The organism is Gluconobacter thailandicus F149-1 = NBRC 100600 (assembly GCF_000964465.1).
GTDB lineage: Bacteria > Pseudomonadota > Alphaproteobacteria > Acetobacterales > Acetobacteraceae > Gluconobacter > Gluconobacter thailandicus.
This window is the reverse complement of record NZ_BANH01000007.1, coordinates 1-48577: the sequence shown is the minus strand read 5'-3', so window position 1 is coordinate 48577 and position 48577 is coordinate 1. Positions and strand designations below refer to the sequence as shown.

The window sequence follows — 48577 nt, the reverse complement described above, 5'->3', positions numbered from 1 at the left end:
AGATCGATGGGGCTGAAACCGACTTCCCAGAAGGACCAGACCCACGTGTAGGCCAGGGCACCCAGATACAGGAAGGCACCAAGCGTGCGGCCCATGAGCATGAATACGCCGCTAGCAACCAGGAGGATGCCACAGAGAACATAGTAGGTAGAGCCGCCCAGCATCGCGAGGTCAGCACCCCCAATGACGAAGAACAGGCCCACAAGAAGGACGATGACCCCGAGAAGCAGCGTCAGCCACTCCGTCAGAGTCCTATTACCTTGAAGATTTGGCATAACCGAATGCCTCCCAAACTGAATCCTCCGGACGGTAAATCCATATTCAGTTCAGGTCCATCGGACTTCGTTTTCAAATGCTCTAACAAAACTGTGTTTGAGGTAACAAAAATTTGTTGTGGCCTGTCACCAAAAAAATATTCTCTTTAACCCGCCGGAATTGTCACTACAGCGCCGCCAGTATGATTTGTGGCCGCCAAAGCACTCAATACCTGCACCATTGTAAATGCGAGTTTGCTCTGAAAGTCTTTTTCATCAATCCAGAACCACATGTCATTGTATTCGACCGCCGCATAACGACGTTCCGGAGCTTTGTGACTTGAATGAATGACCACTTCCGGGCGGTTTTCAATACCAACCTGGCCAATTGTCGGAGGTGTACGCCCCACCTTGATATCTTCTTCTGGAACTTCGACTTCATAGGCAAGCTGGGTCAACATAGCGAGCATGGACCGCGTCAGGATCGCAATCTGCCCGGGATGCTTCGGGTATGGGCCGTAGACAATTTCTGCCTCTTCAGCATGAGGGTCGAGATGCAGCAGGCGCCGGACCTCACCCTGAATGGAAAGCAGATTGCTGTCTGATGTCGAGGACAGCACCAGATAGGAATGTTCCTGCCCGTTCGCCGTTTCAGACTTGGAACCATTCTTCTTTGCCGAATCATCAGTTGGCGGCGGCGGGGCATCAGTCGTGATACGAATGGTCATGGCGCCAGCAATCTGAAGCTGTCGAAGATCGTGCAGCAGAAGATAGAACCGGACGGACCCTCCCCCGAATGGCCCCGCACCGATCCCTCGAACATTCGAAAGTCCGTCAATGGATTGCGCTGTCAGGCGCAGAAGCGTGTCAATCGGGAGGCCACCAAGGCTGAGCGGCATGATGACAGTTGGAGAGATCGGGCGGACAATGTTCTCTGCGTACTGCTGGCCGGTAACAGGCTGATATGTGAAAGTCGGGCTTTCACCGGCCGTCATGGTCCCGGTACCAAAAAGGTAATTGCCAACAGCCGTGGCGGGATAGGCATAGAAACCCCCGCTCACACTCTTTGAGACGCTGTAACCGGCAATGACCTGCGTCGTATCAAGGAATGTTGGCGGATCGGCGTAACGTAACCGGACGATATTCAGAAGCATCTCGTGCTTCTGCGACTCACCGAGCGCCCGCGAGTATTCAAGTTCGTCCCGCTGGAGCCTGGATGGCCCTATCGGTCCGCAGGCGGAAAGACAGGTGAGTGCAGCCAGTATCGCGGCTCGGGGTGTCAGATGAATTTGCATGACTGCACGCAAACTGAACCATTCCGCGCGTTAGCGGAAGCCACATCCGTACGCCTCGTGCCACGGACGCGGATTTTTCATGAAAGATGTTGCTCTCAAGGCCTTGAAACACTTTGCAGCCCTGCCTAGATTTGAACACGGAAACACGGACCTGTGAGGGTCCGGATTTGACGTCACAAGGGTTCGCCCCGGTGCCTGAGAGGGCCGAGGCAAACCGCTGAAAGGACAAAGAGTACATGAGTAAAGTCATCGGTATTGACCTCGGCACGACCAACTCCTGCGTTGCAGTGCGTGAAGGCGACGAAACCCGCGTTATTGAAAACAGCGAAGGCGCACGCACGACGCCGTCCATGGTCGCATTCACAGAAAACGGTGAGCGCCTCGTCGGACAGGCTGCAAAGCGTCAGGCCGTTACGAATCCAACCAACACCCTGTATGCCGTCAAGCGCCTGATCGGCCGTCGTTACGATGATCCGACCGTCGCCAAGGACAAGGGCATGGTCCCTTACGAGATCGTCAAGGGTGACAATGGTGACGCATGGGTTCGCGCCCGTGGCGAAAACTACGCCCCGTCCCAGATTTCCGCATTCGTTCTCGGCAAGATGAAGGAAACGGCTGAGGCTTACCTCGGCGAGACGGTTACGCAGGCTGTCATCACGGTTCCGGCCTACTTCAACGATGCACAGCGTCAGGCAACGCGTGACGCCGGCAAGATCGCTGGCCTCGAAGTCCTGCGTATCATCAACGAGCCGACCGCTGCTGCTCTGGCTTACGGCCTTGGCAAGCGCGATTCCGGCACGGTCGCCGTGTATGACCTTGGTGGTGGTACGTTCGACGTCTCCATCCTCGAAATCTCCGACGGCGTGATCGAAGTGAAGTCCACGAACGGTGATACGTTCCTGGGCGGTGAAGACTTCGATAACCGCATCATCGACTTCCTGGCTGACGAGTTCAAGAAGGATCAGGGCATTGACCTGCGTGGTGACAAGCTCGCCCTGCAGCGCCTGAAGGAAGCTGCTGAGAAGGCCAAGATCGAACTGTCTTCCTCCAAGGAGACAGAGATCAACCTGCCGTTCATCACGGCTGATGCATCCGGTCCGAAGCACCTTGTCGTCAAGCTGTCCCGCGCAAAGCTGGAAAGCCTGGTTGATGATCTGGTTCAGCGTACGCTTGGCCCGTGCCGTTCGGCCATCAAGGATGCCGGCGTGTCCACGAGCGAGATTGACGAAGTCATTCTCGTTGGCGGCATGACCCGTATGCCGAAGGTCATTGAGACGGTTAAGGAATTCTTCGGCAAGGATCCGGCTCGCAACGTCAACCCTGACGAAGTGGTCGCTATCGGTGCAGCCGTTCAGGGCGCTGTCCTGAAGGGTGACGTGAAGGACGTTCTGCTCCTCGACGTGACGCCGCTGTCGCTGGGTATCGAAACGCTTGGTGGTGTGTTCACCCGTCTGATCGACCGCAACACGACGATCCCGACCAAGAAGAGCCAGACCTTCTCTACGGCTGAAGACAACCAGAACGCTGTGACCATCAAGGTCTATCAGGGCGAACGTGAGATGGCAGCCGATAACAAGCTGCTTGGCAACTTCGACCTGCAGGGCATTGCTCCGGCACCGCGTGGCGTTCCGCAGATCGAAGTCACGTTCGACATCGATGCCAACGGTATCGTCAACGTGTCCGCAAAAGACAAGGCGACGAACAAGGAACAGCAGATCAAGATCCAGGCTTCGGGCGGTCTGTCCGATGGTGACATCGATCGTATGGTCAAGGAAGCTGAAGCCAACGCTTCTGCCGACAAGGCCAAGCGTGAACTGGTTGAGCTGCGCAACAGCACCGAGAGCATGATCCACCAGACCGAGAAGTCTCTCACGGAAGGTGGCGACAAGGTTCCGGCGGCTGACAAGACTGAAGCTGAAGCCGCAATCGCTGCAGCCCGTGAAGCTCTGGGTGGCGACAATGCCGAGACTCTGAAGAGCGCAAGCGAGCGTCTGACACAGGCAGCCATGAAGGTTGGTCAGGCCCTGTATCAGGCAGAGCAGGCCCAGCAGGGTGGTGAAGCTGCCGGTGCGGAAGCCAAGGACGAAAACGTTGTTGACGCCGACTTCGAAGATGTCGACGACAGCAAGAAGCACTGATCGGGTGACTTCCCCAGGTGGGGCTTCCCGCCCTGCCTGACCTGTTTTCCGAAGGGCGCCCGTTCCCGTAAGGGGGTGGGCGCCGTTCTTGTTTCCGGCCCTCAGACAAGGACCGATCATGGCCACGAAGATCGACTACTACGAAAGTCTCGAAGTTTCGCGCACGGCGTCTGCGGATGAGCTGAAAAAGGCTTTCCGCAAGCAGGCCATGCGCTATCACCCGGACCGCAATCCGGGGGATGAAACAGCCGAGCTGAAATTCAAGGAAATCAACGAAGCCTACGAAGTCCTGAAGGACGATCAGAAGCGCGCAGCCTATGACCAATATGGTCATGCCGCTTTTGATGGTGGTATGGGCGGAATGGGTGGCGGCGGTTTCGGCGGCTTTGGTGCTGGCGGACTGGGCGACATCTTCGATCAGATGTTCGGCGACATGATGGGCGGCCGCCGTGGCGGTGGACGCCGCACAGGTGCTGACGTTCAGGTTCAGGTCGAGATCAGCCTGACCGAAGCCTTCTCCGGCGTGACCAAGGATGTTGAAGTCCGGACGCGTGTTGCGTGTGAGTCCTGCCATGGGTCAGGCTCAGCAGATGCGGGCGGTGGCAGCACGACCTGTGCAACCTGTCATGGTGCGGGCAAGGTTCGGGCTCAGCAGGGCTTCTTCCTTGTGGAACGCCCCTGCCCGACCTGTAATGGCTCTGGCCGCACAGTTCGCAATCCATGCAAGTCCTGTCAGGGTTCCGGCACGCAGGCCAAGACCGAGACGCTCAAAATCGAGATCCCGGCTGGCGTCGAAGACGGTACACGTATCCGCATGGCGGGTCGCGGCGAGGCCGGTGGCGAAGGCGTACAGCCCGGCGATCTGTATGTGCATGTCGCGGTTCTGTCGCATGACATCTTCCAGCGTGACGGCGCAAACATCTACTGCCGCGTTCCGCTCCGCATGACCCAGGCTGCACTTGGGACTGAAGTGGAAGTCCCGGTTATTGATGGCAGCCGTAGCCGCGTGCGCATTCCAGCTGGAACGCAGACGGGCGAGACTTTCCGCCTTCGTGGAAAAGGCTTTTCCGTACTGCGGTCTTCAGCCCGTGGAGACATGTACATTCAGGTCTCGGTAGAAACACCGCATCACCTGACCAAGCGCCAGCGCGAACTTCTTGAGGAATTCGAGAAAGAAGCCGGTGATGACCACACCAAGGCCAGCCCCGAAAACAGCGGGTTCTTCGCCAAGGTCCGTGACTTTTTCGAAGGTCGCTGATGACAGAAATACCCCTCCCGAAACGGAGGGGTATTCCTACATCCCTTAGTATTTCATATCTATAAATCTACTATTTACTGGAATATATTTTTCAAAGATTACTATTGATTATAATTTTTTTCACACAATTTTGGTCGTGATCTTGGTCAGGCATAGGAAACGCTATATGTCGCCAACGCCCTTCAAATGAAACATACGGACAAAATACTCCGTCCGTACAACCTAATGATAATTTTCCATGCCCAAACTGGCCCCTTAGCATATCAGGGGATATGTACACCCCCTTTAATACATCCAAAATTAAAATATATGATGTATTCCCAAATCTAAAATTAACATTAGAAACCGGAATATTTTTGTTCCTATATATTTTTACACCACAAGAATTTTCTCTACATTGAAGATGCACATCAAAAATTCTCGATACTTTCTCTAGATTTATCTTATCGTCAAAAGAAATATTATTTATTTTTTTAATAAATAAAAACGAATTATTATCGCTCTTTACAGAATTATAATCTGACAAAACAGTAAATATATTATATATATTTTTCTAAATATTTTAATTATACATTCCATAATTATCACATAACGTATTTTGTAATATTAATTTCACTGCATATAGAACAGAAAAGTATCGCCGCCGTCTATGTGGCACTTATTAACCAAACTCTGGAGCCAGCCGCGCAAGGCTTTCTGACGTCAGGTCCGAAATAGCACTCGCACCCGTAAGGGTCATGGCAACGCGAAGTTCTTTTTCCATAATGTCGAGCAGGTTCTCCACGCCCTTCTGCCCACCCGCAGCGAGGGCGTAGACAAAGGCACGACCGAGCAGAACGGCATCTGCTCCCATTGCGACCATTCGAGCGATATCCAGCCCCGATCTGACACCGGAATCTGCCAGAATCTTCAGCCCTCCCCTGACCGCATCCACTATTGGCGAAAGTGCGCGGGCACTCGAGAGAACACCATCAAGCTGCCGGCCACCATGATTGGAAACGACAATCCCATCCGCCCCAAACCGGACGGCATCTTTTGCGTCTTCCGGGTCGAGAACCCCTTTGATGATCATGGGACCGTCCCAGTAATCGCGGATCCACTCCAGATCTTTCCAACTGATGGACGGATCGAAATTATTGGCAAGCCAGCCGATATAGTCTTCCAGCTTTGTGGGGTTACCCCGATAGCGGGAAATATTGCCCAGATCATGCGGTTTGCCACGCACGCCGACGTCCCAAGCCCAGATGGGATGCGTCATGGCCTGCAAATAGCGCCGGATCGCGGCGTTCGGGCCGGACATTCCTGAGTGGGCATCACGGTAACGGGCGCCCGGCGTTGGCATGTCTACCGTAAAGACTAGGGTGGTAATACCTGCGGCCTTGGCGCGCTCCAATGCGTTTTTCATGAAGCCGCGGTCTTTCAGCACGTAAAGCTGAAACCAGATGGGAACGGGGCTACGTCCCTGCACTTCTTCAATCGGACAGACCGAAACAGTCGACAGTGTGAAGGGAATACCTTTCCGGGCGGCGGCCCGGGCAGCCTGAACCTCTCCGCGACGTGCATACATGCCTGTCAGCCCAACGGGTGCGAGAGCGGCAGGAATATTGAGTTTACGTCCGAACAGTTCCGTACTTGTATTGAGAGCGGAAACGTTCTTCAGAATACGCTGCCGCAAGGCAATATCGGCCAGATCAGAAATGTTCCGGCGCATTGTCTGTTCTGCGTAGGAACCGCCATCAATGTACTGGAACAGAAAAGGAGGCAATCGACGGCGGGCTGCTTCTCTGTAATCCGTTGCGGAAGAAATAATCATTAACGCCTCCACCATCATTGACTGCTCTTGATGGCGGGAAGACTGCCAGTCTGTCCAATTCCAACCAAGAAACGATCCTGCGCCCTGACACTAAGACGCGAAACGCCATCCGCACAGGGAGCATAAAAAATTTCAGATGGGTTTTCAGGTATTCAGTTTGTGCAGTACCCGGACCTTACGCTGAAATCCCAGGACCGAGACGGATGCTGTATCAAGAAGAATATTCTCGCCCAGACGAACGTCATTGCTCATCCACATACTGATGAGGCTGCGCAGGATGTGACCATGCGCAAAAAGAGCAATTGTACCCTGCTGCGCCAGAAGGCGATCAAGCAGACGGCCAACCCTTTCTCGAACCTGTTTCGCGTTTTCTCCTCCCTCAACCTCGGATGTCCATAAGGACCAGTCCGGTTCAGCCTTAAGAATCTCAGCGGAGGTTCGCCCTTCATAAATGCCGTAGTCCCATTCCATGAGGTCAGGCTCCATCTGGGCCTGAGCACCCAACCCGGACAGCTCACAGGTTTCACGGGCACGTTGAAGAGGACTGCACAGCACCTGATCGAATGCCTGGCCCGCGAGACGCGATGTCAGAGCACGTGCCTGTTCCCGACCGTTTTCCGTAAGGGGAATATCTGTGCGGCCTGTGTGCTGGCCGCTGATGCTCCAGTCCGTTTCGCCATGCCGGATGAGCCAGAGCGTGGGCGTGTTCATATCCCGTATCCTTCAGGCGTTTCGGAAAACGAAAGAGGCCTGTGTCATCACAGGCCTCAGGCACCTCAGACCTTGTTGACCGAGGCGTCGTAAATCCGGTCCACCACTTTGCTCAGGATCGTATTGAACTCCTGATCGGACTGGGACACGCGCAGATCATCCACGAGGGCACGGGAGAAGCTGGCAATCATGCCGTGATTGGCTTTGAGCTTCTGACAGGCCTCGCCCAGCGGATACCCTCCAGACAGGGCGACGACGCGCTGCATCCGGGGATGCTTCATCAGATCTGCATACAGGTCCACCTTTTCAGGGATCGTGACCTTCAACATGATCGGATAATCACCGGGCAACGCATCCAGACCAAGGGCCAGTTCCTTGGCGAGGATGGCTTCAGCCTCCGCTTTCTCGGGACTTTTTACGAGAACTTCAGGCTCCATGATGGGCACCAGTCCGTGAGACGCAACCTGAGCGGCAATATCGTACTGCTGCTGAACAATCGTCTTGATGGCTCCGGGATTGGCCAGCCGGATCACTGATCGTTCCTTGGTTCCGTATACGCCCAGTTTTGCCGCACGCTCCAGAAGAGCATCCAGACCGGGAATGGGCTTCATCAACTGGACGCCATCCTTTTCCTCTTCCAGACCCTTGTCGATCTTCAGAAACGGGACAATGCCGCAGTTTTCCCAAAGATAGGTGGGAACAGGCACATTTTCGACCGTACCATCCATGGTCTTTTCAAACAGGATCGCGGCCAGAACCTCGTGGCTCTGAAAGGCCGGAGACGTGATGATCCGGACCCGCATTTCATGCATCAGTCGGAACATGTCTGCGTCATTGGAATAGGCATCGGGGCCGATACCGTATTGCGCAAGGGCTTTGGGGGTTGATCCACCGCTCTGATCGAGCGCGGCAATAAAACCAGGCTTCTTCGAGACCTGCTCAGCCATTGTTGCATCAGGCATGAACGTCACATCCTTTTCTTCAGTCTGATGACCAGAAGTAACGGTTGACCTTCGCGCGAGATCTCGAACTCTTCCAATCACATTGCACGGATTACAGACATGACGGACGTCGGTTGAGACGGACCAAAAGCGAAGTCAGTCTTTTTCAGAATCACTAGACAAAGGCTGTGTGAGGTCCGGAAACAGCAGCTCCAGATCAGCAGGCCGCAACAGGTCTGCGAGCGTATAGCGGTCGAGGACTTTCAGAAATGCACCGAGCGCCTCACCCAGTACTCCGCGCAGATGACAGGATGGAGACAGGATGCAGGCGCGGTTTCCAGCAGCGCGGCCCTCACAGTCTACGAGCATCATGTCGTCCTCCGTATATCGGACGACCTCTCCTATTCCAATCTCCTGCGCCGGACGCCCCAACGTGAGACCACCGCCGCGGCCACGTGTGGTTGTGATGAACTGCCCCTGCCCCAGACGATGGACCACCTTCACGAGATGATTCTCTGAAATCCCATAAGCGTGCGCAATGTCACGGATGGAAACACGCACGGAGGGCCGTCCCCCCAGATAAAGCAGGGTCCGCAGAGCATAATCAGTGTGAAGGGTCAGACGCATACGAGTCCTCTGACAGATTGACGGAGCGAAGTCACGTGCTTAAAGATGTATTTATTATACACCTTTAAGAAGACCTATCATGTCCTCTTCAGACCGCAGCCTTACTCCAGACGTCATCGCCATCATCAAGGCGACGATCCCGGCACTGGAGGCGCACGGACTCGACATCACGACCGAGATGTATCGTCGTCTGCTTGCAGACCCTGCCATTGCGGAAATGTTTGACCCGACCCATCAGTCCAAGGGAACGCAACCCCGCGCTCTGGCCATGGCCGTTCTGGCGTATGCGAAGAACATCGATAATCTTGGCGTTCTGGGAGGTGCTGTAGAGCGCATTGCCCAGAAACACGTCAGTCTGGAAATCCTGCCCGAGCACTATCCGCACGTTGCAACGGCGCTTATCGGCGCAATCCAGCATGTTCTGGGTAACGCCGCGACACCAGAAATTCTCGATGCCTGGGGCCGGGCTTACTGGGCTCTCGCGGATATTCTGATCGGTCGCGAACATCAGCTTTACGATACAAGTACGCAAGCCGAAGGCGGCTGGACGGGATGGCGCTCGTTCAAGATCACTCAGGCCCATCGGGAATGTGAGAACGTGACAACGCTCGAACTCAAGCCGGTGGATGGCAAGAGCGTTATTCGGGCTGTTCCCGGCCAGTATCTGGGCGTGGATCTGGATATCCCGGACCATGGCCAGACGCGGCGCAATTACAGCATCACGTCAAAGCCGGGTCACGACGGCTACACCATCAGTGTTCGGCATGTGCCAAACGGTGTCGCCTCAGCGTGGCTCAACAGCGCGGACAGTGTGGGGCATGAGATCCGCCTGTCACCACCGGCGGGCGAGTTCGTTCTCCCGGAGAAGATTGAAACGCCCGTTGCATTCATCTGCGCGGGAATCGGGATCACGCCCATGATCGGCATGATCGCATCCCTGTCTGCACGGACAAATACAACACCGGTCAGCGTCATTCAGATTGCGCACTCTAAGGAGGCAGCGCCGTTTGCCAAGAAACTGAGTGAGCTTACAGATGCCTCAGGAAACATCACCCTGCACACCCGCCTGACGTCCATAGACGGTCGGCCAGATGCGGGCTGGATTACGTCTCATCTTCCAAAGAATGCAGCCTGTTATCTGTGCGGTCCCACCGGCTTCATGCGGGAAATGGTACAGTCTCTCCCGAAAGCCGGCATTCCGGCAGAACGTCTGCGTTACGAGACGTTCGGACCGGACACCGGCGTAACGGACTAATGTCAAAGAGCGGCGATGGCGCTCTCTGCTTCAGCAAGGATGCGAGGGCGATCATTGCCACCATTTGCGGCAAGACCTTCGGCCTCGATCACCTTGATATCCGTAATCCCAAGAAAACCGAGAACGGCCTTGATGTAGTTCACCTGGTGTTCGAAAGCGGCCTGCGGCGTTCCTTCCGAATAGACGCCGCCACGGGCACCAGCAATCACGACCGTCTTGCCACCGGCAAGCCCTTCAACACCGTTTGCACCATAACGGAACGTCTGACCGGCGATCGTAATACGATCGATCCAGGATTTGAGCTGGCTGGGGATGCCAAAGTTGTACATCGGCACGCCAAGCACGAGGACGTCAGCTGCCTTGAAGTCGGCCAGTGCTTTTGCCCCTGCTACGAGCACGGGGTTGGACGCGGCATCCCCTGTCAGTTCTTTGCCCAGAAAGGACAGCGACTCGCCATCCAGATGCGGAAGCGGTTCAGCGGCGAGATCAAGGGACGTCACGTCCAGATCCGGATGTTTCTGGCGATAGCGATCGACAATCGCCACACTGAGCTGACGGGTGGCGGAAAAACCGCCGAGAATGCTGGAGTCGATATGAAGCAGTTTCATTTTTTCTCTTCCGGTTCCTGATCGTAACCAGCACAAGATAAGAAACCTTTCTCGCACCTTCGCAAGACGGCACATTCAGGGATCATAGGCACATGGATGTTAGTACCCTTCCTCCTCCCGTAACCCACGAGAGCGATACATGCGCTGTTGTCCGCGCCATTCTGGCGCGCGTGGGAGACAAATGGAGCATTCTGATCGTCCGGATGCTGGGAGATGGATCCATGCGTTTCAGCGAACTGCGCCGATCCATAGAGGGGATTTCCCAACGCATGCTGACACTGACGCTGCGGAATCTGGAGCGGGATGGGCTGGTTGAACGAACCGTCACCCCTACCACTCCGCCTCGTGTGGATTATGCCCTGACGGATTTAGGGCGGTCCCTGCAAAGTATTACTGAAGCCTTCGGACGATGGGCCGTCACGCATCGGGATCAGATCGAAAACGCGCGCCGCCGTTTTGACGGCCGCCAATAATCCCCTACGTTGCGGGCAACAGTTTCTGACGGTCAGGCATGGATTATGACGACTTCTCCCCGCATCGGTATTGCTGGCATTACAGGCCGGCTAGGTTCGCTTTGTGCTGAGGAAGCGGGCCTATCTCTTGCAGGGGGGCTTTCCCGGCACTCCGATGAAAGCCGCAACATCACGACCAGCCCTGTCGACCTCGCCAGAAACTGCGACGTCGTGATTGACGTCAGTCACGCTTCGACTGTGCAGGCCCATGCCAGGGCTTTTGCGACAGCAGGATGTCCATGGGTTCTCGGAACGACAGGCCTTAATCCGGAAGATCAGGCTGCCGTAAATGAGGCCGCAAAACATATCCCGGTGCTACAGGCCGCAAATTTCTCCCCAGCCCTGACGCTCTTTCTGGAACTTGCCAGACAGCTTGGTGCGGGTCTGCCGGGATATGACGCGGAAATTGTGGAAGTGCACCATCGCCAGAAGGTTGATGCTCCATCTGGCACAGCCCTTGCGATTGGGCGGGCTGTCGCTGAAGGGCGAAACGTGGCTCTCGAGGACGTCATGCGTCTCGATCAGAATGGCGTCCGACCGGATGGAGCGATTGGCTTTGCTTCCCTGCGGGGTGGCCAGATCGTGGGAGAACACGATCTGATGTTCATGGCTGCGGACGAGCAGATCACGCTGTCACATCGTGCACTCGATCGCAGGGTCTTTGCCAGAGGTGCCGTCATGGCAGCCCGGTGGCTCGCACAGCAGCCACCGGGTTTGTACGGCATGGCAGACGTGCTTCGCCGGACGGTTTGATCGTCCGACGAAGAACGGGCTCTTCAGCCTCCGGAGATTTCCAGATTCACACCTGTCATGAAGCTGGAATCGTCTCCGAGAAGGAAGGCTACGACGCCCGGAATTTCATTGATATCTCCATAACGACGCATCGGAACACTGCCGATCATCTGCTTGGAGACTTCTTCCGGGTTGGTTGAGAAATACTGCGTGTTGGCCTTGGCCTGCAGTTCAACCTGCCGGTCCCACATGAAGCCCGGCCCCATATATCCAGGGCTGATTGCATTAACGCGGATGTTGTAAGGCGCAAGGTCGAGAGCTGCCGTTTCAGTCAGCGCAATGATTGCGCCTTTTGAAGCGCCATAAGCGGCCATGTTTGGCGGGCCTTTTACGCCTGCCATGCTGGCCGTATTCACGATCCGCCCAAAGCCGTTTGCAATCATGTGCCGGGAGACTGCTTTCAGGACATGGAAAGCACCCGTGACGTTGATGTTCAGAACCTTCGGAAAATCTTCAGCCGGATAATCCTGGACTGGAGCAAATGCGCCCTGATAGCCGGCATTATTGAACAGGAAATCGATTTTCCCAAAATCTGCGACAACCTGACTGACGACATCATTCACGGATGTTTCAGACGTCACGTCACAGACATACGATTCTGCCTTCACCCCTTTCTCGCGGACAGCGGCTTCTGCTTTCGCCAACGCTTCCGGATTCATGTCCAGAAGAGCGATGTCCGTCCCCAATTTCTGCGAGACGTAGCGCGGTTGCGAGGCCGATATTGCCTCCTGCACCCGTCACGAGACAGGATTTACCGCTAAAGGAACTTACCACGTATGCCATTTGTACCTCATCGAGATGCGGCGCTTTCGCCTTTCACATACATATCGGCATATGGTCTGATTGTCTGCCCCTTCTTTGCACCATTATACACCGTGGATATATTCTGATTTTATACATTATTTACAGACACTTATACGGATATCGAGCAGAAAAAACAACCAACTCCCCCCTAGACACTTGACCCCTGCGTTCAATTCCGCCAAGCCGTGCCTTCCTGAATGCTGCAGCCCATCCGTCATGGCGCCTGCAGCCCTTTTCACCACTCATTCCCTGCGAGGTCCCTGAGTGCGCAATCACGGCGATTTCCTGTTCACCTCTGAATCTGTTTCCGAGGGCCATCCCGACAAGGTGGCAGACCGTATCTCCGACACCGTCCTGGACGCTTATCTTGAAGCCGATCCAGAAGCCCGCGTTGCCTGTGAAACGCTGGTCACGACGAACCGTGTCATCCTGGCCGGTGAAGTCCGTGGCCCGAAGGCTGTCGAAGACACGCTGATCGACCGCGCACGCGAGGCCATCAAGGACATTGGCTACGACCAGGAAGGTTTCTCCTGGAAGAATGCCGAGATCACGTCTTACCTCCACGCACAGTCCGCTGACATCGCCCAGGGTGTGGACAGCGGCAGCGACAAGGACGAAGGCGCCGGCGATCAGGGCATCATGTTCGGCTTCGCAACACGCGAAACCGAAAACCTGATGCCGGCTCCGCTATTCTACGCCCAGACGATTCTTGAGCGTATCCGCGACTACCGCAAGAATGGTGACGCCCGCGGCGCAGGCCTTCTTCCGGACGCGAAGAGCCAGGTCACACTGCGTTATGTGGATGGCAAGCCGGTTGGCGTGACGTCTGTCGTGATTTCCACGCAGCACGCTGAAGGCATGAGCCAGAACACGATCCGCGAAACGCTTCGCGGTGTCGTCAATGACGTTCTGCCAAATGGCTGGAGCTGCCCGGAAGACGAGTTCTATGTGAACCCGACCGGCAACTTCGTCATTGGTGGCCCGGATGGTGACGCTGGTCTGACAGGTCGTAAGATCATCGTGGACACATACGGCGGTGCAGCCCCTCATGGCGGCGGCGCATTCTCCGGCAAGGACCCCACGAAGGTTGACCGCTCGGCTGCATACGCTGCGCGTTACCTTGCCAAGAACGTTGTTGCTGCTGGCCTTGCAGATCGCTGCACGATCCAGCTCAGCTACGCAATTGGCGTTTCCAAGCCGCTTTCGGTCTATGTAGACCTCGACGGCACAGGGAAGGACATCGACGAGGCACGCCTCGGCCTGCTCCTTAACGAAGTTGTGGACCTGTCGCCTCGCGGCATCCGCAAGCATCTGCGCCTGAACCGCCCGATCTATGTTCCGACGTCCGCCTATGGTCACTTCGGCCGCGTGCCGAATGCTGCTCTGGACAACTTCACCTGGGAACAGACGGATCTGGTTGACACCCTCCGCAACGCACTGAACAGGTAAGACCCTGACACAGTCTCTCAAACCCCAGCCGGAGCGGCTCTACGGCCGCCAGCGCGGCCACCCGCTCCGGGCAAGGCAGCAGCATCTTCTTGAAGAAACGCTGCCGCGCTTTACTTTTGCATCTGCGGAAAACCCAACTGCCGGGTTTTCCTCGCCGGTTTCGCGCGTCTTTCTCGAAATCGGATTTGGCGGCGGTGAACATGCTGCGGCCCAGTCTGAAATGAACCCGGATGTCGGGTACATTGCCTCAGAGGTCTTCGAGAACGGCCTGTGCTCCCTGATGTCACGCCTTGTGCCAGACGGTCAGGAAGATACAGCCCAGCCACCCGAGCATTTCCGCATCTGGCCAGAAGACGCCCGTCTTCTGCTTAAGGATATGCCCGATGGTTGCCTTGACCGCGCCTATCTGATGTTTCCAGACCCATGGCCAAAATCACGCCATGCAAAGCGTCGCTTTGTGCATCCGGAAAACCTTCGGGAACTTCATCGCGTTCTCAAGCCTGGTGCTATCTGGCGCGTGGCAAGCGATCATCCTGTTTACCAGGACTGGGTGATCGAAGTGATGGGCAAGCAGAATCTGTTTGACGCTCCCCCTCCGGAGACGGAACGTCCCGAAGGATGGTCTCCAACCCGATATGAGGCAAAAGCCTTCCGGGAAGGCAGACAGCCCTTCTACTGGACATTTACCCGGCGCCCTTGAGGCGCCCTCCCTTTATCTGATTACAGTGAGTTCCTGACATCATGACCCAGATCGAACGCGAAGAAATGGAATTTGATGTCGTGGTGGTCGGTGGTGGCCCCGCCGGTCTGTCCGCGGCGATCCGCTTGCGACAGATTGCGCCGGACGCGTCGGTATGCCTGATCGAAAAGGGTAGCGAAATCGGTGCGCACATCGTTTCGGGTGCCGTCATCGAGCCGCGTTCGCTTGAGGAACTCCTGCCAGACTGGCGCTCTCTTGGTGCGCCGCTGAACACGGAAGTCACGGAAGAGCGCATGCTTTTCCTGACTGAAAAGCGCGCCATTCAGATTCCTTATCTGGATCGCGTCATGCCCCATATGGCGAACCACGGAAATTATGTGGTGTCTCTCGGAGAAGTTTGTCGCTGGCTGGGTGAACAGGCCGAAGCACTCGGTGTCGAGATCTATCCCGGCTTTGCAGGCGCTGAACTGTTCATCGAAAATAATCGCGTTGCTGGCGTCATTACGGGCGATATGGGCATAGAGCGTGACGGCACGCATGGTCCCAACTTCACGCCCGGCATGATCCTTCGTGCCAAGCAGACAATCCTGACCGAAGGGGCACGCGGCTCCCTGAGCGCCCATGCCATGAAGCGTTTCGGTCTACGCAAGGGTGTCGATACCCAGACTTACGGCCTTGGCATCAAGGAAGTCTGGGAGATCCCCAAGGAGAAGCATCGCCCCGGACTCGTTCAGCATAGTTTTGGCTGGCCGCTGGATGACCACACCTATGGTGGCGCATGGCTCTATCATTTCGGGGAAAATCTGGTCAGCTATGGCTTCGTGACCGGCCTCGACTACAGCAACACCTACCTTTCACCCTTCGAGGAAATGCAGCGCACAAAGCTGCACCCGGCTTTCCGCGAACACTTCGAGGGCGGCAAACGCCTGATCTATGGCGCACGTGCACTGTCCGAAGGTGGCCTTCAGTCCATTCCTCGCCTGACATTCCCCGGCGGCGTTCTGGCAGGTGACTCGGCAGGATTCCTGAACGTTCCCAAGATCAAGGGAACGCATACAGCCATGAAATCCGGCATGTTGGCCGCCGAAGCTGTAGCCGAAGCGCTCCAGACCGAGCGGACCGAAGCATCAAGCCTGACGGAACGCGTCCGCAACTCCTGGCTCTGGTCCGAGCTGCGCGATGTCCGCAATATCCGTCCGGCTTTTGCCAAATGGGGCATGAAGGCTGGAGCGCTTTACGCTGGCATCGACAGCATGATCCTGCGTGGTCGCGCCCCATGGACGCTCCATCATCCGCATGCTGACAATGAGACGTTACGTCCAGCGGCGCTGTGCGAGCAGATCGATTATCCGAAGCCAGACAATGTCCTGACCTTCGATCGCGTCAGTTCCGTTTTCCTCAGCGCCACCAACCACGAGGAAAACCAGCCCGTCCACTTGAAGCTGCGTAACGAATCCCTCTGGCGTACCGTCAATCATGATGTGTTTGACGCGCCAGAAAGCCGTTATTGCCCGGCAGGTGTGTATGAGCAGGAAAAAAGCGCAGACAATGGCTGGTCGCTACGCATCAATGCGCAGAACTGCGTCCATTGCAAAACCTGCGATATCAAGGACCCGACGCAGAATATCGAATGGTGCACGCCAGAAGGCAGCGGCGGTCCGAACTACCCTGTCGGGATGTAATTCTTTCAAACAGACGGGCCGCTTTCTGACCGGAATGTGACTTCCTGATCCATTTCCGCTACGGTGGCGCCCGTTTTTCCAGCGGCGTCAGCAGCGAAAGATCACGATGAAAATTCTGGTCCCAGTCAAAAGGGTGGTCGATTACAACGTCAAGGTGCGTGTAGCGGCCGATGGTAGTGGTGTCGAAACGCAGGGCCTGAAAATGTCCCTGAATCCGTTCGATGAAATTGCGGTGGAAGAAGCCATCCGCCTGCGCGAAAAAGGCGTGGCAACCGAAGTGGTCGTGGTGACCATCGGTGTCCAGGCTGCGCAGGATATCCTGCGCACGTCCATGGCCATGGGCGCAGACCGGGCCATTCTGGTCAAAACAGACGATACGCTTGAGCCCCGCGCCGTCGCCAATGCGCTGAAAGCCATTGTCGAACGCGAACAGCCGGGTCTTGTCTGCATGGGCAAACAGGCCATTGATGACGACATGAACGCCACCGGCCAGATCCTGGCTGCCAAGCTTGGATGGCCACAGGGCACGTTCGCCAGCGCAGTCACTGTTGCGGACGGTCGAATTGAAGTCGCCCGTGAAATCGACGGTGGTACGGAAATTGTTTCTCTGGCTCTTCCCGCCGTGGTGACAGCCGATCTACGTCTCAACGAGCCGCGCTATGCGTCCCTCCCGAACATCATGAAGGCACGCAAAAAGCCACTTGAAATGCTTGAGGCTGCCGATCTCGGTGTTGATCTTGCCTCCCGCCTGACTATCGTTTCTGTCGCAGAGCCGGCAGAACGCAAGGAAGGTATCAAGCTGGGCAGTGCGGCCGAACTGGTCGAAAAGCTCAAGACAGAAGCGAAGGTGATCTGATGACCGCTCTTGTTCTGCTCGAAGTCGAGAATGGTGAAGTTCGTCAGGCGTCACGTTCAGCCCTGACAGCCGCCGCACGCTTTGGCGATGTAGACGCCATCGTTTTTGGTGAAGGTGCCAGCGCCGCCGCAGCGCTCCCTGGCGTCAAGCGGGTTCTTTCGGTGCCTGGTCTAGCCACGGATCTGGCCGAACCTGCCGCCGATCTGCTGGCATCCATCGCAAAGGACTACAGCCACATTGTGGCGTCTGCCTCTGCCAGCGGAAAGAACATTCTGCCGCGTCTGGCGGGCCTGCTTGACGTTCAACCCATCCCGGATGTGGTCGAAATCAAGGATGCCGAAACGTTCGTTCGTCCGATCTACGCAGGCAATGCACTGGCCACCGTCCGGTCTTCAGACGCCATCAAGATTCTGACGGTTCGGGGTTCCAGCTTTGATCCCGCTCCGAAAGACGGCGGCTCTGCTCCAGTTGAAACACTGGACGCACCAGCCAGCGAAAAGTCCGTTTTCGTGAAGGTGGAACTCTCTGCCTCCGATCGCCCGGAACTTGAAGCAGCCCGCGTGGTCATCTCCGGCGGCAAAGGCATGAAGGACGCAGCAAATTTCAAGCTGCTCGAACCCATTGCCGACAAGCTGAATGCCGCTATCGGCGCATCCCGCGCAGCTGTGGACTCCGGCTTTGCCCCGAACGAAATGCAGGTTGGCCAGACCGGCAAGATCGTAGCTCCGGAACTCTACATCGCTGTTGGTCTGTCTGGTGCAATCCAGCATCTGGCCGGCATGAAAGACAGCCGCGTCATCGTGGCGATCAATACGGACCCGGAAGCTCCGATCTTCCGCGTCGCCGATTACGGTATCGTGGGCGACCTCTTCGAGATTCTCCCCGCACTCGAAAAGGCACTCTGAGCCTTTTCAGCAGGCGATCTATGACGGATCGCCTGCTTTTTGCATGACATTACGTGTCCAGAACTTAAGTTGCAGACCGGCTCCCGTGTGACATCCTGTCTCCCAACGGAGACACACGATGAACCTGCGACAAATCCTTCAGAAAACCCTTCCCGCGCTCCCCCTATTGGTTGGCGCATCTTTCATTCACAGCGCACTGGGCGCTGGCTATGTCGTGCCGTCAGCTTCAATGGAACCGACACTTGAAATCGGGGATGAGATCATAGCTGTCGTACCATCTTACGGATGGGGAACAGCCAATCTTCCTTTTGCAGCACAAATTCCTGCCCTTCCGCATCTCCGGATTTTCACCCGCCTGCCGCACCGTGGAGATGTGGTTGTTTTCCGCGCACCTGCCAATCTGAATGAAACATGGGTCAAACGTGTTATCGGTCTGCCGGGAGACAGAGTTGCTTTGTCCAACGGCCATGTCTTTTTAAATGGGAAGGCCCTTCCCTGGCACGACAAAGGCCTGGAGCAGGCCGAACTTACCCCGGGAACATTCACACCTGCCAGACGGTATGAAGAAACACTCCCCGACGGAACACACCATGACATTCTTAAACTGACAACAGCAGGAACGCTCGACACCGTTTCCACTTTTACAGTTCCAGCAGGCCAGCTTTTCGTCATGGGCGATAACCGCGATGACTCTGCGGACTCGCGCGTCCCAGCCAAAGATGGCGGCGTCGGCCTCCTGCCAGTCTGGAACCTTCAGGGAAAGGCCGTCACAGTGCTATTCTCATGGCGAAACCTCAAAAGATTGCTGCTCTCCGTCTGATTTTCAGGCACACCCTCTTGCGCGGTTTACAAATCCCCGGTAGGAGAAGCGCCGTCGGCACGGAGTGTAGCTCAGCCTGGTAGAGCACTGTGTTCGGGACGCAGGGGCCGGAGGTTCGAATCCTCTCACTCCGACCAGCCGATAAACGGATAATCAGAAAATCTGATCAGAGCAAAATCAAGACTGCTCTTCCGTGCGCATTTTCAAATACTACTCCGAACTTGCGCACCCTGATTATCAGCGCCCTTTTACTCCCACAAATGGGCGAACTGGCTGATCGGCTTTGCATAACTTCAAGGCATCAGGCGTCTGAAGATCAAGAATATGCATGGCCAAAGTCCGCCGGGAACTCAGAATTCTTTCTCCTTCCTCGTCGCGGATAGTATCGGGCTGGCTTAGCAAAGCTCCTGCATACTCAACCTCACGCTGCATTTCCGCATCCGGCAGCGCAGACAAAGGCACAAACTGGACGGGCAAACTGAGCTGCTGTGTTGTTGAACGGCTGGCATCCGCCGTAATTCCCAAAACAGGAACACTTGTCAGAGCAGAAACCGAGAAAGAACCAGACTGGGTCAGACTGCCATTCAGCTGTATCGCCACAGGCCCGGAAACAAGGGCGACAACAGGATCAACATTCCGCTGCGCACATTGCAGCGCACGAACATTGGCATCAAAGCGGTTTGCCTGCTCTTCAGACCAGTCCTGCACATCTGAAGCACTCACAACACCAGTTCTCGTCAGATCTTTCTGAACACCACCCAACGCCGCATCGATTGAAGTCTGCGCACCACCGGTAAAGACACAGCCCGATAGCAACAGCCATACGGGCAAGATATGGAACGGCCTCATGCGGCACTCATTTCCGCAACAAGCCCGTGTATGTCTTCCGCCTTGGGCGAAACACCGCGCACTGTCAGCCAGTTCTGCCGACTAACCAGCCCGTAAGCCTCATCACAAATCCGCAGCAATGTATCCCAGGGCATGAATGTCCGGCGGCCCCATGTATTGAAAAATACGCCTTCAGGCATGTAACCCGTCAGTGCAATGGCATGCCCACCGACAAAGGCATGATCCTGAATGGCATTCCAGTCCCAGCTTGCACCTGCCGGGAGATCCATAAACCCACGAGGAACCTGCACTCCCGCAAGAACGCCCCCAAGATAAGAAATACCCCGCTTGATCCCGTTGACGGAATGGGAATCAATGACCCCATAGGCCGTCAGATAATCTTTGGTCTGACCAGGCCGAACAAACCCTCTACTTTTCCAGTGCCCCAGTTGTTCCAGCAGAATAGTGCCATTATCGTTCTGGCCCGTTAGCGGATCAAACCCCGTAACTGCACTATAATTCTGCAAGACCTGCTCGCTGGATAGAACAACCAGCCCCTGAGCCGCCTTGGTCCAGGTCGCCGTGAGAGCTGCATGCGCCGCAAACGCGCAGCAACCAAACCGGTCATTGCCCCACATCTGATAAGGCACACCTTCCGACCAGTCCTGACTGTCCGGAACCTCTGGAACACGCGCTGCCAGAACAGGCGAGAACCGATAGGTTCGCGCATCATACCGGGGTGGCAGCTTCCCGAGCCTGCGTTCTATCATCACTCAACGCTCCAGAAAAATGAAAAGCCATCCCCATGCAGGGGATGGCTTCCACAATGTTTCACTCCTGATTTTCAGGCAGAACGAACGCTGCCCTTACGGGAAATCAGGTGCGAACGTCATAGGCCAGAGAAGCCGGCCAAGCGGCCTGCGCGAAAACCTGCGCATAATCATGAACTTCCGTCAGGAACGTCCGATCCCCATCCAGAACCAGCCGTACAGTCGGAGCGAGCGTTCCGCCAATGCGGTAGGTCTCCGGACTTTCCGCATCCTGACCGGCCGCCGGAATCGTATCGATAAACGACTGAACGTAGCCCTGCGCATCCACAAAATGCGAATACGTCGAATACGGCTGCGAAGACGGGTTACCAAGCACCAGGCCCGAACTGTTCAGAGGTTTGTAGGGACCGAAAATCCCCTTCTCGGATACGAAACCATAGACACCATCAGGGCCCGTGCTCTTGCCCGTATAGGTGGAATGATGGCTGATGGTGAACAGATAGGTCAGACCATCCTTGAAGACGAAATGCGGACGCTCCGTCTGATCATTCACACCCAGAGCCGTTACCAGAGCAGGCATCAGTTCCCAGCGTGAGTAATTACCTTTGCGCCAGTTGGACACACAACGGGCAATTCCAATCGCCGCAGCGCCATACTTCGCACCAGCATCCACCACATAACCCGGCGGAACATGACCCATCTCGTCAGAACCGACGACAAACTGCCCCCGCATTCCGGGAACATTGCCTTCAAACAGCGTATAAAGCTCGCCATCGCCCGGATTGATGAACGGCTGCGGATCACGAAAGTCGAAATACGCATCTTCAGAGGCGTTGGCGTAATGAACGCCATCAGCCTTGAACATTTCCGTGCTGGCCGAGAAGCCCTCAAACCAGACACCCTTTTCATCTGCATGAATGGTGCCAGAACAGACAGCCGGAACAGAATTGCCATCTGGTGCACCAACGGACGTATAGAACATGTCCACTGTGTTCTCGGTGCCTTCACGCATCACCAGAGAACCAGACCACTCCCACGGGCGCAGATCAGCAGACGTCTGAAACAGGCGACCACCCCACGTCCACTCAACACCATCAGCGCTGTACCAATAGCCGATATAGGCGCGGTCATTGCGGGAATGCCATTCATCATAAATCTTGGCATTGGTCTTATCGATCTTGTCCACAGCAAGGGACCAGAGCACAAACCAGCCCTTATACGTAACAGTGCGCATATGCATGTCACGAAGGGTACCACTGTCCCAGATCATCACATCGTTGGACATAGCCGGGAAATTGTAGTCAATCACCGGCATTGTCGTCGTCGGATCGTCAGTACGAACCTTCAGCGCATCCGCAATCGTCCAACGGGACGAGCGATACTTCGGAAGCACACGACGAACGGCCGCGTTCTGCTCCAGGATTCGGCTGGAAATAGCATTCATATTTTCATGATCCGTATTGAATAGTGTTTGAAAATAACCCTGTCAGGCGCTCTGTTACGGCGCCTTGCCAGGAGAAGTACCCGTTGCTTCCGGAGCAGCGTCTGCTTTCACGCCCTCTCCGTCTTTCGGAACAACGACCTTCTTGCTGACCTGCCGTTCAAGACGATTGGCAGCCCAGCCAATGTTCAGCCCCAGAAGGGCCACCAAACGGTAAATTCCGTTCAATCGTGATGTATTCTGTGGGGGAGGCAAAAAGACCGTAACCAGTTTGCATCCAATAATCAGCAGAGCCACCCAAAGCTCATATCGGGCCGGGATGTCAGCTAGCAGACCCGAAAGGTCAAAACCGGAAATATCCACACTCTGAAATCCTGCTTGGCGCATAAAAAAGAGGCCGCATCCATCCGGATGAGCCTCCTTCAAAATCATTATTTTCAAAATGAATTATCGAGCCATGCGTTAAATTATTTATGGCTCAATGCCACAGTTATATGAAAAACCCGGATGCAGTTCAAGCTTTAAATGCCAGACCGGGAGGAGAAGAGTTGAAACCTTCCCTGCCTGGACCTAATTTTGACACTTAGAAAGTCTCTTTTCCCCAGAGAGACACTTACGAGAGACCAAACCCACCATGACGATCCGCTTAACGCGATCCGCACTGGCTCTTGCAGCCCTTCTGACCGCCACTCCTGCCCTTGCCGAACCTGGCGGCTGCATCAAATACGGCGCAGCCGGAGCCGTCGGTGGCCATTTCGCAAATCATCACGCCGTCGTCGGTGCTATGGGCGGATGTGCCGCCGGCATGTATCGCCGTCATCTGTACCGCAAGGATCTCCGCGAAAAGGCAGCCCTTTGGGACAAGGAACATCCTGCTGATCCAAATGCCAGCTGGTGGCAGCGCCATCATGATGCTGCTTCCACCAAACAGAAAGCAGAATGGTATGACGCCGAACATCCTGAGCCAGGCCCGAATACACCGGCGCCAGCGCCTCAGCCAAACCAACACTTCTGAAAACAGAAACGCCCGGCTTGAAGCCGGGCGTTTCTGTTTTCCAAAAGCTCTCAACGACCCGTCAGGAAAACTGAAAACCCTTGAGCGCAGAACGAGAGAGCCCCTCTAAAAGGTCAATAGCTTCGTCCGTATCGTTAAGACAGGGAATCATGGCGAATTCTTCGCCACCAGCATGCATGAATTCCTCACGCAGCTCATTGCCAATCTCATCCAGTGTTTCAATGCAATCCGACATGAACCCAGGCATGATCACTGCAATTTTGGTAACTCCCTGCTTGGGAAGAGCAGTGACGTAAGGTGCCGTATAGGGCTGAATCCATTCCAGAGGCCCAAATCGGGACTGGAAGGTGAGCGGCATCTGCTCGTCGGTAAATCCCAGCGCTTTCCGCAATGCTACAATCGTGCGCTGACACTCTTCCTGATAGGAATCGCCTTTTTCAACACAGGTTTTCGGCAACCCATGAAAGGATGCAACAACCGCCTGTGGCTTGAAGGACAATCCATCCAGCGTTTGACGAACAGACTGCTCCAATGCCCGGATAAACAACGGATGATCCGGAAAAGACGGCATCGTCAGCACGGCTGGCTGACGGCGTAGCTTCATGAGTGCACGGAAAAGATGATCATTGGCTGTCGCAGTCGTCGTCGCTGAATACTGCGGATAAAGCGGAATACTGATGATCCGATCACACCCCTGATCCATCAGCCTTTCAACGCCTTGTGCAACGGAGGGCTGCCCGTAGCGCATTCCCCATTCAACAGGTACACCGTCGGACTTCAGACGCAGAGCGAGCTTCTCAGCCTGTCGCTGGGTATAAACCCTCAACGGCGAAGCATTCTCTTCGCGATCCCAGATGCGTGCGTAATTCGCACCACTGGCAAACGGACGTTTTGTGAGGATGATGCCCTGCAAAATGGGCTGCCAGATCAACGGCGGACTTTCAATCACGCGCCGATCGGAAAGAAACTCACTCAGATAACGACGCACCGCAAAATAGCCGGTATCGTCAGGCGTACCCAAGTTGAGAAGAAGAACGCCCGTCCGCCCCTGAGGAGGAGAAGCATTCCGTGGTTTTTTGAAAAAAAAGGCCATAGCGCCCTTCAGTCTGGAACAGGGCTAACAACGGCGAAAGAGAAAAAACGTATCTAATATCAGGATACGCGTCCCTTTCGGGACGCTATCGTCGGTGCCTTACCCGCGCATAGGAGAGACTGGGTCGCTCAGCCCTTAGGGAAGCATTGTAAACAACGACCGCCATGACAGCGCCGATTGATCCGATATACGGCATGAAAGTATTCATCAGAGCCATATTCGCCTCCTTGAACCCTCTGGGAAAGTTTTCCGTGGGCTCAATATTGAGATTGGTCATATCGCCGTCGTGTTTCAAGAAAAAAATTCATATGCCCCGCAAAAATTTTATCTCCGCACGGAATAATCTTTATTTTTCATCGGTTTAACATTTCAGCAATCGACCAAAAACCCTACGAGCACGCAACTCCCCACCCTTATGCCCGTTGAACTACCGACACATATGATTGTTCGGAAGGACCACTAGAATGGCGACTCAAGATCCAGTCATCTACGTCATCGCTGACGGCGAAAAAGGTCGATTTCTTCGTCTGGAAGGAACCCAGCTTCGCACCATTGAGAATTTTGACCTGCATAAAGGCTCGGACGCAGCCAAAGACGTCGGGTCCATCAAGGCAGCGCACACAAACCCCAAAGAGCAGCTCAAAACCCATTTTACGAAAGATCTGGCGACACACATCAATAAAGTCGCACAGGACTCCGATATCGAAGGCATTTTCCTCGTTGCCCCGGCGCAGGCGCTCCACGACATCCGTGAGCATCTCGACAAACCAACAGCCAAGAAACTGTTCAAGACCCTGACAAAGGATCTGACAAACACCAGCGATCATGACCTGCTCAAGCATCTTGATCGCCCTGAAACCGGGTGGCCTGAACTCGCCTCTGTCTAAATCAGGGAGCAGGCGGCGTCATACAATGGCGCGGCCTGCCACGCAGGCTTGACGTGTTCCAGTGGTCTGAGGCCATGAAGAAGGCAACTGCCGAAGATAACGCACAGCCAGAAGCGCAAAACACTGCGCCTCCAACGCATCACCATCCCACCCCAGAACGTCAACAGACGCTACATTTCCAAGGCGCAAACGCAATCGCTCCATCAGTACCGGATTGTGTCGTCCTCCGCCCGCAACCAACCACTTATCCGGCATGACATCCATCGGTGTCCGAGCAATCGCCTCCACCGTGAATGCAACCAGCGTTGCCGCGCCGTCTTCAGCGGAAAGTCCCTGCACAGCCTCCATAGCAGGCCCATGAAAACTCAACCGGTCCAGGGATTTCGGCATGGGACGCTTGAAATACGGGCTATCCAGCAAGCGCTCCAATACATCCGGGTTCACTGTTCCCTTACTCGCCAGTGCACCATCAGTATCGCACGCCACTCCTGTATGACGTTCCGCCCAATCATCCAGCAAAGCATTGCCCGGTCCCGTATCACAGGCCCAGATTTGGCGAATCCCACCCCGCACTGGCCCCAGCAAAGTGACGTTAGCCACCCCCCCGATATTCAATACAGCAACAGACCGCTCATCCCGCTCCAGAAGGGCCGCATGAAGGACTGGAACCAGCGGTGCTCCTTCCCCCCCATGCTCCAGATCCCTTGCCCGGAAATCATAGATGACAGGAATGCCACACTGCTCCTGAAGCAAAGTGCCATCGCCAATCTGCCAGCTTCGTCCCTTTTCCGGCTGATGCAGAATAGTCTGCCCATGAAAACCAATGATTTCCGGCACAATTTCCGGCACCATGTTCCGAAGCGCTGTTACAGCCTCAACATGCCTGAGTGTTACCTCCCGCTCGACATCCTTCAGATCAACCTCACTTCCGGAAAGTTCAGCAGCATGATCCAGAATCAACCGCAGCCGATCCCGTAACATCTGATCATACGGAAGCGTCAAAGCCGGCCCGTACTCTGCAATGCGTTCCCCATCCGTAAGAACAAGCGCCGCATCCACACCATCAAGCGACGTGCCACTCATCAAGCCAATGGCCCAGCGCAGATCGCCCGATCCCGGATCAGCCATCACAGGGCCGCCAATACGGCATGCAAGTTTCCTTTGTGCTGCTGAAGAAGCACTTCAACCTGCTCGGCCGCCACCCCGTGTCGGATCAGAACCGCCCGCTTCACATTCCCCCCGACCAGAGCAAGAGCGTCACGCACTTCTTCCTCCGTCCCTCCGGCCAGTTCAGACACCATGCGTTCAGCACGCTTCTGGAGCTTGTCGTTGCTAATCCGCATATCAACCATGCGGCCACGATACACATGCCCAAGCCGCGTCATGAGAGCCGTAGAGAACAGGTTCAGCACAACCTTCTGCGCCGTCCCTGCGGCCATCCGCGTTGATCCAGCCAGAACCTCTGCTCCCGTCGGAATAGAAATCCCTATCTCAGCGCCCTGAAGCAAACGTCCATCCGAATTGCCACTAACCCCGATCGTCAACGCTCCCGCGTCCCGGCCTGCCCGCACCATGGCGCAGGTGTAAGGCGTGTTTCCACTGGCCGCGACCCCGATCACCACATCATTCGCAGTCGGAACATGCTCGCTCAGGTCAAGACGTGCCTGATCTTCCCGATCCTCCGCACCCTCAACAGCCTGCGTCCCGGCTCCCGCTCCACCCGCGAGCAGCAACACCAGACGTTCCGGTGCGAGCCCGAAAGTCGGTGTCAGTTCAACACCATCCTGTACACCAATCCGGCCAGACGTCCCCGCTCCCGCGTAAATCAGACGGCCACCGTTCTGCAGACGCGGTACAGCCGCCTCCACAGCCCGTTCGATTGAAGGCAATGCTTCCCCGACCCGATCGAGTGCCGCTTTCTGTGAGTCCAGCAATCGCCCCAGCAGAGCATCCAGAGGAAGAAGCTCAATCGTCTGGTTGGCCTCCAGAACTGTCTCGGTGCGTGGAACCGTCACAAATAATCCTCTTCGTCGCGACATAAAAAATGTGCCGGAAGGTTTCCCCTCGGGCACATTCGGGCTTCAGAAAACAGCTTATTCCTTTACAGGAAACAACGCGCCATTCTTCAGCAGACCCTGCTCAACCAGGCTCTCCGCAATCTGCACCGCATTCAACGCAGCACCCTTGCGAAGATTGTCGGACACACACCACAGCGCCAGACCATTTTCTACAGTCGGATCAATTCGCAGCCGCGACACATATGTCGCATCTTCCCCGACGCATTCAATCGGAGTCACGTAGCCACCATCTTCGCGTTCGTCGCGTAGAATCACGCCTGGAGCCTTGCGAAGCGCCTCACGAGCCTTCTTCAGATCAACAGGCTTCTCACACTCGATGCTGATGGCCTCGGAATGTCCAATAAAGACCGGAACCCGCACGCAAGTCGCCAGCACCTGAATATCCGGGTCCAGGATCTTGCGGGTTTCAACCGCCATCTTCCACTCTTCTTTGGTCGCACCATCATCCATGAAGCGATCAATGTGTGGAATAACGTTAAAGGCGATCTGCTTGGTAAACTGTGCAACCGTCGGCGGATCGTTCACGAACGTCCCCTTGGTCTGACCAAACAGTTCGTCCATGCCGTCTTTACCCGCACCAGACACCGCCTGATACGTCGAGACCACGATGCGCTTGATCTTGAACAGATCATGCAGCGGCTTCAGAGCCACCAACATCTGCGCGGTGGAACAGTTCGGGTTTGCGATGATGCCACGACGCGCCTTCTTGAGGGCAGCAGCGTTCACTTCCGGCACGACCAGTGGAATACCCGGCTCCATCCGGAAATGGGACGTATTGTCGATCACAACACAACCCGCAGCCGCAGCCTTCGGCGCATAGACAGCCGAAACTTCACCGCCCGGCGAGAAGAGCGCAACATCCCAGCCCTTGAAGTCAAACGTCTCAAGATTCTGAACCTTGAGAACCTTCTTGTCCCCAAAGGAAATCTCTTTTCCAACGGAACGCGGAGACGCCAGCGCCACCACCTCGTCCACAGGGAAATTCCGTTCCGCCAGAATGCGCAGCAGTTCGCGCCCCACCGCTCCCGTGGCGCCCGCAACCGCAACCCGATAACCCATGATCTTTTCCCGTTCCCTTTAAAATCAGCCTAAGAAAGGCAGACGCTTGACCAGCGCCGAAAGACGATGCCGCCGCAATTCGTACCGGGCCTTCTGACCCGTCGCCATATAATTGAGCTGGATGGCATACCGCGTCCCGACAAACTGCCGATGCCCATGCCAGGTCGTCGGCCCGTTCGGGAACACCAGAAGCGTCCCCTCCGCCGGAGTCACCTCAACATCGTAATCCTCAACATCATCCGGACCATTCAGCAGGCGCAAACAACCATCCCGAGAAGCCCAGTCTTCTCCCCGCGGATTCAGATACAGCAGGATCGTCACCAATTTGGCATCAGAATCCCGATGGATACGTCCATCTTTTTCACGCGTTCGACCACGCACCGTCAGCATCGTCGGCGCATTCGCCAGATCCAGACCGAATTTCTCCGCAATCAGGGCCTTGAGCCGAGGCCCCTGCAATTCCTCAATCATGCCCGCCACACGCGGCGTCAGCTTCAACGCCTCAGGCGGAAAAGACCCCCCGGATTTCATTTCCGGCAAATCAGCCACAACGGCCTTGAGATCATCATTGCTGATGAAATGCGGCACCACGACATGCGGGAAAGGCTTCTCCGCAACCGGTGTCTGCGTCAGGGCATCATAATCGAGAGAAATGTTGGACATAGCACCTGAGGCTAGCCCCGCCCCACAAACCCGGCAAGGCCTATTCCACACATGCCAGCTTTCTCCCAGACGACATAATCTTACCCTCTGAGCGGCTTGTAGACCTTGGAAACCCTGCTGGTCGCCAGATAACGGACATATCCTGCCCCCAGCCGGTTTGCCCCTCCGGTGCAGACCTGCGGATGCGGAGTATCCTTCACCTCTCCAACCCAGGCTGTATGCAACAGCTTGGGATTGATCCGACAGACAATCAGCCGCCGATCCACACCCGACATTCCCGCATCTTCAACAAGGCGGCTCTGCGCGCTCCGTGTGTCAGGCGACGCCGACTGGGCCTGCGCAGCCGGCAGACCCATCCCAAGAACGATCAGAGCATAGAAGACAGATAGAGCACGCATGAGCAGAACTCCCCACACGCCCACGGCGATTTTCGGAAATGGCCAGCAGGCACTGCTTCTATGACGACTCTCAAACCAGAAAAGTTGCGGCATTTTTGTGGCAAACTTTACCTATCGCTGAATTCTGCCCTCCAAACCGCCGTTCTCAACAAACGTTCGTAAAATACTCCATTGTCTTCACGCTGCCTCGAGGAACCCCGATGAACACTCTGCCTCTCGTCCTTCCTGAACTTCGCCCAGCCCTCGACACTTTCCCCTCTGCCGATCTCAGTGCGGAAACCCTTCCTGCACTCAGAAACGCGCTCGAAGACAGGGCAGCTCAAGCTTTCCAGACCGCCGAAGACTTCCGCGTTACAGTCGAACAACGCCACATTCCGGCAGGCATCGATGACGAGAGAACTCTCCGTCTTCTCACGATCCGCCCAATGCAAACCGCCTCAACTTCCAGGCCTGTCCTGCTTCACCTTCATGGTGGCGGACACTGCGCAGGTCGTCCCGAACAGAATACCGGTGACCTCTGCCGTTTCGCACAGGAGCTGAACTGTCTGGTCATTTCCCCGGACTATCGCCTGACCCCTGAGACCCCATTCCCCGGCGGCATTGAGGATGCTTACACCACCCTTTGCTGGATCCACGACAACGCCGAGACCCTCAACATCCGACGCGACCAGATTGGCGTCACCGGCGAAAGCGCAGGCAGGAACCTCGCCGCTGCCCTCTGCCTGCTTGCCAGAGACAGGAATGGACCCTCCATCCTGTTCCAGAACCTGATCTACCCCATGCTGGATGACCGCACCCTTAATGACGCCCCCAATCCGTCACCCACCGCTGGAGAGTTTGTCTGGACGCGCACCAGCAATACCTACGCATGGGAAATTTTTCTGGCTCCTTCGCGCCCCGGTGCTGAAGACATTTCCCAATATGCTGCCCCAGCCCGCGCCACAGATCTGTCCGGCCTTCCTCCAACCATCATGACCGTAGGTGCTCTCGACCTTTTCCTTGAAGAAGACCTGCTCTATGCCCAGCGCCTCATCAGAAGCGGCGTCTTCGTGGAACTGGATGTTGTCCCCGGTGCGTACCACGCCTTTGACGTCACCGGCGCCCCTATCGCAAAACAGACGCTTGAACGACGCATCACTTCCATGAAGCGTTTCTTCTCCCCATCTGATGATTGACACGGAATGCTTTATCCAAATGCGTTCCCCACTTTCCCGTGATGGGCTAAAGTTCGTGCCCCCTGGGACTGGAGACCAATTTTCATGGGCGATCACCGCGACGACCGCGATGCCATCAACGGCGCCAACACCGTCTATCTGGCCGAGCTTCATGCTCGCTGGCAGGACGACCCCGCCTCCGTTGATCCAGCTTTCGCCGCTCTTTTCGAAACACTCGGCGCCGATCGCCCCTCAACGACGGAAGCCTCGAATAGCAGCGCCGAAGCCCTGAAAAATGCCTACCGTCTGCGCGGCCACTCCCTGGCCAAACTTGATCCGCTGGGTCTGGCCCCAACGCCGACGCTCCCAGAACTTAATCCCCCTGATGCCGACCGCGATCTCCTGCTCCGTTTGCGTCGCGCCTATTCCGGCACCCTGACCGCAGAATTCATGCACATTCAGGACGTGACTCAACGGCAGTGGTGGATTGATCGCCTCGAGAACACCGCGCCCGTCGTCGCCATGGAACCGGAACGCATTCTGCTCGCCCTGACACGCGCCGAAGGATTCGAAGGCTTCTGCCAAAAACGCTTCATGGGAATGCGCCGCTTCGGTCTGGAAGGGGGAGAAAGCGTTATAGTCGCCCTCCGCACCCTGATCGACGCCGCCGCGCGGGACGGCGCAAAGTCAGTCTCGCTCGGCATGCCACATCGTGGCCGCCTGAACGTCATGGCCAACATCCTGCGCAAACCCTTCGCGGCCATTTTCAGCGAATTTGCAGGCGCGTCCTTCAAGCCTGACGACATTCAGGGCTCCGGAGACGTCAAATACCATCTCGGCACAGCCACTACGATGGAACACGCAGGTCATACCCTGCGCATCTCCCTGCTGCCCAACCCATCCCATCTGGAAGCCGTCGATCCCGTCGTCCTCGGACGCGTCCGCGCCGATCAGGACCGCGAAAAGGACAAGGACCGCGACCGCCATCTAGGCATTCTCGTTCACGGTGACGCTGCCTTCGCTGGGCAGGGTGTCGTGTACGAAACCCTCGCACTCTCCAAGCTCGAAGGCTACCGCACTGGCGGCACGGTGCACGTCATCATCAACAACCAGATTGGCTTCACCACCGTCCAGTCAGACGCACATTCCGGTATCCACAACACGGACATCGCCAAATCCATTCAGGCCCCCATCCTGCATGTGAATGGTGACGATCCTGATGCCGTCGCCCGGGCCGCTCTTCTGGCCCATGAATGGCGCCGCGATTTCCATTCAGATGTCGTTCTCGACGTCGTCTGCTATCGCCGCCACGGGCACAATGAAACCGATGAACCGGCTTTCACCCAGCCAGCCATGGTTCACGCCATCCAGTCCCGACCAACCACCCGCCGCCTCTACGCCAACCATCTGATCCGCAAAGGTCTCCTGACAGCCGAGCAGGTAGAAGACATGTGGCAACACTTCCAGCGCAGACTGGAAGAGCAATACGCTGCCTCTGAACACTACCTCCCGAACGCAACAGATTGGCTGGACGGCCCGCAGGACTCCACGCGCCTTCAGGATGAGCCGGAACGCATCCAGCCCATGACCGGCGTCCCCCTCGATCGTCTTCGGATGGTTGGTGAAGCCATCGGCACCATCCCCCAGGGCCTGAACGTACACCCGCGCCTCGCACGTCAGATCATTGCCCGCGGCAAGGCTGTGGCTAATGGCGGCCCGCTGGACTGGGCCACAGCCGAAGCTCTTGCTTTCGGAACCCTGTCAATGGACGGGCACCCCGTCCGTCTGTCAGGTCAGGACAGTCGCCGCGGAACATTCAGCCAGCGTCACGCCGTCCTGTTCGATCAGAACACCGGCCGGGAAGAGACCCTTCTGGCCCATATCGCTCCCCATCAGGCCCCTCTCCATCTCTGGAACTCTCCGCTCTCTGAATTTGCCGTCCTCGGCTTCGAATACGGCTATTCACTCGGTGATCCGGATGCGCTGGTTCTGTGGGAGGCTCAATTTGGCGACTTCGCAAACGGTGCACAGGTCATTCTCGACCAGTTCATTGCTTCCGGCGAAACGAAATGGCTTCGAACATCCGGCCTGACGCTCCTGCTGCCACACGGCTACGAGGGCGGTGGCCCTGAGCACTCGTCAGCCAGACCAGAGCGTATTCTCCAGCTCTGCGCAGAAAACAATCTGCGTGTCTGTAACATCACCAGCCCGGCAAACTATTTTCATGCCCTGCGCCGCCAGATTGCACGACGTTGCCGCAAGCCACTGGTCATCTTCACACCCAAGTCTCTGCTGAGACATAAGGAAGCGACCTCTCCCCTCACTGAAATGGGGCCACACACGCGCTTCCAGCCCGTTCTGGCAGATTCACAGCAGATTACACACGCCAGAAAGATCATCCTGTGCTCAGGCAAGGTTTTCTACGACCTAACCGCCGAGCGGGCCCGACAGAACCGCACAGACGTCGCCATCATCCGTCTGGAACAACTTTATCCCTTCCCGCACCACGCGCTGATCCAGCAACTGGAATTGTACCCGGACGCTGAACAGATCATCTGGTGTCAGGAAGAACCCCAGAACAACGGTGCCTGGATTTTTGTGGACCGACGCATCGAACGCGCTCTACAGGAATGTGGACACACAGTTCAGCGCCCGCAGTATGTAGGCCGCGAAAGCGCCGCTTCACCCGCAACAGGCCTACCGGGTGCGCACACCGCCCAACAGGAAAAACTGATTCGAGACGCACTGGCCTGACAACAGGCCAGTGCCGTGTCTTCAGGTTGGGCCGCCCTGATATCCAAAACTGCTACGACCCGATCCGGTATTTCCATACCCATCGCCCCGGAACTGCCGTGAGCCCTGACCACCATAATCAGGGCCACAGGCAGCAAGCGCCATAAGGGCAGCTAGCGCCAGACTGACTTTAAAGCGCATCATTTCATTCCTCTTTCCCGAACAACCATTCAGGAACATATCTGTTTTACGCCTCACGCCGTTCCGACATTGACCAGAAAAACCATATCCGTCGCCCGCGTCAGCGCCACATAGCAAAGCTGCTGCGTTTCAAGAGGATTTCCTCCTGACCTGCGCCGAATATCACCCAGATCAACAAAGACGTTCCTGAACGTACTGCCCTGAGACGTATGCACGGTCATGGCATAAATAGCCTGAAGGTTCAGCAGTGCACTCTGGAACGCAAACCGATGCTGCCATCGCTTACGCTCCTGCTTCGCTTCCTGAACCAGCCGACGCTCTACAGCCTGAAGTTGCCGCTCATCCTGAACCAGATGAGCCGTAATTTCTTCTCCAGCCATCGTCAGCACAGTCAGCTCCCAGGATGGAATATCCGTAGACCAGACCGCCACAGACCCGCAGGCTTCAAACCGGTACGACAGGCGAGACGCCTGAATATCCATCACCAGCACTTCTTCATTCGTCGCAATCTGCTGACGATTTTTATCTTCATTCTGCCGACTGAACGGTGCCCGCGCGACGGCGCGCTCCCCTGGCATGAACGGCATTTCGATATGGTCTCCATATCGCCACCGCCGAACCATCTGATTAACCTGATGCACCCGATGATTCGTCCAGCAAAGATACCGGAAACTATCGTTATCCGCGTCAAAAGCATCGGACGTAAACGCCTTGCGCAGCCAGCTTTCCACATCCTTCGGGATGAACAGGCCGGATGAGTCGCGGCGTGCGTCCTGCACCCAACTCCAGTCCACAGAGCCACCCTGGCTCTGGCGAATGACAGTCGCTGCCGCAAGAATGGGGTTGCCTGCCGCCTGTCGAACAACCGTCTCAAGATGCGATCTGGACGGAACAGAGAAGGAGGGAGACGCCTCTTCCCCCACCGGCGGAAGCTGCGCCGGATCGCCTACAAACAGGACAAAACAGTATTTCAGAAGATCCCGGATCCATCCCATGAGTTCCCGTGAAATCATGGAACATTCATCCACAATCACCACACCATCAGGAATGGTCTGTGGCCGCTTGGCCCTCACAAGCGTTGTCTGCCCACCTTGTGTCGAAGGCTGCAAACCCAGATGACTCTGGATAGTCCGGCATTCAACATCCTTGTCCACCTTGGCCCGCAAAACAGCGGTCGCCTTATGGGTTGGAGCAGTAATGACCGTCACGACTTTCAACCGCAGGAAATGCCGCGCCACTTCCTGCATCAATGTCGTTTTTCCGCTACCTGCATAACCAGTCAGCAAATGCGTTGGGCGCCCCTCAGCGTGCGCCTTGATGATTTCGTCGAGTGCAGTTTTCTGGGAAAGAGTAAGCGTCACCATACCTCACTCCTTCCCACACTCTGACCAGGCGCACCACCAGAACAATGGCCAAGACAGGCAGAAACATCTCCTGAGCACACGGCTTAAGAGAAGCGCCAGCTATATTATTTTTTGCATTTTGGAAGAGTTGGTGAACCGGCTGGGACTCGAACCCAGGACCATTCGATTAAAAGTCGAATGCTCTACCAACTGAGCTACCGGTTCATCCGAGCGGATGGCTACCCCACAATCCCCATGGAGGTCAACCTCCAGAGACAGGAAAACAACACTGACGAATTTTATAGTTATGTTATAACATATATAAATTCTGTCGTTTCAAAGCCTGAAAACAACATATGCCCGCAGAAACCCAACTCCGCACCAACCGACAGCCATTCAACGACCGCACTGTCCGAAACGAAATCTGGAAGCGTTTTGAGGGGGACGAATGGGAAGCCTTCGATCAGCTTCCGGCCTCAATTCGCAAACGCCTGAATGAACACGTCTACGACGCATGGTCCGTCAACGCCCTGATGCTTTGGAAACACTACAAGCGCATTTACGGTCGTACCCCGCGCGCTGAACGAGCATTAATTAAATATCTGGATTACTGCGAGCGCCTTGAGCGTCAGGCTTTCTCCGAGCGCTACACCGCCCAGTGTGGGACGCCTTATCCACACGATGCCGCCAAAGCGACTGTCCTCCGGACGCCGGAAGACAGGTACCAGCCTGCCTGAGCGTCAGGAACGCACAGACAGGCTAGTAAACCTCAGGCCTCGACGTAGGCCTTAACAATGGTGTCCGGATCCTTGACCATGCCTGACGAACCAGCGCCACGCTTGATCTGATCCACGTATTCCATGCCCTCAATAACCTTGCCAGCAATCGTGTACTGACCGTTCAGGGACGGAACATCCTGGAACATGATGAAAAACTGGCTGTTTGCAGAGTGCGGGGCCATCGTTCGGGCCATTCCCAGCGTACCACGCTCAAACTTCGCCTTATCCGTGAACTCAGCCTTCAGGTCTGGATAGTTACTGCCGCTCGTGCCAGTGCCGGTCGGATCGCCACCCTGTGCCATGAAGCCTTCGATGACACGATGGAACTTCACACCATCATAAAAACCTTCGCTTGCCAGAAGCTTCAGACGCTCCACAGCCAGCGGCGCCAGATCAGGGCGCAGCTCAATGACGACCTTGCCGTTCTTGAGTTCGAAAACAAGCTTGTTGCCGTCGGGTACTGCGGTCTCAGACATCTTGGAACCTTCCAGAAATCAATGAAGGTTCCTATGTCGCCCTTCGACCCAGTTTCGACAAGACGAGACTTGCAACATCTTCACTGACAAAGGAGGAAATATCGCCATCAAGCCGGGCAATTTCTTTCACGATCCGGCTGGCCGTCGTGCGATGCCCTTCAGAAGACAGCAGAAAAACCGTTTCAATTTCAGGGGCTAGACGACGCAACGCACCAGAAAGCTGACTCTCAAAGTCGAAATCCCCCCCAGAGCGAAGACCACGCACAACCGTTCCTGCGCCAGCCTTGCGCACTGCATCGACCAGCAGAGTATCAAACCCCAGAACTTCAATCCGGTTAGCATGAGGCAGTTTGGAGACCTCCTGCCGCATCATCTCCAGACGCTCTTCAAGCGTCAGAAGCGGATGCTTGCCCTCATTGACCGCCACACCAACCAGCAGGCGATCAAAAAGAGCAGACGCACGGTCAATAATATCCAGATGACCAAACGTCACCGGATCAAACGTGCCGGGATAAAACCCGACACGCGGATCAGTCTGCCCCTCAGGCATCAGGGGCTACGTCACCCTCAGAAGCCTCACCGTCTGTCGAAGTGCCTTCAGCAGGCGCTGCACCTTCCGGTGTAGCCACGACATCCCCTTCGATCAGGTCTCCCTCTTCCCCGTCATCTTCCACAACCGGAAAGACGCAGATGACAGTTTCACTGTCATTCAGACGGAACAGCGTCACGCCACTGGCCTGACGCGCCATGACACGCACCTGAGACACCGGCAGACGGATCAGACGGCCCGTATCCGTCACGAGCATGACATCCGTGCCATCCAGCGTCGGAAGCGTTCCAACCACTTCCTTGCCGCGACGATTAGCCGAGAAGGTCATGTTCGTGATGCCCTGACCGCCACGGCCCGACACACGATAATCATAGGCAGAAGAACGACGGCCAAACCCGCCATCCGTCACGGTCAGAAGAATTTCTTCCTGCTGTTCCAGTTCCTCGAAACGCTCCTGCGTCAGATCGCCAGCGATCTCTACAGTGTCTTCATCACCGGACACCACCTCTTCTTCGGCACCCTCGGCCAACGCAACATTCTCAGCACGGCGCTTCGCATTGGCCATCCGCAGATACGCAGCCCGCTCTTCAACGCTGGCATCCACATGGTTGAGGATACACAGTGAGATCACTGCATCCCCGTCCCCCAGACGAATACCGCGCACACCCGAACTGCCACGGCCGGCAAACACACGTAGCGTGTCATCCGTGATCTGGAAACGAATGCAACGTGCGTTCTTCGTTGCCAGGAACACATCCTGACCTTCACGACACGTCGCCACCCCGATAAGGGAATCGCCCTCATCCAGCTTCATCGCAATCAGACCTGACGCCCGGATATTCCGGAAATCATTCAGACGGTTACGACGAACATTACCGCTGGCCGTCGCAAAAGTGAGGTGCAGATCTTCCCACAGCTCCTCATCCTGCGGCAGCGGCAGAACTGCCGTAATGGCGTCCGAGCCCAGTTCCGGCAACAGGTTCACCAATGCACGGCCCTTGGATGTCGGAGATGCTTCCGGCAAGTGCCAAACCTTGGTGCGATACGCCTTACCGCCCGAAGAGAAGAATAGGACCCACTGATGGGTATGAGCATTGAAGCTGCGGATAATGACGTCATCACCACGACGGCCGGAAGCCGTACGACCACGGCCACCGCGGTTCTGTGAGCGGAACATCTCAAGCGGCGTCCGCTTGATAAAGCCGTCACGCGTGATGGTGACAACCATCTGACCCGGCTCGATCAGGCTTTCATCGGACTGGTCGCCCAGAGCATCGGAAATTTCCGACATCCGTGGGGTCGCAATTTCTGCCCGCGCCGCCAGAAGTTCATCGCGCATGACTTCCATGCGACGGATATGGCTACCGATGATCTCAAGCAGCTCACCAATCTTGGCAGCAACTTCGCTCAACTCGCCTTGGATCTTCTCACGTTCCAAACCGGTCAGGCGCTGCAGACGCAGTTCCAGAATACCACGGGCCTGAGCTTCCGTAAGGCGAACCTTGCCATCAAAGATGATATTGCCTTCGTCCTGGATCAGCTCCAGCAGAGGCACAACCTCGCTGGCATCCCACTCGCGCGCCATGAGAAGTTCGCGCGCCGTCGCCGCATCCGGGGCAGAACGGATCAGTGCGATGACTTCATCAATATTGGCAACAGCCAGCACAAGGCCAACCAGCAGATGCCCACGATCACGAACCTTGTTCAGATCGAAGCGGGCACGACGCAGAATGACGTCTTCGCGGAAACGAATGAACGCCTGCAGAACGTCCATCAGCCCCATCGTGCGCGGCTTGCCCTCATCGAGCGCCAGCATGTTGACACTGAAGGACGTCTGAAGCTGCGTGAAGCGATAGAGCTGGTTCAGCACAACTTCCGGTGTCGCATCGCGCTTCAGCTCGATGACAACGCGCATCCCCGAACGGTCACTCTCATCGCGTATATCGGAAATACCTTCGATTTCCTTGGCGCGAACGAGATCGGCAATCTTCTCCTGAAGCGTTGCCTTGTTCACCTGATACGGGATTTCCGTGATGATGATCGCCTGACGATCCTTACGGATCTCCTCGATCTCAGCACGGGCACGAACCGGTACAGACCCACGCCCCGTTTCGAACGCCTTGCGGATACCACTGCGGCCCATGATAATGCCGCCGGTCGGGAAATCTGGACCAGGGATGATCTGCATCAGATCATCCAGCTCAATCGCCGGATTGGCAATCATCGCCAGCGTGGCATCAATGACTTCGCCAGGGTTATGCGTCGGGATGTTCGTAGCCATGCCGACCGCGATACCCGAAGCGCCATTCACCAGAAGATTCGGGAACGTCGCTGGCAGAACCTTAGGTTCATGCTCGCTTTCGTCGTAGTTTGGCTGAAAATCAACCGTATCCCGCTCAATATCATCCAGCAGGAACGATGCAGACTTGGCCAGACGGGCTTCGGTGTAACGCATGGCGGCCGGGCTATCGCCATCGACCGAACCGAAGTTACCCTGCCCATCAATCAGCTTGACGCGCATCGACCAATGCTGCGCCATACGGACCATGGCATCGTAAATCGAGCTGTCACCGTGCGGATGGTATTTACCCATCACATCACCGACCGCACGAGCAGACTTGCGGTATGGCTTGTCAGACGTAAAGCCACTCTCGCGCATCGCATACAGGATGCGACGATGGACAGGTTTCAGACCATCACGCACATCCGGCAGGGCGCGCGAGACGATCACCGACATCGCATAGGCCAGATAGGAGGAGCGCATCTCCTCCTCGATCGTCACCGGAAGACGATCGGAAGGTACAATATCAGTCGGCTCGTTCAGCTCGGTCAAGACAGGTCCACCACGCTAAAATACAGTCCGCACAGCATAGCCCATGCGCCGCCCACATGCCACACCTACCCCATTACGGCCTGCTTGCCGTGAAAACGGTCACGTCCAGCAGGAAACTGCCGTCTTCTTCCAACCCCAGCCTTTCCTTGACCACGGCCGGTGCACCACGCTGAAGCGAACGGATCCCTTCCACACGTTCTACCGGCGTCTGCGTTCGCGCCACCCAGCTTTCAAAATCCATCCTCAGACGACCGCGCGTCAGGCCCTCCACCGAAAATCCGGACCGCCCCAGCGCGCTCACCCACTCCCAAATGGAATAATCCCGCACATGCGAAATATCCCGCATGAGTTCCAGCGCCTGAATCCAGCTATCGGAAACAGCATCTTCAGGTGCCGTCACATCAACAAATACAGCCAGACCGCCGGGCTTCAGAACCCGTCTGGCCTCACGCAGGCCTGCTTCGAAGTCATCCCAGTGATGAGCCGTAAAACGACAGAGCACCGCATCAAAGGCAGCGTCTTCAAACGGCAGGTTTTCCGCTGAAGCCTGCCGAACCTCAATATTGCTCAGCTCACGCCTGGATGCCTCATCCTGAACAGCCGTCAACATGCCCGGCGTAATGTCGCAGGCGACAATCTGTCCGACATGAGGCGCCACAGCATAACTTACATGACCGCCCCCGCACCCGAGATCCAGAACACGCCCAAAACCCCGTCCCTTTACCGCCTGAACAATGGCTTCCAGATCAGAACCCTGACTGTGGACCGCACTCTCCACATACGCCGAGGCGCGTGCCTCGTAGTGCCCTGCAGCGAATTGACCAGCCTGTTTCGTCATTGAATGCTCTCCTTCTGAAACCAGCATTCCAACACCTCAAACTTGGTATAAGATCCTAATTTATCGTGGTATAAATTGTACTATGCCAACAGATCGCCGCCAGACCCTTGGTCAGTTTCTTCGCACACAACGGGAAAAGCTCTCGCCATCACAGGCAGGACTTCTCGTTGTTCCTCACCGCAGGCGCACACCCGGACTGCGACGTGAAGAAGCCGCCCAACTCTGCGGCATCAGCACAACCTGGTACACATGGCTGGAACAGGGCCGCGACGTCACCTGCTCTCCGTCTACTCTGTCCCGCATCGCCACAGCTCTGAAAATGTCCGCCACAGAAAGGCGCTATCTTTTCACGTTGGCTGAACTCCGCGACCCGCAGCAGATCGCTTCTTCATCTGCAACACCAGACGCATTGCTGAGTCTGCCGGGACAAATCAAAAGCCCCGCTTATCTGCTTGACCCGCTATGGAATGTTCTGAGTGCCAACGATCCTGCCCGAGCACTGTTCACAGGATGGATGCACAGCCCAGAGTCCAACCAGCTCCGATACGTTTTTCTGAACCCTGAAGCCAGAGTCTTTCTGACGGACTGGCCTGACCGCTCAAGACGACTGCTCGCAGAATTCCGGGCCGACACAGCCCATCTTGCCAGAACCCCAGCGTTTCAGACCCTGACCTCTGCTCTTCAAGCTGAAAGCCAAGAGTTTCTCCATTTCTGGCAAGACCAGCGTGTTCTGCCCAGAGAAGGCGGCCAACGCAGCTTCCAGCATCCAGTCCGTGGGGTGTTGAACTATGAACAGATAACACTCACCCCCGCAGAACACGGAGGGTATAAACTTGTTATCCTGACGCCGAACGCAGTTGAGCAGAACAGCCCCTCATGAGCCCGATATTCACCATCCATCCTGCTGATTTTTCCAACCCGCAGACACGCGACCTTCTTGCCCTTCATCTTGCCGGGATGCATGACAACACCCCAGCCGGTCACGTCTTCGCTCTCGATTTATCCGGCCTTATGGCACCTGAAATCGAAGTCTGGACCGTCCATCAACTGGATCGCATAGCCGGAATCGGCGCGCTCAAACGCCTGAACGATCAGGAAGGAGAGCTCAAATCCATGCGCACGCATCCTGACTTTCTGAGACAGGGTGTGGCCAGCGCCCTTCTGGATCACCTTATTCACAGAGCCCGTTCTGTGGGCATGAAGACACTCAGCCTTGAAACAGGACGCGGAGCTTCCTTCGAACCTGCTCTGGCACTCTATCAAACCCGGGGCTTCCAACCGGGCGAAGCCTTCGGTGACTATCAGGCTTCGGAATTCAGCCATTTCTTCCATCTGACCCTCTGAACGCCCACGCCGGACATAAAAAAACCGGACTGACATTGCCAGCCCGGTTCCAAACGCATCCTTCAGAACGGGATTTCGTCATCCAGATCGTTATCCGGCGGCGCATCCCAGCCACCGCCACGGTTGCCCCCACCAGACGACCCGCCCGACGAGCCACCTGAACGGCCGCCATCATTACCGCCGCCGAAGCCACCACCCCGGTTGCCGCCACCAAAGCCGCCGCCGTTGCTGCTTCCACCGCCATAAGACGAGCCGCTTCCGTCGAAGCCACCCTCATCGCCGCCGCCACTGCGGTTGCTATCCAGCAACACCAGCTCACCGCGGAAACGATCAATCGTCACTTCTGTCGTGTAGCGCTCCTGCCCGGACTGGTCGGTCCATTTGCGGGTCCGCAATTCGCCTTCCAGATAGACCTTACGGCCCTTACGCAGGAACCGTTCTGCCACATCGCCCAGACGATCGTTGAAGATCACGACACGATGCCATTCGGTACGCTCCTTGCGCTCACCGCTTTGACGATCGTTCCATGTTTCGGACGTCGCAACCGTCAGATTGACGATTTTCGAGCCTGATTGCGTATTCCGGACTTCCGGGTCTTTGCCCAGATTCCCGACCAGAATCACCTTGTTGACGCTGCCTGCCATTCCGTACCAACCAATTTTCTTGAATTGTTCTTTTCATATAGGCCGTGAAAACCCATCTATAAAGTGATCTAGCACCGTTCAGGCGCGTTGCGAACACAATTGCCTTTTCTGTACATCCCGGGGTTTTCGTGAGCTTTCCAGACAATCATTCGATCCGTGTCCGTGGCGCACGCGCCCACAACCTTAAGAATATCGATGTCACAATTCCCCGTGACTCGCTCACGATCATCACGGGCCTGTCCGGCTCGGGAAAGTCTTCGCTCGCCTTCGATACAATCTATGCAGAAGGCCAGCGCCGTTATGTAGAGAGTCTTTCGGCCTATGCCCGCCAGTTCCTGGAACTGATGGGTAAGCCAGATGTAGACTCTATCGAGGGCCTCTCCCCCGCCATCTCGATCGAGCAGAAAACCACCTCCAAAAACCCCCGCTCGACCGTCGGCACCATCACGGAAATTCACGACTACATGCGTCTGCTCTGGGCGCGCGTGGGCATTCCCTATTCTCCCGCCACCGGCCTTCCTATCGAAGCACAGACCGTCAGTCAGATGGTGGACCGGGTCATGGCGCTCCCGGAGGGCATGCGCCTGATGCTCCTCGCTCCAGTCGTCCGTGACCGGAAAGGCGACTGCAAGCGCGAACTCGCAGAACTGTCCCGCAAGGGCTTCACCCGCGTCAAAATCGACGGTGAGCTTTACGAAATCGCCGAAGCCCCGGAACTGAACCGCAAGACCCGCCACAACGTGGAAGTGGTTATAGACCGGATCGTCGTCAAACCCGACCTCGAATCCCGTCTGGCAGACAGCTTCGAAACCGCCCTCGAACTTTCCGATGGCCTCGCTTACGCCGAAGAAGTCAAACGCGCTGACGACAAGGCCACTCCGGCCCACATCGTTTTCTCGTCCCGCTTCGCCTGCCCAGTTTCAGGCTTTACGATTGAAGAGATCGAGCCGCGTCTCTTCTCCTTCAACGCGCCAATGGGTGCGTGTCCGACCTGTGACGGTATCGGCACGGAAACGCATTTCGATGCCAACCTGATCGTCCCGGATGACAGCCTGACGTTAGCCGAAGGCGCCATTGCCCCATGGAAAGGCGCCAGCACGGACTGGTACGACCAAACCCTTGCCGCACTGGCCCGTCATTGCGGCGACACCATGAATGCACCATGGGGCGACCTGAAAACTGAAACACGCGACCTGATCCTCAACGGCTCCAGGGAAGCGATTGCCATTCCCTACCGCGATGGCAGCAAAGTCCACACTGTGACCAAGCCTTTCGAAGGCGTGCTGAAAAACCTGCGTCGCCGCATGGCCCAGACCGACAGCATGTGGGTGCGAGAAGAACTGTCGCGCTACCAGTCCGAGAAACCCTGTCACGTCTGCCATGGCGCACGCCTGAAACCGGAAGCCCTCTGCGTGAAGGTCAATGACCTGAACATCGCCGAAGCTTCGGACATGCAGATCCGCAAGGCGCTTGACTGGTTCTCTGGCGTCGAAGCAACCCTGACGCCCCAACGGGCCGAAATCGCCCGCCGCATCCTGCGTGAAATCACAGACCGCCTGCACTTCCTCGACGATGTGGGACTGGATTACCTCACGCTCTCCCGAGGATCAGCTACGCTGTCCGGCGGTGAAAGCCAGCGCATCCGTCTCGCCTCCCAGATCGGCTCCGGCCTGACCGGAGTCCTGTATGTGCTGGACGAGCCTTCTATCGGCCTGCACCAACGCGATAACGAGCGCCTTCTCGGTACGCTGGAGCGCCTCAAGCGCCTCGGGAACACCGTTATCGTCGTGGAACATGACGAAGACGCCATCCGGGCTGCCGACTATCTGATCGACATGGGTCCCGGTGCCGGTACACGCGGCGGAAACGTCATCGCCATCGGCTCTCCGGCAGAAGTCGCCAAGAACAAGGACAGTCTGACAGGCGCCTATCTCTCCGGTCGGAAGTTCATCCCCGTACCCGAGAACCGTCGCACCTCTGACAAGACCCTCACACTCGTCGGGGCCAAGGGAAACAACCTCAAAGACCTGACTGTCGATTTTCCGCTGGGTACCTTCATTGCCGTAACAGGCGTATCAGGCGGCGGAAAATCTACACTAGTTGTGGATACGCTCTATAAGGCCCTGTCCCGCCAGCTCATGAAATCAAGCCAGTCTCCGTTGCCCTATGACCGACTGGAAGGCGTGGACAATCTCGACAAGATCATCGAGATCGATCAGTCCCCTATCGGGCGTACACCGCGCTCCAACCCCGCCACCTATACGGACCTGTTTGCCCCCATCCGGGACTGGTTCGCTGAACTGCCGGAATCCAAAGCACGCGGCTACAAACCAGGCCGCTTCTCCTTCAACGTGAAGGGGGGCCGATGCGAAGCCTGTCAGGGCGATGGCGTCCTAAAAATCGAGATGCACTTCCTGCCAGACGTGTTCGTTACCTGCGACACCTGCAAGGGCGCGCGCTACAACCGTGAAACGCTGGAAGTGAAGTTCCGCGGAAACTCCATCGCAGATGTCCTGGCCATGACCGTGGACGAAGCCCTGCCCTTCTTCCATGCCGTACCGAAAATCCGTGACCGTCTCGCCATTCTTCAGCAGGTCGGCCTAGGTTACGTCGCCCTTGGCCAACAGGCGACCACGCTTTCAGGCGGTGAAGCCCAGCGCGTCAAGCTATCGAAGGAACTGGCCAAACGCGCCACAGGCCGCACGCTCTATATTCTGGATGAACCAACCACTGGTCTGCACACGGAAGACGTTCGCAAGCTGCTTGAAGTACTCCATGCGCTGGTCGATCAGGGCAACACTGTTCTGGTCATCGAACACAATCTGGAAGTCATTAAAACGGCAGACTGGCTGATCGACATCGGGCCAGAAGGCGGAGACGGTGGCGGCAGTATCGTTGCCGCTGGAACACCGGAAGATATCGCGGCCTGCAAGGCCAGTCACACCGGGCGTTTCCTCGCTCCCCTTCTTAACGCGCCGGGCGTTCGTCAGCGGAGGGAAACAACCGTGATTGGCACACCCCAAAACCTCATCGACACCTTGCCGCCCCGAAAAGCCAAAACCAAACCGGCATCCGAGAAGCCAACCCGCGGTCGTCCTAAAAAGATGAAAACTCCCGCCTGACGTAAGGCATTTCCGGCTCTTTTCAAAAGGAGAGAGCCGGAAATGCCCTCGTAAGCACCACCAGTAGTCCAGCCACCAAAGCAACAAGCCCATTAAAGAGGCCATGACAGAGCGCCGTGGTCCAGAACGCACTCACACCTTCTGAAGCCTCTGCCCGCCGGTAGCAGAGATAAAAACAGGTTCCACCGACCACGCCCGTACAAAGCGCGGTCAGAAAACTTCGATGAAAATAATCTCCGCCGTAATGAACCCATACAAAGGGCGCGACGCACGCAATCCACGCTAAACCATGCGCAAAAGCTTTCCCACCAAACAGTTTGTCTACAATCCAAATGGGAATCCAGAAGTTCAGAAAGGTCTCGAGAACAGGCGCCAGCAAAATGCCTGCCAGAAACAGAGCGACTGGATTAAGATGAGAGTCATGATCTTCGGGCTGCCAACCCGCCCAGATGATCAGCCCATGCAAAGGAAAAGAAATGCCGAGATTGATCACGGCATAGCGTAGTGCAATCCTGCCGCTTACCGGAAAGGGCGCCTTCCTGACTCCCTGCACACCCCCGTCCTGCATCAAAGGACTTGATCCGGAACATGGTCTTCATAGACGGACCAGTGTTTCGTCAGTTCATGCACGACAACACTTCCCACACGCCACGCCGCTTCGTAAGCTGGCAGCCCATCGCCGGAATACTCTTCCGACACTGTCTCATACGCCTTCCGACCCTTTGGCGGCAGCGTGTAGTTGGAAGCGGTCCGTAGAACCATGAGCCGCTGGAAATCTGCTTTCTTCATCCGGTCCAGACGAACCATGGCCGATGCAATCGCGGAGTCTTCCATATTACTCATGGCAAACACGCCCTGGGCGTTCGTGAACATCTTCACCCAGTCCCGCGCATACTGGTTCAGGTAATGACCATGCCAGTAGAGATCAGACGCAAAACTATCTCCCTGAATGACGGATGGCGCTTTCAACGCAGCTGGATATTTGGCCCATCCCTTGGAATAAGCCCGCATCTCCGGCGTATCCATAAGCTTAACCGCCCGCGTCTGCTCCCACGCCCAATGCGAAAGCCCTGCATTCAGCGAAAAGACAATCGGGTATCCGGCATCTGCACCATGCTTCTGATCCGACCCCTCAAGCGTTCCGGGTCGCACCGCACTCGCCGCATAAACCCCATAAGGCCAGTCTTTCGGCACTTCACGCATATCAATGGACTGGGCAACATCATTCACAACATACCGCGCCCACGCCGCCGACCCGACAGACATGACCTGCGGATCAGCCCCGGCAATACCAGCCACCAGCCAATAAGCTTTTGTCAGATCAAATCGCGGGTCAGTCCCCAGTGCCATGATGGACGGCCCGGCATTCACCAGCGTCATCCCCGTCACAATCGCGATTTCGGTATGCTCCAGATTGGTCAGGATGTCGTGTACACCACCCGGAAACGACACATGCTCCGTCAGATGCTCCCGCTCGGCCCAGAGCTGAAGCTCCCCTGGCTGATCGCCGGTGTCCGCACCCTTCTCGAAGGTCGTCACAACCACAACCCGGACAGGCCAGGGCTTCTGTGCAAATGCCACGGCCGGAAGCGCCATCATCCCGGCGCATACCAGTCCAGCCCAACGGAACATCTTTACCATCACACCGCCTCAGTCGCTTTCATTACGACCTCAGAAAAATCAACAGAAGCGTAGACAGGTCAAGTCGTTCAGCCGTCCTCTTCGCAACTCTGACGGTTTGTCATCTTCGTAATGGCATCAGGAGCCCAGATGCTCTTTTCCACGCTTGCGCGCCAGCATTTCCTGATGCTCGCGTGAAGCATAGCGCTGGCGTTGCTCTTCCGTACGCTCATTATGACAATGCGGGCAGGACACGCCCTGTACGAACAACGGAGACGCCTTGTCCTTTTCGCTGACAGGACGACGGCAAGCATGACAGACATCGTAACTGCCAATTTCCAGACCATGCTTCACCGAGACACGCTGGTCGAACACGAAGCATTCGCCTTCCCAAAGGCTTTCTTCTTCAGGAACGGTCTCCAGATACTTCAGAATACCGCCCTTAAGATGATAAACCTCCTCCAGCCCTTCGCCTTTTACAAAAGACGTAGACTTCTCACAGCGAATACCGCCCGTGCAGAACATGGCAATCTTCGGCACCTTGCCCTTTGCCTCAAGCTCTTTGCGACGGTTGCGGAACCACTCGGGAAACTCACGGAATGACCGTGTCTTGGGATCTTCTGCTCCCTTGAACGTCCCGATCGCCACCTCGTAGTCATTACGGGTGTCAATAACGATTGTCTCCGGATCGGAGATCAACGCATTCCATTCAGCGGGATCAAGATACTGCCCCACGTCCTTGCGAGGATCGATATTAGGCTGCCCCATGGTGACGATCTCTTTCTTGAGCCGCACCTTCATGCGCCGGAATGGCAGTTCCGGCGCCCGGGATTCCTTGATCTCCAGTTCCTCACAACCCGGCAGAGCGCGGATATGCTCCAGCACGCGCTCCATGCTTTCGTCAGTGCCCGCAATGGTGCCGTTAATGCCTTCCGGAGCCAGCAGAAGGATACCCTTGATCCCTTCCTGTTCGCACACCTGCTGCAAAGGCTCCCGCAGAGCGGCAACATCTTCGAACGGCGTAAAATTATAAAGCGCGACGATACGGATCGGCGGAAGGACATCAGACACAGGGGCGACCATCCAGCTCTGCGACCGCAGGCAGACCCACGATCAGGTGATAACACGCCCCGCCAATATCAGGCTCCCGCCTTCAATTCCAGAAAACTCCTGATGGTCTCGCTCAGGCAGGCGCTTCCATAAGCGGCAATCCCTTATCGTGGATGAGGCGTTTGAGCGTGTGGATGACCTGGGTTCCGGTGATCAGGCGGGTGCATTCGAACTGCCT

General features: G+C 56.3%; 46 protein-coding genes, 2 tRNA genes and 1 pseudogene. 20 read left to right on the top strand and 29 right to left on the bottom strand.

The window, feature by feature from the left end:
* Both B7444_RS02770 and B7444_RS02765 read right to left on the bottom strand, forming a co-directional pair.
* A partial coding sequence (locus B7444_RS02770) for a hypothetical protein (RefSeq protein WP_048842974.1) occupies positions 1-275 on the bottom strand: 275 nt, incomplete at its 3' end.
* A gap of 146 nt (positions 276-421) precedes the next feature.
* On the bottom strand, positions 422-1549 hold the full coding sequence (locus tag B7444_RS02765; RefSeq protein ID WP_016737880.1) for a hypothetical protein: 1128 nt from the start codon (positions 1547-1549) through the stop codon (positions 422-424).
* Positions 1550-1785: 236 nt separating this feature from the next.
* On the opposite strand from B7444_RS02765, the gene dnaK reads away from it, so the two are divergent.
* On the top strand, positions 1786-3687 hold the full coding sequence (gene dnaK, locus B7444_RS02760; protein WP_007281755.1) for a molecular chaperone DnaK: 1902 nt from the start codon (positions 1786-1788) through the stop codon (positions 3685-3687).
* Between the two features lie 118 nt (positions 3688-3805).
* The gene (gene dnaJ / locus B7444_RS02755; RefSeq protein WP_007281756.1) at positions 3806-4945 is read left to right on the top strand and encodes a molecular chaperone DnaJ; all 1140 of its coding nucleotides are present in this window, start codon (positions 3806-3808) and stop codon (positions 4943-4945) included.
* 661 nt (positions 4946-5606) lie between these two features.
* Here the strand turns inward: dnaJ and lldD are convergent.
* The 4 genes from lldD to B7444_RS02735 form a co-directional block, all read right to left on the bottom strand.
* Positions 5607-6758 carry an FMN-dependent L-lactate dehydrogenase LldD gene (gene lldD, locus B7444_RS02750; RefSeq protein ID WP_007281757.1) on the bottom strand — a complete coding sequence of 384 codons (1152 nt, stop codon included), beginning with the start codon at positions 6756-6758 and terminating at the stop codon, positions 5607-5609.
* Positions 6759-6902: 144 nt separating this feature from the next.
* Positions 6903-7469, bottom strand: a complete 567-nt coding sequence (locus B7444_RS02745; protein WP_007281758.1) for a histidine phosphatase family protein — start codon at positions 7467-7469, stop codon at positions 6903-6905.
* A gap of 65 nt (positions 7470-7534) precedes the next feature.
* The gene (locus B7444_RS02740; RefSeq protein WP_035729435.1) at positions 7535-8431 is read right to left on the bottom strand and encodes a fructose bisphosphate aldolase; all 897 of its coding nucleotides are present in this window, start codon (positions 8429-8431) and stop codon (positions 7535-7537) included.
* A 135-nt stretch (positions 8432-8566) separates the two neighbouring features.
* Positions 8567-9037 carry an Rrf2 family transcriptional regulator gene (locus tag B7444_RS02735; protein ID WP_007281760.1) on the bottom strand — a complete coding sequence of 157 codons (471 nt, stop codon included), beginning with the start codon at positions 9035-9037 and terminating at the stop codon, positions 8567-8569.
* Positions 9038-9116: 79 nt separating this feature from the next.
* On the opposite strand from B7444_RS02735, the gene B7444_RS02730 reads away from it, so the two are divergent.
* A complete protein-coding gene (locus tag B7444_RS02730; RefSeq protein ID WP_007281761.1) occupies positions 9117-10292 on the top strand; it encodes a globin domain-containing protein in 1176 nt (391 codons plus the stop codon).
* A gap of 2 nt (positions 10293-10294) precedes the next feature.
* Here B7444_RS02730 and B7444_RS02725 read toward each other — a convergent pair whose 3' ends face one another.
* Positions 10295-10900 (bottom strand): FMN-dependent NADH-azoreductase, encoded by a 606-nt coding sequence (locus tag B7444_RS02725; RefSeq protein WP_007281762.1) that lies wholly within the window; start codon positions 10898-10900, stop codon positions 10295-10297.
* Between the two features lie 92 nt (positions 10901-10992).
* Here B7444_RS02725 and B7444_RS02720 point away from each other — a divergent pair, with 92 nt between their 5' ends.
* Both B7444_RS02720 and dapB read left to right on the top strand, forming a co-directional pair.
* Positions 10993-11373 carry a winged helix-turn-helix transcriptional regulator gene (locus B7444_RS02720; protein WP_007281763.1) on the top strand — a complete coding sequence of 127 codons (381 nt, stop codon included), beginning with the start codon at positions 10993-10995 and terminating at the stop codon, positions 11371-11373.
* Between the two features lie 45 nt (positions 11374-11418).
* Positions 11419-12165: a 4-hydroxy-tetrahydrodipicolinate reductase gene (gene dapB, locus B7444_RS02715; protein WP_048855112.1), complete on the top strand. Its 747-nt coding sequence runs from the start codon at positions 11419-11421 to the stop codon at positions 12163-12165.
* A 23-nt stretch (positions 12166-12188) separates the two neighbouring features.
* On the opposite strand, the pseudogene B7444_RS02710 reads toward dapB, so the two are convergent.
* A pseudogene (locus B7444_RS02710) lies at positions 12189-12987 on the bottom strand (SDR family NAD(P)-dependent oxidoreductase).
* A gap of 285 nt (positions 12988-13272) precedes the next feature.
* Between B7444_RS02710 and metK the strand changes: the two are divergent.
* From metK to B7444_RS02675, 7 genes are all read left to right on the top strand, one after another.
* Positions 13273-14457 (top strand): methionine adenosyltransferase, encoded by a 1185-nt coding sequence (metK, locus tag B7444_RS02705; protein ID WP_007281766.1) that lies wholly within the window; start codon positions 13273-13275, stop codon positions 14455-14457.
* 4 nt (positions 14458-14461) lie between these two features.
* A complete protein-coding gene (gene trmB, locus B7444_RS02700) occupies positions 14462-15157 on the top strand; it encodes a tRNA (guanine(46)-N(7))-methyltransferase TrmB (protein WP_081603761.1) in 696 nt (231 codons plus the stop codon).
* Positions 15158-15198: 41 nt separating this feature from the next.
* The gene (locus tag B7444_RS02695; RefSeq protein WP_007281768.1) at positions 15199-16839 is read left to right on the top strand and encodes an electron transfer flavoprotein-ubiquinone oxidoreductase; all 1641 of its coding nucleotides are present in this window, start codon (positions 15199-15201) and stop codon (positions 16837-16839) included.
* 106 nt (positions 16840-16945) lie between these two features.
* Positions 16946-17695 (top strand): electron transfer flavoprotein subunit beta/FixA family protein, encoded by a 750-nt coding sequence (locus B7444_RS02690; RefSeq protein ID WP_007281769.1) that lies wholly within the window; start codon positions 16946-16948, stop codon positions 17693-17695.
* Positions 17695-18600 carry an electron transfer flavoprotein subunit alpha/FixB family protein gene (locus tag B7444_RS02685; RefSeq protein WP_007281770.1) on the top strand — a complete coding sequence of 302 codons (906 nt, stop codon included), beginning with the start codon at positions 17695-17697 and terminating at the stop codon, positions 18598-18600. The genes B7444_RS02690 and B7444_RS02685 overlap by 1 nt, the downstream gene beginning before the upstream one ends.
* Positions 18601-18718: 118 nt before the next feature.
* Positions 18719-19420: a signal peptidase I gene (lepB, locus tag B7444_RS02680; RefSeq protein ID WP_007281771.1), complete on the top strand. Its 702-nt coding sequence runs from the start codon at positions 18719-18721 to the stop codon at positions 19418-19420.
* 60 nt (positions 19421-19480) lie between these two features.
* Positions 19481-19557, top strand: a tRNA-Pro gene (locus tag B7444_RS02675).
* A 100-nt stretch (positions 19558-19657) separates the two neighbouring features.
* On the opposite strand, the gene B7444_RS02670 is transcribed toward B7444_RS02675, so the two are convergent.
* The 4 genes from B7444_RS02670 to B7444_RS02655 form a co-directional block, all read right to left on the bottom strand.
* Entirely contained in the window at positions 19658-20269 is a 612-nt protein-coding gene (locus B7444_RS02670) for a hypothetical protein (RefSeq protein ID WP_007281772.1), read from the bottom strand.
* Positions 20266-21018, bottom strand: coding sequence for a C1 family peptidase (locus tag B7444_RS02665; RefSeq protein WP_007281773.1), 753 nt, complete (start codon positions 21016-21018; stop codon positions 20266-20268). Before B7444_RS02665 ends, B7444_RS02670 begins: the two co-directional genes overlap by 4 nt.
* Before the next feature lie 106 nt (positions 21019-21124).
* Positions 21125-22462, bottom strand: a complete 1338-nt coding sequence (locus tag B7444_RS02660) for a glycoside hydrolase family 68 protein (protein WP_007281774.1) — start codon at positions 22460-22462, stop codon at positions 21125-21127.
* A gap of 54 nt (positions 22463-22516) precedes the next feature.
* On the bottom strand, positions 22517-22846 hold the full coding sequence (locus B7444_RS02655) for a hypothetical protein (RefSeq protein WP_048855113.1): 330 nt from the start codon (positions 22844-22846) through the stop codon (positions 22517-22519).
* 247 nt (positions 22847-23093) lie between these two features.
* Between B7444_RS02655 and B7444_RS02650 the strand changes: the two genes are divergently transcribed.
* Positions 23094-23474: a hypothetical protein gene (locus B7444_RS02650; protein ID WP_007281777.1), complete on the top strand. Its 381-nt coding sequence runs from the start codon at positions 23094-23096 to the stop codon at positions 23472-23474.
* Positions 23475-23535: 61 nt separating this feature from the next.
* Here the strand turns inward: B7444_RS02650 and hemH are convergent, their stop codons facing one another.
* Positions 23536-24567 carry a ferrochelatase gene (hemH, locus tag B7444_RS02645; protein ID WP_007281778.1) on the bottom strand — a complete coding sequence of 344 codons (1032 nt, stop codon included), beginning with the start codon at positions 24565-24567 and terminating at the stop codon, positions 23536-23538.
* 464 nt (positions 24568-25031) lie between these two features.
* Here hemH and B7444_RS02635 point away from each other — a divergent pair, with 464 nt between their 5' ends.
* Positions 25032-25454, top strand: coding sequence for a VLRF1 family aeRF1-type release factor (locus tag B7444_RS02635; protein ID WP_007281780.1), 423 nt, complete (start codon positions 25032-25034; stop codon positions 25452-25454).
* Between the two features lie 18 nt (positions 25455-25472).
* Here the strand turns inward: B7444_RS02635 and B7444_RS02630 are convergent, their stop codons facing one another.
* The 5 genes from B7444_RS02630 to B7444_RS02610 form a co-directional block, all read right to left on the bottom strand.
* Positions 25473-26582, bottom strand: a complete 1110-nt coding sequence (locus B7444_RS02630) for an anhydro-N-acetylmuramic acid kinase (RefSeq protein WP_007281781.1) — start codon at positions 26580-26582, stop codon at positions 25473-25475.
* Complete coding sequence (locus B7444_RS02625) at positions 26582-27469, bottom strand: N-acetylmuramic acid 6-phosphate etherase (RefSeq protein WP_007281782.1); 888 nt, start codon at positions 27467-27469, stop codon at positions 26582-26584. Before B7444_RS02625 ends, B7444_RS02630 begins: the two co-directional genes overlap by 1 nt.
* A 78-nt stretch (positions 27470-27547) precedes the next feature.
* Positions 27548-28591, bottom strand: coding sequence for an aspartate-semialdehyde dehydrogenase (locus B7444_RS02620; protein ID WP_007281783.1), 1044 nt, complete (start codon positions 28589-28591; stop codon positions 27548-27550).
* 24 nt (positions 28592-28615) lie between these two features.
* Entirely contained in the window at positions 28616-29254 is a 639-nt protein-coding gene (locus B7444_RS02615) for a 2OG-Fe(II) oxygenase family protein (protein WP_007281784.1), read from the bottom strand.
* An 80-nt stretch (positions 29255-29334) separates the two neighbouring features.
* Positions 29335-29652: a hypothetical protein gene (locus B7444_RS02610; RefSeq protein ID WP_035729439.1), complete on the bottom strand. Its 318-nt coding sequence runs from the start codon at positions 29650-29652 to the stop codon at positions 29335-29337.
* Between the two features lie 200 nt (positions 29653-29852).
* Between B7444_RS02610 and B7444_RS02605 the strand changes: the two genes are divergently transcribed.
* Both B7444_RS02605 and B7444_RS02600 read left to right on the top strand, forming a co-directional pair.
* Complete coding sequence (locus tag B7444_RS02605) at positions 29853-30827, top strand: alpha/beta hydrolase (protein ID WP_007281786.1); 975 nt, start codon at positions 29853-29855, stop codon at positions 30825-30827.
* An 84-nt stretch (positions 30828-30911) separates the two neighbouring features.
* Positions 30912-33560, top strand: a complete 2649-nt coding sequence (locus B7444_RS02600) for a 2-oxoglutarate dehydrogenase E1 component (RefSeq protein ID WP_007281787.1) — start codon at positions 30912-30914, stop codon at positions 33558-33560.
* Positions 33561-33581: 21 nt separating this feature from the next.
* On the opposite strand, the gene B7444_RS02595 is transcribed toward B7444_RS02600, so the two are convergent.
* The 3 genes from B7444_RS02595 to B7444_RS02585 form a co-directional block, all read right to left on the bottom strand.
* Entirely contained in the window at positions 33582-33743 is a 162-nt protein-coding gene (locus tag B7444_RS02595) for a hypothetical protein (protein ID WP_224777879.1), read from the bottom strand.
* Positions 33744-33793: 50 nt separating this feature from the next.
* Positions 33794-35104, bottom strand: coding sequence for an ATP-dependent DNA helicase (locus B7444_RS02590; protein ID WP_007281789.1), 1311 nt, complete (start codon positions 35102-35104; stop codon positions 33794-33796).
* Positions 35105-35232: 128 nt separating this feature from the next.
* Positions 35233-35308: transfer RNA gene (locus tag B7444_RS02585), tRNA-Lys, on the bottom strand.
* Between the two features lie 131 nt (positions 35309-35439).
* On the opposite strand from B7444_RS02585, the gene B7444_RS02580 reads away from it, so the two are divergent.
* Positions 35440-35820: a DUF6525 family protein gene (locus tag B7444_RS02580; protein ID WP_007281790.1), complete on the top strand. Its 381-nt coding sequence runs from the start codon at positions 35440-35442 to the stop codon at positions 35818-35820.
* A 32-nt stretch (positions 35821-35852) separates the two neighbouring features.
* Here B7444_RS02580 and B7444_RS02575 read toward each other — a convergent pair whose 3' ends face one another.
* From B7444_RS02575 to B7444_RS02560, 4 genes are all read right to left on the bottom strand, one after another.
* Positions 35853-36338, bottom strand: coding sequence for a peptidylprolyl isomerase (locus B7444_RS02575; RefSeq protein WP_007281791.1), 486 nt, complete (start codon positions 36336-36338; stop codon positions 35853-35855).
* 31 nt (positions 36339-36369) lie between these two features.
* Positions 36370-36888 carry a pantetheine-phosphate adenylyltransferase gene (coaD, locus tag B7444_RS02570; protein WP_007281792.1) on the bottom strand — a complete coding sequence of 173 codons (519 nt, stop codon included), beginning with the start codon at positions 36886-36888 and terminating at the stop codon, positions 36370-36372.
* Positions 36881-39652: a DNA gyrase subunit A gene (gene gyrA, locus B7444_RS02565; protein ID WP_371859454.1), complete on the bottom strand. Its 2772-nt coding sequence runs from the start codon at positions 39650-39652 to the stop codon at positions 36881-36883. Before gyrA ends, coaD begins: the two co-directional genes overlap by 8 nt.
* A 142-nt stretch (positions 39653-39794) precedes the next feature.
* Positions 39795-40559: a class I SAM-dependent methyltransferase gene (locus B7444_RS02560; RefSeq protein WP_035729425.1), complete on the bottom strand. Its 765-nt coding sequence runs from the start codon at positions 40557-40559 to the stop codon at positions 39795-39797.
* A gap of 82 nt (positions 40560-40641) precedes the next feature.
* On the opposite strand from B7444_RS02560, the gene B7444_RS02555 reads away from it, so the two are divergent.
* Both B7444_RS02555 and B7444_RS02550 read left to right on the top strand, forming a co-directional pair.
* Complete coding sequence (locus B7444_RS02555) at positions 40642-41439, top strand: helix-turn-helix transcriptional regulator (protein ID WP_007281795.1); 798 nt, start codon at positions 40642-40644, stop codon at positions 41437-41439.
* Positions 41436-41903, top strand: a complete 468-nt coding sequence (locus B7444_RS02550; protein ID WP_007281796.1) for a GNAT family N-acetyltransferase — start codon at positions 41436-41438, stop codon at positions 41901-41903. Before B7444_RS02555 ends, B7444_RS02550 begins: the two co-directional genes overlap by 4 nt.
* Before the next feature lie 62 nt (positions 41904-41965).
* Here the strand turns inward: B7444_RS02550 and ssb are convergent, their stop codons facing one another.
* Positions 41966-42547, bottom strand: a complete 582-nt coding sequence (gene ssb / locus B7444_RS02545; RefSeq protein WP_007281797.1) for a single-stranded DNA-binding protein — start codon at positions 42545-42547, stop codon at positions 41966-41968.
* Between the two features lie 128 nt (positions 42548-42675).
* Here ssb and uvrA point away from each other — a divergent pair, with 128 nt between their 5' ends.
* The gene (uvrA, locus tag B7444_RS02540; RefSeq protein WP_007281798.1) at positions 42676-45669 is read left to right on the top strand and encodes an excinuclease ABC subunit UvrA; all 2994 of its coding nucleotides are present in this window, start codon (positions 42676-42678) and stop codon (positions 45667-45669) included.
* Between the two features lie 22 nt (positions 45670-45691).
* Here the strand turns inward: uvrA and B7444_RS02535 are convergent, their stop codons facing one another.
* From B7444_RS02535 to trhO, 3 genes are all read right to left on the bottom strand, one after another.
* On the bottom strand, positions 45692-46222 hold the full coding sequence (locus B7444_RS02535; protein WP_231502822.1) for a hypothetical protein: 531 nt from the start codon (positions 46220-46222) through the stop codon (positions 45692-45694).
* 14 nt (positions 46223-46236) lie between these two features.
* Positions 46237-47310 carry a purine nucleoside permease gene (locus B7444_RS02530; protein WP_048842934.1) on the bottom strand — a complete coding sequence of 358 codons (1074 nt, stop codon included), beginning with the start codon at positions 47308-47310 and terminating at the stop codon, positions 46237-46239.
* A gap of 117 nt (positions 47311-47427) precedes the next feature.
* Complete coding sequence (gene trhO / locus B7444_RS02525) at positions 47428-48372, bottom strand: oxygen-dependent tRNA uridine(34) hydroxylase TrhO (RefSeq protein WP_007281801.1); 945 nt, start codon at positions 48370-48372, stop codon at positions 47428-47430.
* Positions 48373-48577 lie beyond the last annotated feature (205 nt).

What these genes read in the sequence shown, in the direction of transcription:
- lepB (WP_007281771.1), top strand. Translation starts at nt 18,719, where the DNA reads ATGAACCTGCGACAAATCCTTCAGAAAACCCTTCCCGCGCTCCCCCTA.
- B7444_RS02665 (WP_007281773.1), bottom strand. Translation starts at nt 21,018, where the DNA reads ATGATAGAACGCAGGCTCGGGAAGCTGCCACCCCGGTATGATGCGCGA.
- B7444_RS02730 (WP_007281761.1), top strand. Translation starts at nt 9,117, where the DNA reads ATGTCCTCTTCAGACCGCAGCCTTACTCCAGACGTCATCGCCATCATC.
- hemH (WP_007281778.1), bottom strand. Translation starts at nt 24,567, where the DNA reads ATGGCCTTTTTTTTCAAAAAACCACGGAATGCTTCTCCTCCTCAGGGG.
- coaD (WP_007281792.1), bottom strand. Translation starts at nt 36,888, where the DNA reads ATGCCTGAGGGGCAGACTGATCCGCGTGTCGGGTTTTATCCCGGCACG.
- dnaJ (WP_007281756.1), top strand. Translation starts at nt 3,806, where the DNA reads ATGGCCACGAAGATCGACTACTACGAAAGTCTCGAAGTTTCGCGCACG.
- B7444_RS02745 (WP_007281758.1), bottom strand. Translation starts at nt 7,469, where the DNA reads ATGAACACGCCCACGCTCTGGCTCATCCGGCATGGCGAAACGGACTGG.
- B7444_RS02590 (WP_007281789.1), bottom strand. Translation starts at nt 35,104, where the DNA reads ATGGTGACGCTTACTCTTTCCCAGAAAACTGCACTCGACGAAATCATC.
- B7444_RS02685 (WP_007281770.1), top strand. Translation starts at nt 17,695, where the DNA reads ATGACCGCTCTTGTTCTGCTCGAAGTCGAGAATGGTGAAGTTCGTCAG.
- dapB (WP_048855112.1), top strand. Translation starts at nt 11,419, where the DNA reads ATGACGACTTCTCCCCGCATCGGTATTGCTGGCATTACAGGCCGGCTA.
- B7444_RS02725 (WP_007281762.1), bottom strand. Translation starts at nt 10,900, where the DNA reads ATGAAACTGCTTCATATCGACTCCAGCATTCTCGGCGGTTTTTCCGCC.
- B7444_RS02655 (WP_048855113.1), bottom strand. Translation starts at nt 22,846, where the DNA reads ATGCGCCAAGCAGGATTTCAGAGTGTGGATATTTCCGGTTTTGACCTT.
- B7444_RS02630 (WP_007281781.1), bottom strand. Translation starts at nt 26,582, where the DNA reads ATGGCTGATCCGGGATCGGGCGATCTGCGCTGGGCCATTGGCTTGATG.
- B7444_RS02660 (WP_007281774.1), bottom strand. Translation starts at nt 22,462, where the DNA reads ATGAATGCTATTTCCAGCCGAATCCTGGAGCAGAACGCGGCCGTTCGT.
- B7444_RS02595 (WP_224777879.1), bottom strand. Translation starts at nt 33,743, where the DNA reads ATGATGCGCTTTAAAGTCAGTCTGGCGCTAGCTGCCCTTATGGCGCTT.
- B7444_RS02670 (WP_007281772.1), bottom strand. Translation starts at nt 20,269, where the DNA reads ATGAGGCCGTTCCATATCTTGCCCGTATGGCTGTTGCTATCGGGCTGT.
- B7444_RS02600 (WP_007281787.1), top strand. Translation starts at nt 30,912, where the DNA reads ATGGGCGATCACCGCGACGACCGCGATGCCATCAACGGCGCCAACACC.
- B7444_RS02695 (WP_007281768.1), top strand. Translation starts at nt 15,199, where the DNA reads ATGACCCAGATCGAACGCGAAGAAATGGAATTTGATGTCGTGGTGGTC.
- B7444_RS02720 (WP_007281763.1), top strand. Translation starts at nt 10,993, where the DNA reads ATGGATGTTAGTACCCTTCCTCCTCCCGTAACCCACGAGAGCGATACA.
- ssb (WP_007281797.1), bottom strand. Translation starts at nt 42,547, where the DNA reads ATGGCAGGCAGCGTCAACAAGGTGATTCTGGTCGGGAATCTGGGCAAA.
- B7444_RS02765 (WP_016737880.1), bottom strand. Translation starts at nt 1,549, where the DNA reads ATGCAAATTCATCTGACACCCCGAGCCGCGATACTGGCTGCACTCACC.
- B7444_RS02550 (WP_007281796.1), top strand. Translation starts at nt 41,436, where the DNA reads ATGAGCCCGATATTCACCATCCATCCTGCTGATTTTTCCAACCCGCAG.
- dnaK (WP_007281755.1), top strand. Translation starts at nt 1,786, where the DNA reads ATGAGTAAAGTCATCGGTATTGACCTCGGCACGACCAACTCCTGCGTT.
- B7444_RS02555 (WP_007281795.1), top strand. Translation starts at nt 40,642, where the DNA reads ATGCCAACAGATCGCCGCCAGACCCTTGGTCAGTTTCTTCGCACACAA.
- B7444_RS02610 (WP_035729439.1), bottom strand. Translation starts at nt 29,652, where the DNA reads ATGCGTGCTCTATCTGTCTTCTATGCTCTGATCGTTCTTGGGATGGGT.
- B7444_RS02635 (WP_007281780.1), top strand. Translation starts at nt 25,032, where the DNA reads ATGGCGACTCAAGATCCAGTCATCTACGTCATCGCTGACGGCGAAAAA.
- lldD (WP_007281757.1), bottom strand. Translation starts at nt 6,758, where the DNA reads ATGATTATTTCTTCCGCAACGGATTACAGAGAAGCAGCCCGCCGTCGA.
- B7444_RS02605 (WP_007281786.1), top strand. Translation starts at nt 29,853, where the DNA reads ATGAACACTCTGCCTCTCGTCCTTCCTGAACTTCGCCCAGCCCTCGAC.
- B7444_RS02690 (WP_007281769.1), top strand. Translation starts at nt 16,946, where the DNA reads ATGAAAATTCTGGTCCCAGTCAAAAGGGTGGTCGATTACAACGTCAAG.
- B7444_RS02735 (WP_007281760.1), bottom strand. Translation starts at nt 9,037, where the DNA reads ATGCGTCTGACCCTTCACACTGATTATGCTCTGCGGACCCTGCTTTAT.
- B7444_RS02560 (WP_035729425.1), bottom strand. Translation starts at nt 40,559, where the DNA reads ATGACGAAACAGGCTGGTCAATTCGCTGCAGGGCACTACGAGGCACGC.
- B7444_RS02575 (WP_007281791.1), bottom strand. Translation starts at nt 36,338, where the DNA reads ATGTCTGAGACCGCAGTACCCGACGGCAACAAGCTTGTTTTCGAACTC.
- B7444_RS02740 (WP_035729435.1), bottom strand. Translation starts at nt 8,431, where the DNA reads ATGCCTGATGCAACAATGGCTGAGCAGGTCTCGAAGAAGCCTGGTTTT.
- B7444_RS02650 (WP_007281777.1), top strand. Translation starts at nt 23,094, where the DNA reads ATGACGATCCGCTTAACGCGATCCGCACTGGCTCTTGCAGCCCTTCTG.
- trhO (WP_007281801.1), bottom strand. Translation starts at nt 48,372, where the DNA reads ATGGTCGCCCCTGTGTCTGATGTCCTTCCGCCGATCCGTATCGTCGCG.
- B7444_RS02530 (WP_048842934.1), bottom strand. Translation starts at nt 47,310, where the DNA reads ATGGTAAAGATGTTCCGTTGGGCTGGACTGGTATGCGCCGGGATGATG.
- B7444_RS02620 (WP_007281783.1), bottom strand. Translation starts at nt 28,591, where the DNA reads ATGGGTTATCGGGTTGCGGTTGCGGGCGCCACGGGAGCGGTGGGGCGC.
- B7444_RS02615 (WP_007281784.1), bottom strand. Translation starts at nt 29,254, where the DNA reads ATGTCCAACATTTCTCTCGATTATGATGCCCTGACGCAGACACCGGTT.
- gyrA (WP_371859454.1), bottom strand. Translation starts at nt 39,652, where the DNA reads ATGCGCTCCTCCTATCTGGCCTATGCGATGTCGGTGATCGTCTCGCGC.
- B7444_RS02580 (WP_007281790.1), top strand. Translation starts at nt 35,440, where the DNA reads ATGCCCGCAGAAACCCAACTCCGCACCAACCGACAGCCATTCAACGAC.